The 57,671-nt window shown below is 61.8% G+C and carries 47 protein-coding genes and 1 pseudogene (2 of these 48 running past the window's edge); 21 read left to right on the top strand and 27 right to left on the bottom strand.

The genetic code is table 11. The features are described 5' to 3' along the window. Positions 1-1,302: the 3' portion of a circularly permuted type 2 ATP-grasp protein gene (locus VSR72_RS01035; RefSeq protein ID WP_342950547.1), read on the top strand. 171 nt of this gene lie to the left of the window's left edge; the window shows 1,302 of its 1,473 coding nt (coding positions 172-1,473); the start codon falls outside the window, past its left edge; the stop codon is at positions 1,300-1,302. A 37-nt stretch (positions 1,303-1,339) separates the two neighbouring features. Here VSR72_RS01035 and VSR72_RS01030 read toward each other — a convergent pair whose 3' ends face one another. Continuing rightward, positions 1,340-2,413, bottom strand: a complete 1,074-nt coding sequence (locus VSR72_RS01030) for a putative zinc-binding metallopeptidase (protein ID WP_342950546.1) — start codon at positions 2,411-2,413, stop codon at positions 1,340-1,342. A 179-nt stretch (positions 2,414-2,592) separates the two neighbouring features. Between VSR72_RS01030 and VSR72_RS01025 the strand changes: the two genes are divergently transcribed. From VSR72_RS01025 to VSR72_RS01015, 3 genes are all read left to right on the top strand, one after another. Next, positions 2,593-6,087 (top strand): transglutaminase family protein, encoded by a 3,495-nt coding sequence (locus VSR72_RS01025; protein ID WP_342950545.1) that lies wholly within the window; start codon positions 2,593-2,595, stop codon positions 6,085-6,087. Between the two features lie 78 nt (positions 6,088-6,165). Continuing rightward, positions 6,166-8,814, top strand: coding sequence for a circularly permuted type 2 ATP-grasp protein (locus tag VSR72_RS01020; protein WP_342950544.1), 2,649 nt, complete (start codon positions 6,166-6,168; stop codon positions 8,812-8,814). Next, positions 8,811-9,704, top strand: coding sequence for a transglutaminase family protein (locus tag VSR72_RS01015; RefSeq protein WP_342950543.1), 894 nt, complete (start codon positions 8,811-8,813; stop codon positions 9,702-9,704). Before VSR72_RS01020 ends, VSR72_RS01015 begins: the two co-directional genes overlap by 4 nt. Positions 9,705-9,745: 41 nt before the next feature. On the opposite strand, the gene VSR72_RS01010 is transcribed toward VSR72_RS01015, so the two are convergent. The 5 genes from VSR72_RS01010 to VSR72_RS00990 all read right to left on the bottom strand — a co-directional run bounded on the left by VSR72_RS01010 (position 9,746) and on the right by VSR72_RS00990 (position 14,492). After that, the gene (locus VSR72_RS01010; RefSeq protein WP_342950985.1) at positions 9,746-11,050 is read right to left on the bottom strand and encodes an amino acid permease; all 1,305 of its coding nucleotides are present in this window, start codon (positions 11,048-11,050) and stop codon (positions 9,746-9,748) included. Between the two features lie 197 nt (positions 11,051-11,247). Further along, a complete protein-coding gene (locus tag VSR72_RS01005) occupies positions 11,248-11,652 on the bottom strand; it encodes a hypothetical protein (protein WP_342950542.1) in 405 nt (134 codons plus the stop codon). 273 nt (positions 11,653-11,925) lie between these two features. Continuing rightward, positions 11,926-12,708, bottom strand: a complete 783-nt coding sequence (locus VSR72_RS01000; protein WP_342950541.1) for a class II aldolase/adducin family protein — start codon at positions 12,706-12,708, stop codon at positions 11,926-11,928. Positions 12,709-12,786: 78 nt separating this feature from the next. Continuing rightward, positions 12,787-13,719, bottom strand: coding sequence for an FAD-binding protein (locus VSR72_RS00995; protein WP_342950984.1), 933 nt, complete (start codon positions 13,717-13,719; stop codon positions 12,787-12,789). 23 nt (positions 13,720-13,742) lie between these two features. Continuing rightward, positions 13,743-14,492 (bottom strand): electron transfer flavoprotein subunit beta/FixA family protein, encoded by a 750-nt coding sequence (locus tag VSR72_RS00990; RefSeq protein WP_342950983.1) that lies wholly within the window; start codon positions 14,490-14,492, stop codon positions 13,743-13,745. A gap of 517 nt (positions 14,493-15,009) precedes the next feature. On the opposite strand from VSR72_RS00990, the gene VSR72_RS00985 reads away from it, so the two are divergent. From VSR72_RS00985 to VSR72_RS00955, 7 genes are all read left to right on the top strand, one after another. Further along, a complete protein-coding gene (locus tag VSR72_RS00985) occupies positions 15,010-17,121 on the top strand; it encodes a hydantoinase/oxoprolinase family protein (RefSeq protein WP_342950540.1) in 2,112 nt (703 codons plus the stop codon). Positions 17,122-17,124: 3 nt separating this feature from the next. After that, positions 17,125-18,807 carry a hydantoinase B/oxoprolinase family protein gene (locus tag VSR72_RS00980; RefSeq protein WP_342950539.1) on the top strand — a complete coding sequence of 561 codons (1,683 nt, stop codon included), beginning with the start codon at positions 17,125-17,127 and terminating at the stop codon, positions 18,805-18,807. Positions 18,808-18,817: 10 nt separating this feature from the next. Continuing rightward, positions 18,818-19,648 carry an NAD(P)-dependent oxidoreductase gene (locus VSR72_RS00975; protein ID WP_342950538.1) on the top strand — a complete coding sequence of 277 codons (831 nt, stop codon included), beginning with the start codon at positions 18,818-18,820 and terminating at the stop codon, positions 19,646-19,648. Positions 19,649-19,686: 38 nt separating this feature from the next. Beyond that, positions 19,687-20,883, top strand: coding sequence for an FAD-dependent oxidoreductase (locus tag VSR72_RS00970; RefSeq protein WP_342950537.1), 1,197 nt, complete (start codon positions 19,687-19,689; stop codon positions 20,881-20,883). Between the two features lie 33 nt (positions 20,884-20,916). Beyond that, complete coding sequence (locus VSR72_RS00965; protein WP_342950536.1) at positions 20,917-21,657, top strand: SDR family oxidoreductase; 741 nt, start codon at positions 20,917-20,919, stop codon at positions 21,655-21,657. A gap of 32 nt (positions 21,658-21,689) precedes the next feature. Further along, a complete protein-coding gene (locus VSR72_RS00960) occupies positions 21,690-22,442 on the top strand; it encodes an SDR family oxidoreductase (protein ID WP_342950535.1) in 753 nt (250 codons plus the stop codon). A gap of 177 nt (positions 22,443-22,619) precedes the next feature. Then, positions 22,620-23,372, top strand: a complete 753-nt coding sequence (locus tag VSR72_RS00955) for a FadR/GntR family transcriptional regulator (RefSeq protein ID WP_342950534.1) — start codon at positions 22,620-22,622, stop codon at positions 23,370-23,372. Positions 23,373-23,495: 123 nt separating this feature from the next. On the opposite strand, the gene VSR72_RS00950 is transcribed toward VSR72_RS00955, so the two are convergent. The 5 genes and pseudogenes from VSR72_RS00950 to VSR72_RS00930 form a co-directional block, all read right to left on the bottom strand. After that, positions 23,496-24,668, bottom strand: a complete 1,173-nt coding sequence (locus VSR72_RS00950) for a branched-chain amino acid ABC transporter substrate-binding protein (protein ID WP_342950533.1) — start codon at positions 24,666-24,668, stop codon at positions 23,496-23,498. A 382-nt stretch (positions 24,669-25,050) separates the two neighbouring features. Then, positions 25,051-26,112: pseudogene (locus VSR72_RS00945) on the bottom strand (glycosyltransferase family 4 protein); the annotation flags it as partial. A 66-nt stretch (positions 26,113-26,178) separates the two neighbouring features. Continuing rightward, entirely contained in the window at positions 26,179-27,051 is an 873-nt protein-coding gene (locus tag VSR72_RS00940) for a glycosyltransferase family 9 protein (RefSeq protein ID WP_342950532.1), read from the bottom strand. A 72-nt stretch (positions 27,052-27,123) separates the two neighbouring features. Further along, a complete protein-coding gene (locus VSR72_RS00935) occupies positions 27,124-28,089 on the bottom strand; it encodes a glycosyltransferase family 9 protein (RefSeq protein WP_342950531.1) in 966 nt (321 codons plus the stop codon). Positions 28,090-28,375: 286 nt separating this feature from the next. Then, entirely contained in the window at positions 28,376-29,107 is a 732-nt protein-coding gene (locus VSR72_RS00930) for a response regulator transcription factor (RefSeq protein ID WP_342950530.1), read from the bottom strand. Between the two features lie 242 nt (positions 29,108-29,349). Between VSR72_RS00930 and VSR72_RS00925 the strand changes: the two genes are divergently transcribed. From VSR72_RS00925 to VSR72_RS00915, 3 genes are all read left to right on the top strand, one after another. After that, positions 29,350-30,798: an ATP-binding protein gene (locus VSR72_RS00925; RefSeq protein ID WP_342950529.1), complete on the top strand. Its 1,449-nt coding sequence runs from the start codon at positions 29,350-29,352 to the stop codon at positions 30,796-30,798. Next, a complete protein-coding gene (locus VSR72_RS00920; RefSeq protein ID WP_342950528.1) occupies positions 30,795-31,514 on the top strand; it encodes a response regulator in 720 nt (239 codons plus the stop codon). Before VSR72_RS00925 ends, VSR72_RS00920 begins: the two co-directional genes overlap by 4 nt. Before the next feature lie 137 nt (positions 31,515-31,651). Further along, entirely contained in the window at positions 31,652-31,849 is a 198-nt protein-coding gene (locus VSR72_RS00915) for a DUF3562 domain-containing protein (RefSeq protein WP_342950527.1), read from the top strand. A gap of 75 nt (positions 31,850-31,924) precedes the next feature. Here the strand turns inward: VSR72_RS00915 and pstS are convergent, their stop codons facing one another. Next, entirely contained in the window at positions 31,925-32,950 is a 1,026-nt protein-coding gene (gene pstS / locus VSR72_RS00910; protein WP_342950526.1) for a phosphate ABC transporter substrate-binding protein PstS, read from the bottom strand. A 230-nt stretch (positions 32,951-33,180) separates the two neighbouring features. On the opposite strand from pstS, the gene VSR72_RS00905 reads away from it, so the two are divergent. Further along, positions 33,181-33,651, top strand: a complete 471-nt coding sequence (locus VSR72_RS00905; RefSeq protein ID WP_342950525.1) for a hypothetical protein — start codon at positions 33,181-33,183, stop codon at positions 33,649-33,651. 75 nt (positions 33,652-33,726) lie between these two features. On the opposite strand, the gene VSR72_RS00900 is transcribed toward VSR72_RS00905, so the two are convergent. After that, on the bottom strand, positions 33,727-34,095 hold the full coding sequence (locus VSR72_RS00900) for an NUDIX domain-containing protein (RefSeq protein ID WP_342950524.1): 369 nt from the start codon (positions 34,093-34,095) through the stop codon (positions 33,727-33,729). A 232-nt stretch (positions 34,096-34,327) separates the two neighbouring features. Here VSR72_RS00900 and VSR72_RS00895 point away from each other — a divergent pair, with 232 nt between their 5' ends. Beyond that, on the top strand, positions 34,328-35,239 hold the full coding sequence (locus tag VSR72_RS00895; RefSeq protein ID WP_342950523.1) for a CHAD domain-containing protein: 912 nt from the start codon (positions 34,328-34,330) through the stop codon (positions 35,237-35,239). Positions 35,240-35,255: 16 nt separating this feature from the next. Here VSR72_RS00895 and VSR72_RS00890 read toward each other — a convergent pair whose 3' ends face one another. The 12 genes from VSR72_RS00890 to vgrG form a co-directional block, all read right to left on the bottom strand. Then, positions 35,256-35,486, bottom strand: a complete 231-nt coding sequence (locus VSR72_RS00890; protein ID WP_342951013.1) for a hypothetical protein — start codon at positions 35,484-35,486, stop codon at positions 35,256-35,258. A 108-nt stretch (positions 35,487-35,594) separates the two neighbouring features. Continuing rightward, a complete protein-coding gene (locus VSR72_RS00885) occupies positions 35,595-35,996 on the bottom strand; it encodes a potassium channel family protein (RefSeq protein ID WP_342950522.1) in 402 nt (133 codons plus the stop codon). A gap of 331 nt (positions 35,997-36,327) precedes the next feature. Then, positions 36,328-36,828, bottom strand: coding sequence for an OmpA family protein (locus VSR72_RS00880; RefSeq protein WP_342950521.1), 501 nt, complete (start codon positions 36,826-36,828; stop codon positions 36,328-36,330). 151 nt (positions 36,829-36,979) lie between these two features. Further along, positions 36,980-37,942 (bottom strand): RDD family protein, encoded by a 963-nt coding sequence (locus VSR72_RS00875; protein ID WP_342950520.1) that lies wholly within the window; start codon positions 37,940-37,942, stop codon positions 36,980-36,982. A 114-nt stretch (positions 37,943-38,056) separates the two neighbouring features. Further along, entirely contained in the window at positions 38,057-38,668 is a 612-nt protein-coding gene (gene tssJ, locus VSR72_RS00870; protein ID WP_342950982.1) for a type VI secretion system lipoprotein TssJ, read from the bottom strand. A gap of 43 nt (positions 38,669-38,711) precedes the next feature. Then, on the bottom strand, positions 38,712-39,749 hold the full coding sequence (gene tssG, locus VSR72_RS00865) for a type VI secretion system baseplate subunit TssG (RefSeq protein ID WP_342950519.1): 1,038 nt from the start codon (positions 39,747-39,749) through the stop codon (positions 38,712-38,714). Between the two features lie 65 nt (positions 39,750-39,814). Further along, positions 39,815-41,614: a type VI secretion system baseplate subunit TssF gene (gene tssF / locus VSR72_RS00860; protein WP_342950518.1), complete on the bottom strand. Its 1,800-nt coding sequence runs from the start codon at positions 41,612-41,614 to the stop codon at positions 39,815-39,817. Between the two features lie 209 nt (positions 41,615-41,823). Beyond that, positions 41,824-45,417, bottom strand: coding sequence for an ImcF-related family protein (locus tag VSR72_RS00855; protein WP_342950517.1), 3,594 nt, complete (start codon positions 45,415-45,417; stop codon positions 41,824-41,826). Continuing rightward, on the bottom strand, positions 45,414-46,568 hold the full coding sequence (locus VSR72_RS00850) for a hypothetical protein (RefSeq protein ID WP_342950516.1): 1,155 nt from the start codon (positions 46,566-46,568) through the stop codon (positions 45,414-45,416). Before VSR72_RS00850 ends, VSR72_RS00855 begins: the two co-directional genes overlap by 4 nt. Before the next feature lie 330 nt (positions 46,569-46,898). Then, positions 46,899-47,876 (bottom strand): T6SS immunity protein Tli4 family protein, encoded by a 978-nt coding sequence (locus tag VSR72_RS00845; RefSeq protein ID WP_342950515.1) that lies wholly within the window; start codon positions 47,874-47,876, stop codon positions 46,899-46,901. Between the two features lie 99 nt (positions 47,877-47,975). Next, on the bottom strand, positions 47,976-49,619 hold the full coding sequence (locus tag VSR72_RS00840; protein ID WP_342950514.1) for a hypothetical protein: 1,644 nt from the start codon (positions 49,617-49,619) through the stop codon (positions 47,976-47,978). Between the two features lie 4 nt (positions 49,620-49,623). Then, the gene (gene vgrG, locus VSR72_RS00835) at positions 49,624-52,089 is read right to left on the bottom strand and encodes a type VI secretion system tip protein VgrG (protein WP_342950513.1); all 2,466 of its coding nucleotides are present in this window, start codon (positions 52,087-52,089) and stop codon (positions 49,624-49,626) included. 330 nt (positions 52,090-52,419) lie between these two features. Between vgrG and tssC the strand changes: the two genes are divergently transcribed. From tssC to VSR72_RS00810, 5 genes are read left to right on the top strand one after another with little or no spacing between them, the layout of a single operon-like run. Further along, entirely contained in the window at positions 52,420-53,742 is a 1,323-nt protein-coding gene (tssC, locus tag VSR72_RS00830) for a type VI secretion system contractile sheath large subunit (RefSeq protein WP_342950981.1), read from the top strand. A 47-nt stretch (positions 53,743-53,789) separates the two neighbouring features. Next, positions 53,790-55,136, top strand: coding sequence for a type VI secretion system baseplate subunit TssK (tssK, locus tag VSR72_RS00825; RefSeq protein ID WP_342950512.1), 1,347 nt, complete (start codon positions 53,790-53,792; stop codon positions 55,134-55,136). Beyond that, positions 55,133-55,792 (top strand): DotU/TssL family secretion system protein, encoded by a 660-nt coding sequence (locus tag VSR72_RS00820; RefSeq protein WP_342950511.1) that lies wholly within the window; start codon positions 55,133-55,135, stop codon positions 55,790-55,792. Before tssK ends, VSR72_RS00820 begins: the two co-directional genes overlap by 4 nt. A gap of 7 nt (positions 55,793-55,799) precedes the next feature. Further along, on the top strand, positions 55,800-56,231 hold the full coding sequence (gene tssE / locus VSR72_RS00815) for a type VI secretion system baseplate subunit TssE (RefSeq protein WP_342950510.1): 432 nt from the start codon (positions 55,800-55,802) through the stop codon (positions 56,229-56,231). Between the two features lie 42 nt (positions 56,232-56,273). Beyond that, positions 56,274-56,552 carry a PAAR domain-containing protein gene (locus tag VSR72_RS00810; protein ID WP_342950509.1) on the top strand — a complete coding sequence of 93 codons (279 nt, stop codon included), beginning with the start codon at positions 56,274-56,276 and terminating at the stop codon, positions 56,550-56,552. 25 nt (positions 56,553-56,577) lie between these two features. Here VSR72_RS00810 and VSR72_RS00805 read toward each other — a convergent pair whose 3' ends face one another. Both VSR72_RS00805 and tssA read right to left on the bottom strand, forming a co-directional pair. Beyond that, positions 56,578-57,477 (bottom strand): zinc-ribbon domain-containing protein, encoded by a 900-nt coding sequence (locus tag VSR72_RS00805; protein ID WP_342950508.1) that lies wholly within the window; start codon positions 57,475-57,477, stop codon positions 56,578-56,580. A gap of 55 nt (positions 57,478-57,532) precedes the next feature. After that, positions 57,533-57,671 carry the 3' end of a type VI secretion system protein TssA gene (gene tssA, locus VSR72_RS00800; RefSeq protein ID WP_342950980.1) on the bottom strand. 1,439 nt of this gene lie beyond the right edge of the window, so the window shows 139 of its 1,578 coding nt (coding positions 1,440-1,578); its start codon lies beyond the right edge, outside the window — the gene reads right to left on this strand; it ends in the stop codon at positions 57,533-57,535.

Here is a 57,671-nt window from a genome sequence, read left to right as displayed (position 1 = left end):
GACGCCATCTTCCGGCGCGTGGGCATCACCTTCGCCGTGTATGGCGAGAAAGACGTAACGGGCGCGGGCACCGAGCGCACGATTCCCTTCGACGTGATCCCGCGCATCTTCCAGCGCCAGGAGTGGAACACGCTCGAGCGCGGCTTGCGCCAGCGCGTGAACGCGCTCAACCGTTTCATCCACGACATTTACCACGACCAGGAGATCGTCAAGCGCGGCATCGTGCCCGCCGACCAGATCTTCGCCAACGCGCAATACCGCCCCGAGATGCAGGGTGTGAACGTCGCGCACGACATCTATGCGCATATCGCAGGCATCGATATCGTGCGTGCCGGCGAGGGCGAGTTCTACGTGCTGGAGGACAACCTGCGCGTGCCCTCCGGCGTCTCGTACATGCTGGAAAACCGCAAGATGATGATGCGGCTCTTTCCCGATCTGTTCGTGCGCAACCGCGTGGCGCCCGTTGCGCACTACCCCGACCTGCTGCTCGACACGCTGCGTGCCGCCGCGCCTTCCGCCGCAGACAACCCCACGGTCGTGCTGCTCACGCCGGGCATGTACAACTCGGCCTATTTCGAGCACGCATTCCTCGCGCAGCAAATGGGCATCGAGCTCGTGGAAGGCCAGGACCTGTTCGTCGAGAACGACCACCTCTATATGCGCACCACACAGGGTCCGCAGCGCATAGACGTGATCTACCGCCGCGTGGACGACGACTTTCTCGATCCGCTCGTGTTCCGCGCCGACTCGTCGCTCGGCGCGGCGGGCCTCATGAACGTCTACCGCAAGGGCAACGTCACGCTTTGCAACGCGGTGGGCACGGGCGTGGCCGACGACAAGTCGATCTACCCCTACGTGCCCGATATGGTGCGCTTCTATCTGGGCGAGGAACCGCTGCTCAAGAACGTGCCCACGTGGATGTGCCGCAAGGCCGACGACCTGCAATACGTGCTCGACCATCTGCCCGAGCTGGTCGTGAAGGAAACGCACGGCGCGGGCGGCTACGGCATGCTGGTCGGCCCCGCTTCCACGCGCGCCGAGATCGAGGCGTTTCGCGCGGCGTTAGTCGCGAACCCGGACAAGTACATCGCGCAGCCCACGCTCTCCCTGTCCACCTGCCCGACGTGGGTCGAAGCGGGCATCGCGCCGCGCCACATCGATCTGCGCCCGTTCGTGCTCTCGGGCAAGGAAGTGCGCATGGTGCCGGGCGGGCTCACGCGGGTCGCGCTGCGCGAGGGTTCGCTCGTCGTCAATTCCTCGCAGGGCGGCGGCACGAAGGACACCTGGGTGCTGGAGCGCTGAGCCGGCGCATCAACGAGCTCGCGCGGCGCGTGGGCGTTCACGAACGCGAAGACGAAGCCGAGATCACGCGATGAACGAAGCGCAACTTGTCGATGACCGGCGTTGCCAGCGCGAACGGATAGCCATCGGGCATGCCGAGGCTGCGGTTCAGGCTGTTGAGCGCGTAGGTGAGCGGAAACCAGCGCGCCATCAGGCTGTCGAAGCTCGCCTCGTCCACCGGCGTCTGGTCGATCAGCGTCGGCTCGTCGGGGCTTTCGGGCAACAGCGCGAGGCCGCAGGCCGTGGCCGTGTCGAGCGTATCGACTATGTGCAGGTAATGCGCCCACGTTTCGGCCCAGTCCTCCCACGGATGCACCGACGCGTACGCGCTCACGTGGCGCTCGGCCCAGTCGGGCGCGGGTCCATCGGCGTAATGCGCGGCGAGCGCGGCGGCATAGTCGGCACGCTCGTCGCCGAAGCGGCGGCGAAACGGTTCGAGCCAACGCCCGGTGGGCTCCTGCGCGATGAGGCGGTCGAAATAGTAATGGCCGACCTCGTGACGGAAATGCCCCAGCAAGGTGCGATACGGCTCGTGCAGCGAAACGCGTGTGCGCTCGCGATGCGCGTCGTCGGCCTCGGCGATGTTCATCGTGATGAGCCCGTGATCGTGGCCCGTCATGATCGGCTGGCCGCCGCCCGTTTCTTCGAGAAACTCGAATTGCAGGCCATGTTCGGGGTCTTCGGCGCGCGTGACGAGCGGCAGGCCGAGCGCGCCCAGCGTGTAGAGCAGGCGCCGCTTGGCCGTTTCGAGGCGATACCAGTAAACGCGGTTCTCGGGCCGCGAGAGGTCGGGGATCGTGCGCGTGAACTGGCAGGCGCGGCACAGCGTGTCCTCGGAATCGGCGGGGATCATGCCGTTGCAGACGTTTTCGATCGCGTAGTTGTGGCACTGGCGAAAGAGCGCGCCCTCGGCCGTTGGGTTCAGGCTGCGCCAACGGCCTTCGCCTGCCTCCTCGAACGCGTGCATCTCGCCCGCCTGCGGCACGTAGCCCAGACGCGCCTCGCAACGCTCGCAGCGCTCGTTCTCGAAAAACACCAGCTGATTGCACTGATCGCAGTGAAAAGTCTTCATCGCCGCATTCCTGTGATGGCCGCGCGGGCCGCAGCGCCTCGCGCAGCACGCGGCGTGCCTCGCACGCGCTTCGGCGCTGTCACATCCTGCACTCGCGCAGTCTGCATCATACGCACGCTGCGCCATGCGCCAGTTCTACCTTTTCCGCCGTTCCATCCACGTCGATCGAGGAGTCGGGTGTGTCCATCCGTGTCGCGTTAAACCATGTCACGCAGTATCGCTATGACCGGCTCGTGCGCCTCGCGCCTCACGTGGTGCGCCTGCGCCCCGCGCCGCACTGCCGCACGCCCATCCTCTCGTACTCGATGCGCGTGGAGCCCGCCGATCATTTCGTCAACTGGCAGCAGGACCCGTTCGCCAACTACCAGGCGCGGCTCGCGTTTCCGGAGCCGACGCGCGAGTTCCGCGTCACGATCGATCTGGTCGCCGAAATGGCGGTCTACAACCCGTTCGACTTCTTTCTCGAGCCGAGCGCCGAGCGCTTTCCGTTCACCTACGCGCCCGAGCTGGCCGCGGAGCTTGCTCCGTATCTCGCGCGCACGGAGCCGACGCCGCGCTTCGCTGCGTTCGTCGAGTCGATCGACCGCACGCCGCGCGTGACCATCGACTTCCTCGTCGACCTGAACCAGCGCCTGCAGCACGAGATCGGCTACCTGATCCGCATGGAGCCGGGCGTGCAGACGCCCGAGGAAACGCTGGAGAAAGGCTCCGGCTCGTGCCGCGACACCGGCTGGCTGCTCGTGCAGACGCTGCGCCAGCTCGGCCTCGCCGCGCGCTTCGTCTCGGGCTACTTGCTGCAACTCACGCCCGACGTCAAGGCGATCGACGGCCCGCAAGGCGCCGAAGCCGACTTCACCGACCTGCACGCCTGGTGCGAGGTCTACCTGCCGGGCGCGGGCTGGATCGGGCTCGATCCGACCTCGGGGCTGCTTGCAGGCGAAGGCCATATTCCGGTGGCGTGCACGCCGGAGCCCGGCAGCGCCGCACCGATCTCAGGCGCGCTCGACGAATGCGAAGTCGAGTTCTCGCATTCGATGTCGATCTCGCGCGTGCTCGAAACGCCGCGCGTGACGAAGCCGTACACCGAAGCGCAATGGGCCGATATGCACGCGATGGGCGTGCAGGTGGACGCCGCGCTCGCGGCCCACGACGTGCGCCTCACGATGGGCGGCGAGCCGACCTTCGTGGCGGCGGGCGACCGCGACGCGCCCGAATGGAACACCGACGCGCTCGGCCCGACCAAGCGCCGCTACGCCATCGCGCTAATGGACAAGCTGCGCGCGCACTATGGCGCGCTGGGCTTCCTGCATATCGGCCAGGGCAAGTGGTATCCGGGCGAGCAGTTGCCGCGCTGGGCGCTCTCGCTCTACTGGCGCGCGGATGGCGAGCCCTGCTGGCGCGATCCCGCGCTTTTCGCCGACGAGCGCTCGGTCACCCGCCACACGGCAGAGGATGCGCAGCGCTTTATCGAACACCTCGCGGCGAAGCTCGCGGTCGATCCCCTGCACGTGCAGCCCGCTTACGAGGACACCTGGTATTACCTGTGGCGCGAGCGCCGCCTGCCCGTGAACGTCGATCCGTTCGACTCGCGCCTCGACGACGAGCTGGAGCGCATGCGCCTGCGCCGCGTGTTCGATTCGGGCCTCGACACTGTGACCGGCTACGTGCTCCCGCTTGCTTGCGAGCGCGGCGAGTCGCCTGCGGCTCAGCCCGCCCTGCAAGGGCCGCGCTGGATCAGCGGCCCGTGGTTCTTCCGCGACGAGCGCATGTACCTCATTCCCGGCGACTCGCCGATGGGCTACCGCCTACCGCTGGATTCTCTGCCGTGGGTCGCGGCGGCCGATTACCCGTGGCAGCACACGCGCGATCCTTTCGCCGCGCCGGCGCCGCTGCGCAGTGCGGCCGAGTTGCGCATGCAGTACGAAGCGGGATATGACGAAGCCGCCGCGCAATCGCGGCACGGCGAAAGCGCGGGCGCGGGCGTAGCTGCGTACGCCGCAGGCGCGGGAAGCGCCGGAAGCGAGAACCCGGCGCAAACCAGCCGCTACCCCACGCGCGGCGAATCCGCCGCCTGGCTCCATCGCACGGCGCTGTGCGTCGAAGCACGCGACCCCGCGCGCGCCGCCGGGCCGAAAGCCGAAGCGGCGTCGTTTGGCAAGTCGCAAGGCCAGTTGCACGTCTTCATGCCGCCGCTCGCCGAACTCGACGATTACCTGGAACTGCTCGCCGCCGTCGAAACCACCGCCGCCGACCTCGCGCTGCCCGTGGTGATCGAAGGCTATCCGCCGCCGCGCGACCCGCGCCTGAAAATGCTGCAGGTCACGCCCGACCCCGGCGTGATCGAGGTGAACATCCACCCGTCGTCGAACTGGGACGAACTGGTCGAGCGCACCGAATTCCTCTATCAGGCCGCGCACGAAACCCTGCTCTCCACCGAGAAGTTCATGCTCGACGGCCGCCACACCGGCACCGGCGGCGGCAATCACCTCGTGCTCGGCGGCGCCACGCCCGCCGACAGCCCGTTCCTGCGCCGCCCCGACCTGCTCGCGAGCCTCGTGGCCTACTGGCACAACCATCCGTCGCTTTCGTATCTGTTTTCGGGGCTTTTCATCGGCCCGACGAGCCAGGCGCCGCGCGTGGACGAAGCGCGCAACGATCAGGTCTACGAACTGGAAGTCGCGTTCGCCGAGATCCAGCGCCAGGTCGATCTGCTGCGCGGCTTCGGCAGCCCCTTCGAGAATGGCCCGCGCGTGCCGCCCTGGCTCATCGACCGCACGCTGCGCAACATCCTCATCGACGTGACCGGCAACACGCATCGCGCCGAGTTCTGCATCGACAAGCTTTATTCGCCCGACGGCCCGACCGGCCGCCTCGGCCTGCTCGAGCTGCGCGGCTTCGAAATGCCGCCGCACGCGCGCATGAGCCTCGCGCAGCAACTGCTGCTGCGCGCGCTCGTCGCGCGCTTCTGGAAAACGCCGTACACGCAGCGCCTCACGCGCTGGGGCACCGAGCTGCACGACCGCTTCATGCTCTCGACCTTCGTGCAGATGGACTTCGACGACGTGCTCGCCGAAACGTCCGCGGCCGGCTTCGCGCTCGATCCCGCGTGGTTCGCGCCGCACTTCGAATTCCGCTTCCCGCTGGTGGGCGAATTGCAGACGAGCGGCATCGCGCTTTCGGTGCGCCACGCGCTCGAACCGTGGCACGTGATGGGCGAGGAAGGCGGGGCCGGCACCACGGTGCGCTATGTCGATTCGTCGGTGGAGCGGCTCGAAGTGCGCGTGCTCGGCATCAACGAGAACCGTCATATCGTCAGCGTGAATGGCCGCGCGCTGCCGCTGCAGCCCACCGGGCGCGTGAGCGAGAGCGTGGCAGGCGTGCGCTTTCGCGCGTGGCAGCAGTCGTCGGCGCTGCACCCGACGATCGGCGTGCATGCGCCGCTCACGATCGATATCGTCGACACCTGGAGTGCGCGCGCGATCGGCGGATGCCAGTATCATGTTGCGCATCCGGGCGGCCGCAGTTATGAGACGTTTCCGGTCAACGCTTACGAGGCCGAAAGCCGGCGGCGCTCGCGCTTCTTCACGACCGGGCATACGCCGGGGCCCGTGGAAGTGGCGCCGCCCGAGCGCAGCCTCGAATTTCCGTTCACACTGGATCTACGCCGCGGCTGATTGCGGCCGATAACCCGTCAAGAGCCTTAACCGAAAGCGCGCCTCGCAAGTCGAGGCGCGCTGCCACGACCCACGATCTTGCCGACTCAATCCACCCTGCCGTTCGATTCCTCCGCCAGCGACGACCATGCGAGCGCGCCGCTGCGCACGCTGCCGGTGCGCGCCGGACACTGGGACGAGCTGCAAACGGCAGAAGGCGAGCTGCGCGAGCCGTGGCGGCAGTTTTTCGGCCTGCTCGGCAAGCCGGGCGTGGCGGGATTCGACGCCGCCGCGGCGTCGGTCGCGCGCCAGGTGCGGGAAAACGACATCACCTACAACGTCTACGCGGACGCGGGCGGCCCGCGGCCGTGGGCGCTCGACGTGCTGCCGTTCATCATCGACGAAGCCGAATGGGAGCAAATCGAACGCGGCGCCGCGCAGCGCGCGCGCCTGCTCAACGAGATCGTCGCCGATATCTACGGGCCGCAAACGCTGCTCGCGCGCGGCCTGCTGCCGCCCGCGCTGGTGTTCGGCCACCCTGGCTACCTGCGCGCGGTGAAAGGCTTCGTGCCGCCGGGCCGCCAGTATCTTCAGATCGTCGCCCTCGACCTCGCGCGCTCGCCTGAAGGCCAATGGACCGTCGTTTCGCACCGCACGGAAGCGCCCTCGGGACTCGGTTATCTGCTGGAAAACCGGCTCATCGTCTCGAGCCTCTTCGCCGAGCCGTTTCGCACCCTGCGTGTGCACCGTCTCGCGCCCTCCTATTCGCAGCTCGTCGCCACGCTCGCCGCGGCCGCGCGCGCGATCATGAGCCCCGACGAGCGCAACGCGAGTGGCGCGTCCGCGCATATCGTGCTGCTAACGCCCGGGCCGTTCAGCGAGACCTACTTCGAGCACGTGTTTCTCGCGCGCTACCTTGGCCTCACGCTCGTCGAAGGCAAGGACCTCACGGTGCGCGACGACATGCTGTACCTGAAGACGCTGGACGGCCTGGAGCGCGTACACGCCGTGTTGCGCCGCCTCGACGATACCTTCTGCGACCCGGTCGAGCTTCGCGCCGATTCGACCATCGGCGTGCCGGGCCTGCTGCAGGTCATGCGCGCGGGCAACGTGATGGTCTCGAACGTGCCCGGCGCGGGCTTCGTCGAATCGCCCGCGCTGCACGGCTTCATGCCCGGCATCGCGCAGGCGTTGCTTGGCGAGGAGCTTGCGCTGCCCGGCATCGCCACCTGGTGGTGCGGCGAAGACGCGGCCTGGCGCGCCGCGCTCGCGCAGGTGCCCGAAGCGCTGCTCGTGCCGACGTGGCCGGGCGCAGCGAACGGGTCGTCCGCGCCGCCCGGACTCGCCGCCGGCGTGCAAACGCTCGCCGACTGGCGCGAGCGCATCGAGCAGTTGCCTGACGCCTTCACGGTGCAGCAACCGCTGCGCTACAGCTATACGCCGCGCTATGAAACCGGCGCAGGCATGCTCGGTGCGCGGCCCGCCGTGCTGCGCGTCTACGCGATCGCCGACCAGGAATGCGGCTGGCGCGTGCTGCCCGGCGGCTTCACGCGTCTCGCGGCCGAACATCAGGAATCCGTATCGATGCAGATGGGTGGCAGCAGCGTGGATACCTGGGTGCTGTCGAGCCAGCCCGGTACGACCTTCACGCTCCTGCCGAGCCCGATCAAGCCCGGCGAACTGCGCCGCGAGCGCCGCCGCGTGCCGAGCCGCTCGGCTGAAAACCTGTTCTGGGCGGGACGTTATGGCGAACGCGCCGAAAACGGCGTGCGCCTGTGCCGGCTGATTCTCGGCTCGCTCGAAGGCAGCGACGCCGAAGAGTTGTTCGGCACCTTCATCGAACTCGCCGCCGCCAATGGGCTCGTGCCTTCCACGGGCAGCGAAGCGCGACGCAGCCTCGACGACTTCGAGCGCGCGCTCGTCGCCAATCTGCACGAGAACGGGGGCGCAACGGGAATCGGCCGCACGCTCGCGAGCCAGGTGTACGCGTGCGGCGAGATTCGCGGCCGGCTTTCGAACGACCATTGGCGCACCGTGCTCGCCTCGCGCAACGACTTCCGCGACGCGCTCCACGCGCTTTCGCTCGTGCCAGCGGCAGCGCGCAATGGCGCACCGCGCGACGGCGCGCCGATCGAATTCAGGCGCCCCACGCCGTATGACCGCATCGCGCTGATGGGTACGCTCGATGCGCTCGCCACGCAACTGAGCGCCGTCAGCGGCTGCCAGGGCGACCGCATGACCCGGGACGAAGCCTGGCGTCTGCTGTTCGCGGGACGCCATATCGAACGCGTGGCCGCGCTGGCCACCATGCTGCGTATCGCCGCGCACGAACGCACGCTCGCCACGCCCGCGGGCTTCGACGTGCTGCTGCAACTGTTCGACAGCACGCTCACGTATCGCGCACTGTATCCGGGGCGCCTCGAAGTGCCCGCCCTGCTCGACGTGATCGTGACCGACCCGACCAATCCGCGCGGCCTCTACGGCGTCTATGCGCGGCTGCGCGCGCGGCTCGACGAGATCGCCCAGGCCGCGCGCGGTCCGAAGCGTGAGCCGTTCGCCTCGCAACTCGCGCCCATCGAGGCGCTGCCCACGCTGGAGGCGCTGTGCGAGCCCGGCGACGATGGCCGCTACCCCGCGCTCACCGCACTGTGCGACAGTCTCGCCGAGCGCATGGCCGCGATGTCGAACGAGATCAGCGCGCGCTGGTTCAGCCACGCCGTGCCGCTCGCCGCGCAGGTCTGGTCATGAACGGCACGCGCCTTGCGGTCACGCACCGCACGACCTATCGCTATTCGACGCTCGTCGAAACGGCGCAGCATCTCGCGACGATCCGCCCACTCGACCTTCCCTGGCAGCGTGTGCTGGCGCACCGCGAGCGTATCGAGCCCGCGCCGTCGTATCAGACGAGCCGGCGCGACGCCTTCGGCAACGAGGTCCTCTACTTCTCGTTCGATGCACCACACGACTACCTGCAGATGACGAGCGAAACGAGCGTGCTGCTCACGCCGCGCTACGCTACGCTGGAGGCGAAGGACACGCAGCCCTGGGAAGACGTCGCGCACATGCTGCGTTACGCAGCGGGCGGCGCCTTCCTTGCGGAGTCGGAGTTCTGCTTCGCCTCGCCGAACATCGCCTTGCAGCCCGAATTACGCGCCTACGCGCTGGAGAGCTTCGTGCCCGGCACCCCCATTCTGGCCGGCGCGATCGACCTGATGCATCGCATCCACGCCGATTTCGCGTACCGCCCCTCGGCAACGTCGTTCGATACACCCGCCGCGCGCGCATTCGAACTGCGCCACGGCGTGTGTCAGGATTTCGCCCAGGTGATGATCGGCTGCCTGCGCTCGATCGGGCTTGCCGTGCGCTACGTGAGCGGCTATTTGCGCAACGACCCGCCCGAAGGCGCGGCGCCGATGATCGGCGCGGACGCCTCGCATGCGTGGGTGTCGCTCTACGTGCCCTGGGCACCCTCCGCCGGCTGGATCGATCTCGATCCGACCAACGACGTGCTCGCCGATCAGGGCCACGTGACGCTCGCCGTCGGCCGCGATTACACCGACGTGTCGCTCCTGCGCGGCGTCATACTTGGCGGCGGCGCGCATCAGGTGGATGTGGCGGTCAATGTGAATGCGGAGTGACGACCGTCTTGCACGAGCAGCGCCGCATCTAGCGGGCGAGTTCATCGTGATCGCCGGCGCCGCTCCACGAGCATTCCGGCAATCGCGAGCAGCGCGCTCATACCGAGCGTCGACACGACTTCGCTGCGATGCGCCTGCCCGCACACCATCACGACGAACGCGAGAACGATGAGCGCCACGACGAGAAGCCCGAGAAACGGATGCAGCCACATGCGCACACGCAGCCGGTTCGAGGCGACCAACGCACGGCGCATGCGCAACTGGCTCACGGCGATCACGAGATAGACGAGCAACGCCATGGTTCCGGTGGTGGACAACAGCGTTTCGAACACGTACTTCGGCGCGAGATAGTTGGCTGCACAGCCGGCGAATGCCGCGGAAGTCGAAGCGAGCACGGCCACCACAGGAACGCCGGTGCGCGTCGTGCGCTTGACGATGGCCGGCGCCTGTTTCTTGTCTCCGAGCGAATAGATCATGCGCGACGCCGTGTAAAGCCCCGAATTCAGGCAACTACACACAGCAACGAGAATCAGCAGATCGATCAGCGGCTTGGCATAAGGAACATGAATCGCCTGAAGCACGGCTTGATATGAGCCGATTCTCGTCAACTCCGGCGCATTCCACGGCACCACCGAGATGATCACGAAAATCGATCCGATATAGAACAGCGAAATACGCCAGACCACCGAACTAATGGCGCGTGAGATTTCCTTTTCCGGGTTCGCCGATTCCGCGGCCGCGATCGTCACGACCTCGGTGCCGAGAAACGTGAACATGGTGGTGAGCATGGCTCCCGCGATCGGCGCGTAACCGCGCGGGAGGAATCCACCCTGTCCGAACACGTTGCCGCTGACATTTACGTGAACGCCCGGAATGACGCCCACAATGGCCGCGACGCCGCCCACGATGAACAAAATGATCGCCGCGACCTTCACAACAGAAAACCAGAATTCGAGCTCGCCGTAGTGCTTCACGCTCGCAAGATTTGCGATGGTCAGCGTAAGCGTCACCGCGACGCAGAACTTCCACACTTCGATCTGCGGAAACCAGCTGTTCAGAATATTGGCCGCCGCCGTGGCTTCGAGCGGCAGCACGAGAACCCAATACCACCAGTACATCCAGCCAATCATGAAGCCGGCCCACGGACCGATCGCTCGCCCAGCGTAGGTCGAGAACGACCCGGAATCCGGCATCGCGCAGGCCATCTCGCCCAGCATGCGCATGACGAGCACGACGAGCAGGCTGGCGAGCAGATAAGCGATGATGGCGCCCGGCCCCGCCTCGGCGATGGCATGTCCGGATCCGACGAAAAGACCTGCCCCGATGCTTCCGCCGATCGACAGCATGACGACATGCCGTTGCTTCAGGCTCGAGCCAAGCGAGCCAGCGGGAACATTCGATGAGCGCGCCTCGTCGCGCCGCTTGTGGTGCTCCGCATGCGGAACAAAATCCATCTCTCCCAGAGCGACGGCCGTGTCGCCTCGATTGATGCCTTGTGGGGTCTCGTGCATGTCTCTTCCTGTCATCCTTGCCCGCAGGCGTTTCAGCGTGAAGGCGGTTCTTGCGCCGCGCTTCTGGCAATCGCCACGAAGCGACACCGCGCATTGCCTTCGAGCAGCAATTCATTGAGTCGCCGGCAACGCCGCAACGCGGCGTCGAAGCTGTACGATTCGCGAAAGAGCGTCATCTGAAGTGAGCGCCGCGTCACGCCCAGTTCGCGCGCCACATCTTCGATTCGCCACGCGTACCACGGCAGCCTGAACATCTCCTGCGCCATGGCGAGTCCAAAACCACCGCCATCGAACAAGAAGGCCTGCTTCAGGACATTCCAGCCGGGTTCGGTTGCCGTCTCCCACGAGCCGATCTCCAGCTCCAGCCAGCCGCTAGCCGCGCCGGTTTCGTCGGGTATTGCGCATACGTCGAACATTTCCTCGGTGCGAACGCGCATTGACGTATTCGAACCCAATTGCTTTCCGCCGAGACGGCTCGTGAGCACGTGGCGCCCTCTTTCGGCTCGCCACGCCAAAGCGAAAGGAAACCGCAAGCCCTTCAATTGCGTCTCGCGCGTTGTGTCGAATCGGTATACGTGCACGGCGAACCGCCGAGTTTCAGCGAGTGCCAGTTGATGGCGCTTGAATTGAAGGTGATTCAATTTTCGGATCGAGGAATGAGACGCGACGGATTCCCGTCTCACTCCTCGACCGACATGGCCGCAAGCCGATCAGCTGCGGTAATTGGCGCCGTCGCGATCCAGCAGACGGAGCAACGCCGTCCATTCGCGGTCCAGGTGCACCGTGTCGAGATAGGCGTAGTCGTCGTGCTGTTTCGCCGCGTGCTCGCAAACCTCCGGCGAAGGGATCACGACTTTTTGACCGGCCGACAGCGTGGCCACCTGAATTTCGCAGGCGCGGTTCAGGTAGAACATGCGCGTGAACGCTTCGGCCACCGAGCGGCCAGTCGTCAGCAGACCGTGATTGCGCAGGATGAGATAGTCGCGTTTTCCGATCGACTTGACGATGCGCTCGCGCTCGTCGAGTTCGAGCGAAATGCCCTCGTATTCGTGGTACGCCACGCGGTTATAGAACTGCATGCTGATCTGGTTCAGCGGCAGCAATCCGCACTCCATCGCGGCAACCGCCATGCCGTGCGTCGTGTGCAGATGCACGACGCACTCTACATCGTGGCGCGCCTGGTGAAGCGCACTGTGAATGGTGAAGCCTGCTGCATTGACTTCGAAGCGGTCGTCGTCAATAGGGTTTCCGTTCACATCGATCTTCACCAGCGAGGAAGCCGTGATCTCGTCGAAGAACCAGCCGTGCGGGTTGATGAGAAACTGATCATGCGTGCCTGGAACGCGCGCGGAAATATGCGTGTAGATCAGATCGGTGAGCTGGAATTTCGCCGCGAGGCGATACGCAGCGGCCACCTGGATGCGTGCATTCCATTCGGCATCCGAAATATTTTTTGGCTTTCGATTGATGTATGGATCGGTCGTCGAAATCATGTTTGAATTGCTCCGCTTATAAGAGTGATAACGGTTTTCTTTCGGTCGGTTCGCGCTGGCAAGCCTTGCGGGAATTTTTCAGAGTGTCGAGGTCAAGGCTGGAATCGCCCCGAACAGATCGCCCACTAGACCGTAGTCGGCCACGCTGAAGATCGGTGCTTCTTCGTCCTTGTTGATCGCGACGATGACCTTCGAGTCCTTCATGCCGGCCAGGTGCTGGATCGCGCCCGAAATGCCGACTGCCACATACAGTTGCGGCGCGACGATCTTGCCCGTCTGGCCGACCTGGAAGTCGTTCGGAACGTAACCCGCGTCCACGGCTGCGCGCGATGCGCCCAGTGCGGCGTTGAGCTTGTCGGCGAGCGGTTCCAGAACCTTCGTGTAGTTCTCGCCGCTGCCCAGACCCCGGCCACCCGAGACGATGACCTTCGCGCTCGTGAGTTCCGGACGGTCGAGCTTCGTGACTTCGCGGCTCACGAACTGCGAGAGACCGCTGTCTGCTGCGGCTTCGATCTTCTCGACGGCTGCGCTGCCGCCTTCGGCCGCAACCGGGTCGAAGCCCGTCGTGCGGACCGTGATGACCTTGACCGGATCGACCGACTGAACAATCGCGATCGCATTGCCCGCGTAGATCGGACGCTCGAACGTGTCCGGCGAATCCACCGCGGTGATGTCGCTGATCTGCGCGACGTCGAGCTTCGCGGCGATACGCGGCGTGACGTTCTTGCCCGCTGCCGTGGCCGGCGCCAGGATGTGCGTGTAGTTCTTTGCAATCGCCAGAACCGTCGCTTCAACGTTTTCCGCGAGACCTTGCTCGAGTTGCGGCGCGTCGGCCAGCATCACCTTCGCCACGCCTGCGATCTTCGCGGCTGCGTCTGCTGCGGCCTGGGCGTTGTGGCCCGCGACCAGCACGTGCACGTCGCCGCCAATCTTCTGTGCTGCGGCGACGGTGTTCAGCGTCGCGGCCTTGATCGAGTGATTGTCGTGTTCAGCTATTACCAGATTCACCAGATTCGTCATTTTCGTCTCGCTCCTTACAGCACCTTGGCTTCCGTCTTCAGCTTCTCGACCAGCGTCTTCACGTCCGGCACCTTCACGCCTGCCGATCGCTTCGGCGGCTCGGCAACCTTCAGCGTCTTCAGACGCGGCGCGACGTCAACGCCCAGGTCTTCCGGCTTGAGCGTTTCGAGCGGCTTCTTCTTCGCCTTCATGATGTTCGGCAACGTGACGTAGCGCGGCTCGTTCAGGCGCAGATCCGTCGTGACGACTGCGGGCAGCTTGAGCGACAGCGTTTCCGCACCGCCGTCCACTTCGCGCGACACGGTAGCCTTGCCGTCGGCGACCACGACCTTCGAAGCAAACGTGGCCTGCGGCAGGTTTGCCAGCGCGGCGAGCATCTGGCCGGTCTGGTTCGAATCGTCGTCGATGGCCTGCTTGCCGAGGATCACGAGTTGCGGCTGTTCCTTGTCGACCAGCGCCTTCAGAAGCTTGGCGACGGCCAGCGGCTGCAGGTCTTCGTTCGACTCGATGAGGATCGCGCGGTCCGCGCCGATCGCCAGCGCCGTGCGCAGCGTTTCCTGCGCTTGCGTGACACCCGCGGAAACGGCGATGACTTCCGTCGCCACGCCCGCTTCCTTCAGACGCACCGCTTCTTCCACAGCGATTTCGTCGAACGGGTTCATCGACATCTTCACGTTGGCGATGTCGACGCCCGTGCCATCCGACTTCACACGAACCTTCACGTTGTAATCGACGACCCGCTTCACTGCTACCAGAACTTTCATCATTGTTCCCTTTCGTCCGACGTATCCGCTTCAAAGCAACACAGATACTTCATAGTCCTAATTCATTCATCTCCGTGACGAAACATGACTGCCACAGGCGCATCATCCATAGTCACGACGCATACGAGCCGGGGTGAAGCCCAGATTTCCACGAAAAGTTAATTTTTTACTCGACTTCAACCTATCAGTGTTTACGCTGACAGTGCCGCATCGACGCTTCCCATCCACTGCGAACACTCAACAAATAATCCACTAAAAACAATGGATTAGAACAACACCACAGCCCGACGGGAAGCGATGAAACATGAAAATTTTTATGTCCGTGTTGACAGCACTGTAAGACGTCACTCATCATATGTCAACGAGCAAAAAATAACGCCCGGAGACGCCGGACACGCATCAACGAGCACTCGAAAATCGAGGTTTGGCACGCACGTTCGCGCCCCTCACAATGATCGTCAACTGCAGTTCGCGGAACCTTCATTCCGCATACGTTTAGGCTTTGAACAGGAGAGTCATGGTGGCCAGTCACGACAAGGCACGGGTAGGTGTTGATATCGGCGGAACGTTCACCGATGTCGCGCTGGAGCTGGGTGGAGAACTTTTTTCCACCAAGGTCCTCACGGATTACACGGCGCCCGAGCGCGCAATCATCAAGGGCGTGGGCATCGTCGCCGCGAAGGCTGGCATTGGGTTGAAGGACATTGGCGTCATCATTCACGGCACGACGCTCGCCACCAACGCACTCATCGAGCGCCGCGGCGCAAAGACCGCGTTCATCACGACGGATGGCTTTCGCGACACCATCGAGATGCGAACGGAAAACCGCTTCGAACAGTACGATCTGAACATCAAGCTGCCGCCGCCGCTCATCGAGCGCTGCGATCGCTTCACGCTTGCCGAACGGATCGACGCGCAAGGCGGCGTGCTGCTCGCCCCGACCGAAGCGCAGATCGAAGCCATCGTGAGCCGCATCGAGCAAGGCGGCTATGAAAGCGTCGCGGTGGGTTTCATTCACGCGTACGTGAACGGCGTGCACGAGCGCATGATGCGCGACGCACTCGAAAAGCGCCTGCCGCATGTGTCGGTGTCGATCTCCAGCGAAGTATCGCCGCAGATCCGCGAATTCGAGCGCTTCAATACCGTGTGCGCGAACGCTTACGTCCGCCCGATCATGAAGTCCTACCTCGACCGTCTGCTCGGCGAGGTGCGCGCGGCTGGCGCCGTTTGCCCCATCTTCATCATTCACTCGGGCGGCGGCATCGTTTCGATTGAAAGCGCATCGGAATTTCCGGTGCGCCTCGTCGAATCGGGCCCCGCGGGCGGCGCGATTTTCGCGGCGCACATTGCGGCGCGCTACGATCTCAACACCGTGCTCTCGTTCGACATGGGCGGCACCACGGCCAAGATCTGCCTGATCGACGATCTCACGCCGAAAACGGCCAACACGTTCGAAGTGGCGCGCACGTATCGCTTCAAGAAGGGCAGCGGCATGCCCATTTCGATTCCCGTCGTAGAGATGGTGGAAATCGGCGCGGGCGGCGGCTCGATCGCTTCGCTCGACGTGATGCGCCAGATCCGCGTGGGCCCGCATAGCGCCGCATCGGAGCCCGGCCCCGCGTGCTATCAGCGCGGCGGCGTACAACCCACCGTGACCGACGCCGACCTGCTGCTCGGCCGCCTCGATCCCGCCAATTTCGCGGGCGGCAGCATTGTGCTTTCCACCGACAAGGCTGCGAGCGCGATGATCGAACAGGTCGGCGGCGCGATCAATCTGAACGCCGATGAAACCGCGTACGGCGTCGCCGAAGTCGTGGACGAGAACATGAGCAACGCGGCGCGCGTGCATGCCGTGGAAAGCGGCAAGGACATCGGCGACTACACGATGATCACGTTCGGCGGCGCTGGGCCGCTGCACGCCGCGCGCCTGTGTGAAAAGAGCGGGATCAAGAAGTTCATCGTGCCGCCGGGCGCGGGCGTGGGTTCCGCAATCGGCTTTTTGCGCGCCCCGTTCGGCTATGAAAGCGTGCGCAGCGCAACCATGCGCTTCAACGACTTCGACGCGGACGTGCTCAATGAGATCGTCGGCGAGCTAAGCGAAGAGGCCCTGCGTTTCGCGCGCCAGGGGTCGGGCGATGCCGAGCCCGAAGTCGAAGTGAAGGCATTCATGCGCTATGTCGGCCAGGGCTGGGAAATTCCTGTCGCGTTCCCGTATCGCAACTTTACGGCTGACGACCGCGACGCGTTCACGCAAGCCTTCACGCGCGCCTACACGCAATATTTCGGCCGCCCGATCGACGGACTCGATATCGAAATCGTGAGCTGGGCGGTGAAGGCCAGCTCTCCGCTTCCGCCCGTGGAGCGCCTGAAGCTGCTCACGTCGCGCGACGCCGTCGTTGCGCCGAAGACGCGCAAGATCTTCGACGCCGCGCTGCATCGCTTCGTCGTCGCGGCCATCGTCGAGCGCGCCTCGCTCAAGGTCGGCGAGAGCGTGACGGGTCCGGCGATCATCGTCGAGCCGGAAACGTCGACGCTCGTCACCTCCTCCTTCGACGCCATGGTTCAGCCCGATGGCTGCCTGCTCGTCGTCGCCAAAGAAATGAAGGCCGCGAAGGCCAATCAGGAGTAAAGCATGTCGCTCAGCAATCTCGATACGATCCACATGCAGGTCATGTGGAACCGCCTGATCTCCGTCGTGGAAGAACAGGCCATGGCGCTCATCCGCACCGCGTTCAGCACCAGCGTGCGCGAAGCCGGCGATCTCTCCGCGGGCATTTTCGACAAGCGCGGCCGCATGCTCGCGCAGGCCGTTACGGGCACGCCGGGTCACGTGAATACGATGGCCGAAGCCGTCGAGCACTTCATGAACGACATCGGTGTAGCGCGCATGTACGAAGGCGACGTGTACCTCACGAACGATCCGTGGAAAGGCACCGGCCACCTGCACGATTTCACCGTGGTTTCGCCCTCTTTTCACAACGGCGAATTGATCGGTTATTTCGCAAGCACTGCGCACGTTGTCGATATCGGCGGCCGTGGCTTTGGTCCCGATTCGCGCGAGATCTATGAAGAAGGTCTGTTCGTGCCGATCATGAAGCTGATCGAGCGCGGCGAAGTCAATCGCGATCTCGTGAACATCCTGCGCAACAACGTACGCGAAGCGGACAAGGTGGTCGGTGATCTCTATGCGCTTGCATCGTGCAACGAAACGGGCCACAAGCGCCTGATCGAAATGCTCAAGGAGTTCGAACTCAAGGACGTGGAAGGCATCGGCGAATTCATTCTTGCGCGCAGCCGCGAAGCGACGCTCGAACGGATTGCCGCGCTGCCGAAGCAGACACAAACGAACGAGATGACGCTCGATGGCTACGACACGCCGGTGAAGCTCAACGTCACGCTCACGGTTTCCGACGACCACCTGTTGGCCGATTTCGCGGGCACGTCGCCTTCAAGCCCGTTCGGCATCAACGTGCCGCTGCTGTATGCGAAAGCCTACGCGTGCTACGGCCTCAAGTGCATCATCGCGCCAGAAGTGCCGAACAATGCAGCCTCGCTCGAACCGTTCCGCGTGCAGGCGCCCGAGGGCTGCATTCTCAACGCGCAACGCCCGAGTCCGGTTGCCGTGCGCCATGTGCTCGGCCACTTCGTGCCGGACCTGGTGCTTGGCGCGCTGAACAAGATCCTGCCGAACCGTGTGCCCGCCGAGGGCGCGGGCGCACTCTGGAATCTGCACGTGAGTGCGCGAGCCGCGCAAGAGGGTTCGGGCCTCAAGGGCAGCGAGATTCTCATGTTCAACAGCGGCGGTACGGGCGCGCGCGCGGAACTCGACGGTCTTTCGGCTACGGCGTTTCCGAGCGGCGTGCACGCGATGTCGGTGGAAGCCACCGAGCAGGTCGGGCCGATCGTGGTCTGGCGCAAGGAAATGCGCTCGGGCTCGGGCGGCGCCGGGCAGTATCGCGGCGGCCTCGGCCAGATCGTCGAAATCGGACCGCGCGAAGGCTACCAGTTCCGCTTCAACGCGATGTTCGACCGCATCGATCATCCGGCGAGCGGCCGCTCGGGCGGCAAGGAAGGCGCAGCGGGCCAGGTCATGCTTTCCGATGGCACGCGCATGAAGGGCAAGGGCACGCAGTTCGTCGCCGAGCACGAGCGCGTCACGCTCTCGCTGCCGGGCGGCGGCGGCGTGGGCGCGCCCGCGCAACGCGATCGCGAAGCGCTGCTGCGCGACATCCGCAACGAATACATCTCCGAAGCGCAACTGCGTGACGACTACGGCCTCACGCTCGACGCGCTCACGGCATCGAACCCACAGTAAGGAGCAACGCATGACCGACATCACCAAGCCGCCGTTCAAGAACATCCTGATCACGGGCGCGGGCGGCGCGCTGGGCTCCGTGCTGCGCGAAAGCCTGCGTCCCTATGCGCAGACGCTGAGCCTCAATGCGCGTCAGTCGCTGGGCGAAGTGCGCGAGAACGAAAAGCACTTCATCTGCGATCTCGCCGATCGCGACGCCGTGTTCGAAATGCTCAAGGGCGTGGACATGGTCATCCATATGGGCGGTGCCCCGCGCGAAAACACCTTCCAGGTCATTCTCGACTCGAATATCGTCGGCAGCTACAACATCTATGAAGGTGCGCGACAGGCCGGTGTAAAGCGCGTGATCTACGCCAGTTCAGTGCATGCAATCGGCTTTTACGAATGCACGCAGACGATCGACTCGCACGCGCCGCAACGCCCGGACAGTCTGTATGGCGTGAGCAAGACGTTCGTCGAAAACCTCTCGCGTTACTACTTCGACAAATTCGGAATCGAGTCGGTGTGCCTGCGCATCGGCTCCTGTTTCCCGAAGCCGGTCGATCGTCGCATGCTCGCGACGTGGCTTTCCTATGACGACTTCTCGCACCTGTGCGTGCAGTCGATCATGACGCCGAGCGTCGGCCACATGATCGTGTACGGCAACTCGAACAACAGTGCGAACTTCTGGGACAACACACAGGTCGCGTATCTCGGCTATCGCCCGAAGGATTCCGCCGATGCCTATCGCGCCGAAGTCTATGCGAACACGGAGGTGGGTGATCCGCGCAATCCGGCGGTGCGCTTTCAAGGCGGTCAGTTCGCAGCGGACGGCCACTTCGAAGACCCGAAGGATAACTGAACACCGCTTCCTTACCGATCTATCTGGAACACACTGAGATGGCACAGCACGCACTCAAGCCTCACTACGACGTGGTGATCGTGGGCGGCGCAGTCGTTGGAAGCGCGACTGCGTATTTCCTCGCGGAGAATCCCGACTTCAATGGATCGGTTCTCGTGATCGAACGCGACTGGACCTATGCGAAATCGGCGACCGCATTGTCGAGCGCATCGATCCGGCATCAGTTCTCGAATCCGCTGAACATCAAGATCTCGCAGTTCGGCACCGAATTCATCCGCGATTTTCACGCGCGCGTTGCCGTGAACGGCGACGCACCCGAACTCGGCTTCAAGGAAAACGGCTATTTGTATCTTGGCGATGCGAACGGCGCACCGATGTTCGAGCGCAACTGCGCCACGCAACTGTCTTGCGGCGCAGACGTGGTGCTGCTCGATCCGGACAAGCTAAAAAGCCGGTTTCCGTGGCTAAACACGGAAGGGCTCGTCAACGGCGTGTACGGCCAGTCGGGCGAAGGCTGGTTCGACAGTTATGGCCTGCTGCAGGGCATGCGCCGCAAGGCGCGTTCGCTCGGCATCGAGTACATCGAAAACGAAGTGGTCGATGTGTTGCGCGAGGGTTCGACCATCACGGGCGTGGTGCTCAAGAGCGGCGAGACGATCGGCTGCGGCCTGATGGTCAACGCTGCCGGTACGCGAGGCCCGGCAATGGCGCGGCTCGCGGGGCTGGACATTCCCGTCGAGCCGCGCAAGCGCTGCCTGTTCGTGTTCGATTGCCGCACGCCGCTCGAAGGCGTCGTGCCGCTCACCATCGACACGACCGGCATTTTCTTCCGCCCCGAAGGCAAGTACTACCTCACGGGCTGCTACCCCGACCCCGACCCGCTCGCGGACGTCAACGACTTCGACGTAATTCATTCGGAGTTCGAAGAGGTTATCTGGCCCGCACTCGCCGAACGCATTCCTGCATTCGAAGCGATCAAGGTCGTGAATTCGTGGGCGGGTCATTACGACTTCTGTATGCTCGATCACAATGCGATCGTCGGGGCTCATCCCGAAGTGTCCAACTTCCTGTTCGCGAATGGCTTCAGCGGACATGGTTTGCAACAGTCGCCCGCTGTGGGACGCGGCCTGAGCGAGCTGATTGTGTATGGCGGCTATCGCTCGCTCGATCTCGCACCGCTCGGTTATGCGCGCGTGGTCGAAAACAAGCCGTTCCTCGAAGAAGGCGTGATCTGATGGTCTCTCGATTCTTCCACCAAGGCATTTGACATGAGTTCCCATTCCTATCAAACCGCGTTGATTACCGGGGCGTCGAGCGGCATTGGCCGCGCGATCGCCGAGCGGTTCGTCAAGGACGGCATGAAGGTCTATGCGCTCGGCCGTGACGCGAAAGCGCTCGATGCGCTCGCGAGCACCTGCGGCGTCACGCCAGTCTCCATCGATCTGCACGAGATCGCGCCGCTGCGCGAAGTGTTCGAGCGCGAGCCGATCGACGTCGTCGTGAACAATGCCGGGCTGCTGCCGGCTATTGCGAAGTTCGGCGAGACCGCGCCCACCGATATCGACAGCATGATCGATATTAATCTGCGCGCGCCGCTGCATATCGCACAACTCGCGCTCGACGGCATGGTGCGGCGCAAGCGCGGCCATCTGTTTTTCGTGGGCTCTAGCGCGGGACGCTTTCCGCATCCGAACACCGCTGTCTATGGCGCGACCAAAGCGGCGATCAGCATGTTCTGCGATTCGCTGCGCTGCGATCTGCTCGGCACGAAAGTGCGCGTCACCGAAATCGCGCCGGGACGCGTGCAGACGAATCTCTATCGAACCGCACTCGGCGAGCAAGGTGCGAACGAAAAGCTCTATGACGCGTATCGCTCCATTCAGCCCGAGAACATCGCTGAGTTGATCGCGACGGCGCTCGCGCTGCCCGAAGCGGTAGACGTCTCGCGCATGGAAATCTTCCCCACCGACCAGGCAGCGGGCGGCTCGCAGATCGTCACGGTCGACTGAAACCCTGCATTAATACCGGATATATACGCATCATGAAAAATCAACGAGTGGTGATCGTCGGCGGCGCCTCGGGTCTGGGCCTTTCCGTCGCAAAGCTGATGCTCGCCGATGGCGCGCACAGCGTCGCGCTGATCGACAAGAATGGCCCGTTGCTCGAGGAAACGGTGGGAAATTTGAAGGCGCTGGGCCATACGGTCTTCGGCGCCGAGGGCGATATCACGCGCAAGGAATCCGCGCATGCCGTCTTCGCGAAAGCGCTTGACGCGCTCGGTCGCGTCGATTGCCTCGTCAACAGCGCGGCGATCTATCCGCGCCGCCCCATTCTCGAAATCACGGACGACGAATGGGATCTGGAAAACGCCGTCAACATCAAAGGCACGTATCACATGATGGTCGCCGCGATCGAGCATATGCGCAGCCGCCCGAAGGTCGAAGCGCACGTGGCTGGGCGCATCGTGAACATCACGTCCGTCGACGCATTCAAGGCGCACCCGCAAAACGCGCACTACGCCGCGACCAAAGCCGCGGTCGTGAGCCTCACGAAGTCGTTCGCGCAGGAGGTCGCGAAGGACGGCATTCTGGTGAATTCGGTCGCGCCCGCTGGATTCGCGACGGACCGCGCAAAGAAGCTCGGCTTCCTCGGCGAACTCGCGAGCGCCAATCCGCTCGGCCGCGCTGCGGAACCCGAAGAGATCGCACAATGGGTCGTCATGATGGCCAGCGAGCGCAACACTTACGCAACGGGTGAGAACGTGATCGTGAGCGGCGGCTACATCTACGCTTGATGGAAATCAATACCCGCTCCGGCCGCAACGGCGGGCGGGTTGGGCCTGCGCCGGACTGTGTTACAGTCATAGTATGTCATACGGCGCAGGTCAGACGCGACTAGCAACTGCCGCGCCACGCGGTACGTCTGCATCCGTGAATTGCAGCGCTCTCCTGATCCGGTGTGGGCACTCGGAATGACTCTGGACGCTGAAACCCTACTGAAGAATGCCGCGAGTTCCGGAAAACGGCGCAGCCTGACTGAACTCGTCATTCAGGCATTGAACGACAAGATCGACCGGGGCGAATATCCGCCGGGCGGCAAATTGCCGACCGAGCCCGAACTGTGCGAAGAATTTGGCGTGAGCCGCACCGTGGTGCGCGAAGCCGTTGCCTCGCTCAAACTCGGACGGCGTCTGATCGCGCGACACGGCGTTGGCGTGTTCGTTTCCGAAGCGCCGAATCAACCGGCGAGCCCGGATTTCATCGACGGTACGACGCTCAACAATTCGATGCACGTGCTCGAATTGCGGATTGGCGTGGAAACGGAATGCGCGGCCTATGCGGCGCAGCGCCGGTCCGAAGCGCACCTGCGTGCGCTCAAGGAAGTCTATGCACGTATGGAAATCGTCTCCGTGGAAGACGACGCCGAATGCGCACGCGCCGATTTCGAATTCCACCTCGCCGTCGCGACATGCTCCGAAAACCCGCATTTCACCTCCATTCTGCGCACGCTGGGTCAGGAAATCACCATCGACTTGCGCCTCAAACATGGAAAGGCGAATGCGAAGGAGCGCAAGACCTATATCCGGCGCATCCAGCGCGAACATGCGGATATTCTCGACGCCATTGAAAAGCAGGACGTGGCGGCTGCGCGTCGCGCCATGCGCCGCCATCTGAACGAAAGTCTCGAGCGCTATCACAATCTGTCGAGTACGCGCGCCGAGTAAGCACATGCGCGGAACGCTCCGCGCATGTGCGACCGCTAGATAAATGGCGAAGCGGGCACGTCACAATTTCATACGCATTCCTGATTAAACTGAAGATAATCAGGCGCGACACCCGCTGTCAAATCAGTTCTGCAGTGCCGAAACCTTTTCGCCGTACGCAACAGCCTGGGGTACCCATTTCCCGTCAATCACCTTGTAGAACGTCGCAGCCGGGTCTTTCATGTCGCCGTTCGGCATGAATGCAATGTTGCCCGAAATGCCAGTGAACGCGACCGACTTGATGAACGGGCCGTAGACCTTCGGGTCGGTCGAGTTCGCCTTCTTCATCGCATTGACGAGAACCCACGCGGCGTCATACGCCGCGGGAGCATAGGCCACGACGCCTTCGCCGTACTTCGCCTTCATCTTGTTGTCGAAGTCCTTGCCTTGCTTCATTTTTGACAGCGGCACGCCGTAGTCCCAGGACACCGCGCCGTTTGCGCTCTCGCCAGCGACACTCAGGAAGGTTTCGTTCTCAAAGCTGCCGCCGCCAAGCAGCGTCGCGCGCATGCCCAGCTGGCGCATCTGCTTGACCAGCATGCCGGCCTGCTGATCAAGTCCGCCCCAGAACACCACGTCGGGATTGAACGATTTCATACGGGTGAGCTGCGCCTTGAAGTCGACGGCCTTGTCCGTGGCGAATTCACGGTCCACGACCTTTCCGCCCGCCTGAGTCACGCCTTTGACGAACTCGTCGGACATGCCCTGGCCAAACGCCGTGCGATCGTCGATCACGGCAATGCTCTTGCCCTTGAGCGCCTCCACCGCCGAGTGGCCCGCCAGTTGCCCCATCTGCGCGTCGGAGTTCACCACGCGAAAGACGTTGCCGAAACCCTGCGAGGTCAACGTGGGGTTGGTCGCGGTGGGCGAGACCATCGGAATGCCCGCCGTGTTGTAGATGCGCGAAGCCGGAATCGTCGTGCCCGAATTGAAGTGCCCGACCACGCCCGCCACCTTCGCATCCACCATCTTCTGCGCCACCTGCGAGCCCACGCGCGGATCGGCCTGGTCGTCTTCCGCATCGAGGACGAAATGCACGGGCTGGCCGCCAATGACGAGCTTCTGCGCGTTCACGTCGTCGAGCGCCAGTTCCGCGCCGCGCTTCAGGTCGATGCCGTAGTGCGCCGACCCGCCGGTCAGCGGCGCGGCAAAACCGATCACGACGTCGCCCGCAAAGGCAACTGCGCTGAACGACGCGGCGCCAGCCGCCGCGAAAACGGCGAGCGCCGCGCGCTTGTATGCAAACGGTACTTTCATGGGATACCTCAACGTGTTGTGGTCAGGGAGAACTATTCGATCGAACCGCTTTTGCCAGACAAAATCGGCTCGCTAGCTCCCGATGACCAGGACGTGCGCTGACCCGCGCGAGAAGCGCGAGGCCTGCGGCGACCGCCGTCATCGAGTCGGCTTAGTCGTCAAGGTATTAGGTGAGACGTCATATGTCAATCGGTCAAAATGCGTCCGTTCACCAGGGTTTTCATGAGGGCGCCAGTGTGGGCCGAGGCTGCGCCAACGCTGACGAAATTGAAAGGTCGAGCTAGCTTTAAACGTGAGCGGCTTCTTCAGCCAGAACGCCGACCTCGATGGCGTTGCGCCGCGCGGAAGATGCAGACGGGTTGGTCCAGCCTGCATGAATCAGGCTGGCTAGCGAAAGGAGCGAGTCGATGTGCCCGGCCACGCTGGCGTCGTAGAGCACGGCTTCTCCGTTTTCGTTGTGTTTCTCTCGCTTAGGCCGACCATTCGCGACAAACCGGCTGCCGATGGCGCTTCTGATCGCCTCGCGCAGCGATCGCACGTCGCCGCGCTCGAACACGTGCTTCGCACGCGTCGCTATCACGTCGCAGCAACCCATCGACGACGGAATGATCACCGGCGTGCCGCACATGACCGATTCGATACCCACCAAGCCGAAGGGCTCGTAATCGGAAGCCAGGATAGTGAAGTCGGCCGCACGATAGCAGTCCTCAATTTCTCGCTGAAAACCGATGTAACGCACGCGCGGCGAGAGACGACTGACTGGGCGGCCCGCTACCGCGACGACGACACTTTCCTTCATGTCTCGCACGGCGGCTTCAATAAGCGGGAGTCCCTTGCGCACATGACTGCTCGAAGGAAAGAGCAAAACGCACTCATTGTCCTGAAAGCCAAGCCGCTTGCGTAGCGCCGCGCGCGCGGCCACATCGACGGGCGTGAAACGCGCCGTGTCGACCGGCGGACGCAGAACGCACACCTTGGCGTCGTCAATTCCGTACAGTTCGATCAGTTCATCGCGCATCAAGGGTGAATGCGCGAGAATGATCGCCGCATTGGCATACAGGCGTTCTTCCAGCGCGATCTGCCAACGGTCATAAAACTTAGGCCTGCGTTCTATTGCGCGAAGGAACCCGCGATGGGTACCGCCGCAAACGGCGATATCCGAACTGTCGACACGGTTGCAGCCGATCATCACGTCCACGGCTGCGACACGCTTCGCGCTGCGCAACCGCCAGGAGAACCAGGCGTCGCGCAGTTTGCCCGGCAGAAACGACACGTTGATACGATGCGGCTCGACCATCGAATACTCTGGCAGCGCATGGTCGAGGCTGCGCGCAAAATAGGCGGGACGAAAGCCGCGCTCGGCAATGCCACGCGCAAGATCTCTCGCGTAACGCTCCATTCCGCCGCTATGCTTCATGACATTGCAGGAAACGCCGAGTTTCATGGCGTCCGCTCCTCTAAAGTTGGCCGATCCAATATTTGGAACTGGACCGATTTGTATGCCCGGCACTCACGAGCGCGACTGCAGCGCCTGAAAATGCGCCATCACGCGACTGACACTGAGCAGCTTCGTCCATAGAAGCTCTTTGAGATTGCCGAACGGAATGACATTGGGCGGCAATACGACGTGACCGGGCCCCCAACGCGGGCGCCACGTACGCGCGAGGCCGCGCCGCATGAAAAGCGTGAGCGTGGGCACGCCGATCGACGAAGCGAGATGGCCCAGACCCGAGTCGTTGCCGATGAACCACGCGGACTCGGCAATCCAGGTCGCCACGTCTTCGAGCCGCGGCAGTGAATGAACCTCGTGCCCTTGCACCGTGCTGTCGCGCCAGGCGGCGAATTCACCGGGCGCAACGAGAAAGCCCGGACGCAAGTGAGCGCGCTCGAGTTCGTTGGCGAGCGCGAGAAAACTCTCGCGGCTCCACATTTTTTCCCGGTGGCTGCCGGTCGGGTGAATCACGACGCGATTCGCGTAACGGCGGCGCTGCACGCCGGGCGGCACGACGAGGCCGTTCGAATCGGTCACATCGCGCAACGCGAAGACATTCGCGGCAATATCGACAATGCGGTCGACCATGTGCTTGCCGCCGCCATATTCGTGTAGTTCGGCCAGGCAGAAAGTCTTGCCGGTGCGGCTCAGCAACGGCCCGAACTCGGTCGGACGCAGTTCGATCACCGTGTCGAAGGCGCCGGCGTACGCAGCCTGATACCCGACCGTCATATGGGGAAACCAGTCCGAGAGCTGTTCCGCTACCCAGCCAAACACGATCGGACGGTAGCCGTTTCGAATGAGGTTGTTGACGAGGACGAGCCCGATGAGGCTGTCGCCAATCGGCGGCGGCAACGCAATGGCGACACTGCCTTGAATCTGAAATTTCATAATAATTAGTAACGCTAAATGTCAATTTGACAATGATCGCGATAACGGACATGCGCTATCGCGAGCACAACTTCAGGCCATCGATGCGATGCGTTCCCGCAATAGCCGAAAGGCACGCTGCACGCGCCGCACCGAAATGCTTTCGCGCCACCACCTTTCCTTGAGTCCGGCGCTCAGCACCCACCATGGCGGCAGCACGATCTCACCGCACTGAAATCCCGGGCGCCAGCGTTGCGCGACGCGTCGCCGGCGGAACACGGTTAGCGTCGGAATGCCGAGCGCCGAAGCGAGATGACCCAGGCCCGAGTCGTTGCCGATGAACCAGCCCGATTCGTAGAGCCACGCCGCAAGATCGGCCGTTTCGCGAAACGAGCACAACGGCGGCGTCGCGCTGGCAAGCGGCAGCCAGCGTACGCGCTCGCTGTCGGCAACGACGAACTCAGGCGCGAAGCCTTCCCCGCTTAAACGCCGAGCCAGACCAATGAAGCGGCGCGCCAGCCAGCGCTTGTCAGCCGTGCTGGCTTCCGGGTGCACCGCAACGCGTCGAGCGTAACGGCGGTGCTGAAACTCCTGTGGCGCGCGGATGCCGTTCGATATCTCAACGGTTTGCAATCCGAAGTGATCCGCTGCGAACGCCGCGAAGCGGTGCGCCATGCAGCGGCCGTCGTCAGCGTACTCGACATCGTGCAGATCGACGAAGCCCGGATGCCATTCACGCAGGCTCTTCAACGGGCGGTCCCGGTGCATCTGCAGCACGACGCCGAATTCCGCCAGCCGATCGGGTGCTTCTTCGTCGCGCAGCGCCGGGTTCATCGACAGATGCGGAAACCAGCGCGCAAGCGACCATGCGTGGTCTCCGAATACTTCCACCTGCCAGCCCGCTCGCACGAGGTTGTGTGCGATGACCAGCAGATTCAGCGAGTCCCCTAGCGCCGGCGACATGACAAACGCCGCGGTGCGTGCTTTCGCGTGCGCAACGCAGGGACCCGCGGCAGGATTGTCGTGCTGAGCGTGACTCACGCGGTCGGCTTGTCGCATCGGTTACGTGTCTGATCGAGGTTCGGCTATGGACACGCATGGTGCCACCGTGGCGCGGTCTTCGGGTTACGTGATCTTTCTGCAGATTTCTCCCACGCCACGTGAACGCGCTCGAAGGTTACGAGACCGATTACACGTTAAGAAATAGCAATGGGTCTGGAGTTCTTGAATACGACGTTACCTGCTACGCTGAACTCACCTGACATTGCGCGGAAAGCCTCGACCGCCGATGAAGGGTGCTTTACCTTCAACCCTTTGCATACCCGGCGCAAACGCCGGGTTTTTTTCAGCCGCGGGCAGCGGCGTGGTCGAGATCCACAAGCGCGTCGTCGGGGCAAAAGACATAACCATCCCTGTAACGCGTTTGAATGTACTGACGCCCGCAGGGCGACAGGCCAAGCAGCTTGCGCAGACGAAAGACGACAACGTCGACGCTGCGCGCATGAAGCGACGAATTGCGATCAATCATGCTCACAATGCGCTCACGCGAAAGCGGCCGCAGGCGGTTCGCGGCGAACACCGCGAGCACGGCAAGCACGAGCGGTGGTGCGGGAATCTTGAGACCGTCCCTGAACAGTTGATTGTCGATGGCGTCGAGTTCGAAGCCGTCGAAGACGTACTTCGTCTCCCTGCGCGGCGACGCGGGATAATCGATCTTGCAACGCAAAGCATGATGCAGGCGCGCGAGCAACTCGCGAGGGTCGAACGGATCGACCATATAGTCGTTGGCGCCGAATTCAAACGCGAGCACCTTGTCGGCCACGTCGGCGGACTGGCTCACGATAATCGCGGGCGTAAGCCACCCTCGTTCGCGCAGCGTGCGTAGCGTTGCAATGCCGTCGATCTTGAACGCATCGTGCCGCAGGATGATGAGCGAAGGCGTTTCTCGCGCGAGGCGCTGCTCCAGCCGTTCGACGCCGTACAGCACCGACACCGCAATCTGCTGACGCTGCAAATAGGTACGCAGGTCGTCCCGATACGCCTGATCGGGTTCGACAAGCAGCACGTGAATGTCCATCGATCTGTCCCTTCCTCTGTCATGCACTCATTCCATCCCGATCCCGCGCACGAACGCGTGGTGCGCTTCGATCTGCAGCGGATGATACGGAACAACGGTGCAGGAAAAAGAAGGGAAATCTGGAGAAAATGTGGATTCGGACGGGCCACGTACACCTTACGGTACGCTTCAGGCGAAAATAGTGCCGAATATATACGCACGCAAATGCGCCCTCCCATTGATCGCTTCCTGCTGAACCCTTAATGAAAGTCAGCGTTACTTCCAAACTCTTCCTCGCGATTCTTTCGGCTTGCGTGCTCGCCGCCGTGGCCATGGGCGTCGCGATCCGGACGAGTTTCGAATTTGGCTTCGTGGATTTTCTGCAGGAGCAAGGCGCGAGCGAACTGGCGGCGCTCGAGCAGGAGCTGGAAGCCTCGTACGCTCTGCATGGCAATTGGGATTTCGTTCGCGAGCACACGCAAGAGCGGCCGCCGTTCGATGGCGGCCCGCCGCCAGGCGAGCCGCCGGGCGGCGCGCGTCCGCCCGACGCGCCGGACGGCTTCCACGACGACGGCGGCAAGGGCGGCCCCTTCGGCGCCAGCCCTGCCGGGCACTCGCGGCCGTTTCGGCCGCCCTACACGCTTTACGACGCGGACATGAAGATCGTCACGAGCGCGGGGCCGCCCCCGCCGCCCGACGCCATTCGCCATCCGCTGCGCGTCAAGGGGCAAACGGTTGGCTGGATCGCGGTAGCGGGACCCGCCTCGCTCATCAATCGGGCGGAGCAGCGCTTCAAGGACCGCCAGATGCAGGCGACGTGGATCATCGTGGGCTTTACGGCACTGCTCTCCGCCGCCATGTCGATCATCCTCGCGCGCACCCTGCTCACGCCGATCAAGCGGATTGTCACGGCCACGCATCGCCTCGCGGGCGGTGACTACGCCACGCGTGTGCCGGCCAAAGGCAGCGACGAATTGCAGATGCTCGCGAGCGATTTCAACCGGCTCGCGGCGTCGCTCGAAAAAGCCGAAAGCGACCGGCGCGACTTTATCGCCGATATATCGCACGAGCTGCGCACGCCGCTCTCGGTGCTGCGCGGCGAACTCGAGGCGATCGAGGACGGCGTGCGTCGGCCCGACGCGGGGACCATCGCTTCTCTGCAGTCCGAAGTAGCTATGCTTAGCCAGTTGATCGACGACCTTTACGAACTCTCGCTCGCGGACATCGGCCAGCTCTCGTTCGAAAAGGTGCCGCTCGACCTCGTGCCGATCGTCGAAGCCGCATGTGACGTATTTCGCGAACGCCTCGCTGCCAAACAGATCACGCTGGAGTTCGATCCCGACGACGCTCACGCCACACTCTCGGGCGACCCCTATCGCCTCACGCAACTCTGGAAAAATCTGCTGGAAAACGCGCTGCGCTATACCAATGCGGGCGGCCGCGTGCAGCTCTCAGTCACGTCGAACGAACACGACATCTACGTCGATGTTCAAGACTCGTTTCCGCCAGTTCCCGCGCCGCTGCTGCCGCATCTGTTCGATCGATTCTTCCGCGTCGATCCATCGCGCAGCCGTCAAAGCGGCGGTGCGGGTCTCGGACTCGCATTGTGCAAGCACATCGTGGAGCAACACGGCGGCACCATCGAGGCATCGCGCTCCCCGCTCGGCGGACTGCGGATCCTCGTTCAACTTCCTCGCCTACACACGTCATGATCGATCCGACTGCACGGCCTTCCATATTGATCGTCGAAGACGAGCCCAAGCTCGCGGCCCTGCTCGCCGACTACCTCGCGAAGGACGATTTCGCCACGACGATCCTTTCGGACGGCCGGGAGGTCGTGCCCTACTTGCGCGAACATCGGCCGTCGATGGTGCTGCTCGACCTGATGCTGCCGGGACGCAGCGGTCTCGACGTGTGCCGCGAACTTCGCACGTTCTCGGCCATTCCCGTGATGATCATCACGGCGCGCGTGGACGAAATCGACCGCTTGCTCGGGCTCGAACTGGGTGCCGACGACTACGTGTGCAAACCATTCAGTCCGCGTGAAGTCGTCGCGCGTGTCAAGGCGATCCTGCGCCGCGCCGAACTGCTTGCGCGGGCCCATCATGAAGTAGAGGGCGCGGTGCCGTCGCCGTTTACGATCGATGTTGCGCAACACGCCGCGCGCCTCGACGGCAAGGATCTGCACCTCACGCCCATCGAGTTTCGTTTGCTCGCGCTCCTGCATTCGGGCCCAGGCCGCATCTACGCACGCGACTTTCTTCTGCGCGCGCTATACGACGATCACCGCGTGGTAGCCGACCGAACGATCGACTCGCACGTCAAGAACCTGCGGCGCAAAATCCAGTCGATCCGACCCGAGCAGGATATGATCCGCTCGATTTACGGTGTGGGTTACCGCCTGGAGATCGCCCCTGCCGGCGAATGAAATTGACAGGCTGTACACCGACGAATTCGCATCGAACAAAACGCCGCGGAAGATAGGCTAAATGTATTGGCGCGCCGGGAGCCCGATGAAGTTTAATGACCTTCCCGCGCCCACCCTCTATACGCATGGAGGCATTGATGATCCAGCACGCCGCAGAAGAACTCGTAAAGGCGATTGCAGCCGAGACCGATGCCCCCATGGAGACCGTTACCAGGATGTACGAAGAAACCTGGACTGCATTCAGCGACGGCGCGCGCATCATGGATTACCTGAACGTACTGGTCGCGCGGCGCGTGCGTGAAAATCTGCGGAGTTTGCGCAAAGACGCGCATTAGGCGGGGGAAACCCTAAACGCTCTGAGTGCCTGAAAGCAGGCGCGCGAGACTCGCACGCCTGCTTTCCACTTCAGGTTACGGCGCGACCGGCTTGCCGCTCGCGTCCTTGACCTTTTCCTTCCACTGCGACTTGATTTCGGCGACGACCGACTCCGGCAGCGAGATGTAGTCGAGGCTGTCAGCAGCCGCGGAGCCGTTCTTGAAGGCCCAGTCGAAGAACTTGAGCGTTTCCTTGCCCTGGTCCGGCTTGTCCTGTGCCGTATGCAGCAGCACGAAAGTCGCGCCGACCACCGGCCATGCGTCCTTGCCCGGCTCGTTCGTGAGGATTTGGTAGAACGACTTCTTCCAGTCCGCGCCGGCAGCCGCTGCCTTGAACGTTTCGGTGCTCGGTTGAACGACTGCACCCGCTTCGTTCTTCATGGCGGCGTACACCATGTGGTTTTGCTTGGCGTACGCCCACTCGACGTAGCCGATTGCGCCCGGCAGACGCTGCACGAAAGCCGCGACGCCGTCGTTGCCCTTGCCGCCCGTACCCGTCGGCCAGTTCACCGTCGTGCCTTCGCCGACCTTGCTCTTCCAGTCGGGGCTGACCTTCGAGAGGTAGTTCGTCCAGATGAAGCTGGTGCCCGAACCATCGGCGCGGCGGACCACGGCGATGTCGAGGTCAGGCAGCTTGACCTTCGGGTTCAGGGCGACGATGGCCGGGTCGTTCCACTTCTTGATCTTGCCGAGGTAGATGTCGCCGAGCACCGGGCCCGACAGCGTGATTTCGCCGGCCTTGATACCCGGCACGTTAATCGCGGGAACGACGCCGCCAACCACCGTCGGGAACTGGAACAGACCGTCCTTGGCCAGCTGGTCGTCCTTCAGCGGAGCGTCCGAGCCCGCGAAGTCGACGGTCTTCGCCTGAATCTGCTTGATCCCGCCCGACGAGCCGATGCCCTGGTAGTTGACCTTCCCGCCACCCGACTTCTGATAGGCGTCTGCCCATTTCGTGTAGATCGGCGCCGCGAAGGTGCTGCCCGCGCCGGTGATATCCGCAGCCTGGGCGATGCCTGCGCCCAACGCGAGAATGACAATCGCAAATCGACTGAGTCTCATGCCGTACTCCTTAAAATCGTTATTGATGCGCTGGACGTTACGTTCGCAATGTGACGATTGGGTGACACTGGAATCGTTCGCAAAAACGGCCTTATGGATGCTGACGTGATCATTCAGAGAAGGTGTTAGTCAGGAGCCGCTGAACTCGTTCGAATGAAGGCGGCGGCACGTGTGGTGTGTCGACCTAAACCGTATATACTATTTATACAGTTTTCAGACGGGAGATCGACATGACTGTAGCAACCACGCGCAAGCCCACAAAAAAGGCGTTCCACTTCCCGAAGTCCTCAGCAACTGCGGAAGAGCAAAGCGAAGCAGCAAAGCCGGTTGAGGCTGTGCAGACAGCCAAGGCCAGCCGAAAGAAGCCCGCATCAAAAGCGGCGGCGCCCGCCAGCACCGCAGCAGAGGCACCGGCTCCTGCTGCTGCCGAAAAGGTCAAGGCCAAGCGCGTGAAAAAAGATAGCGTGAAGAAAGATAAAGTCGTGCGCGACAGTTTCACGATGCCCAAGACGGACTATCAGCGCATCGCACTCCTCAAGCGCAAGTGCCTCGACGCCGGCGTTGCCGTGAAAAAGAGTGAAATTCTGCGCGCCGGACTTCAGTTGCTGGAATCGGCCCCGCAAAAGCGGTTGCTGGCTGCGATCGCAGCGCTTGAAACCGTAAAGACGGGCCGTCCCGCCAAAGGCGACGAAAACGCGTGATGCGCGCGAAGCGTTGGTGATGGACCTGGATTGAACGCCCTGGGCGTTCAATCCCTCGCCACGAAGGCTGTGGCGTTACTTTCTGCGCCGCTGGTTAATCAACCGCAGAATATCGTTCGTGGGGCCACTGGTGATCAGGCGCGGAATGTCGTCGAGGTGGACCCATCGACATCTGGATATTTCGTTGCAAGGCCTGGCCTTTGCCTGCCTGGGTATTTCGCAGGAGAACACATGGTGGTGTTTCTGCTTGCCACGAATGTCGAACAGATACCTGGCTGCCTTTCCGGCAAGCCGGGTCTCCTCTCTGAGTTCTCGTAGCGCGGCTTCCGTAAGTTGCTCGCCGCGCTTCAACATGCCGCCCGGTAGTACCCACTTCGACTGACTGCGTGCTACCAGGAGAATCCGCTTGCCTCTACGACAGATCACGGTGGCCCGTTTCTTCAACTCGAACTCCCACTTGGTTCCCGGGAGGCGCCTCTCGATGCATCCGAACAGCAACGCCTGACGTAGCTAAGCATCGTAATACAGAAAATCAGAAGTTCAACCATCTGATGACGCAATTGCCGTCAAGTTGTCATAATTTGCACGCTTCATCAAATCGTCATAAACATCGGATTGCCACCAATCCTTGTGGTATGGTTTGGGCCAACATATTTTTGTCAGACTCGAGGCTGCAATGGATATGGACGGTGACTGGCCCTTGCCGCGTCCGCGCATTCGCTTCAGAACCGATCGGCGGCGCTCCGCTGCATCACTCACCAGAAAGACCTCTATCGCCAGCACCTTCTCGTCATTGGCCATGCCAGTGGTCATCGAGGCAGTGCAAAGGGCGAAAGCACTATCGACAGAAGTCAATCCCGAAGAGTTTCATCAACTTCGCGTGGCCTTCAGAAAACTTCGTGCGTTGTATTGGGCCTATTCGCCCTGGCTCGGCGAGGAAGCCACCGCGCAAGCGAGCGAAGAATTCAAGCGGCTGGCCGCCGTGGCGGGCGGAACGCGTGACTGGGACATCGCAGGCGATCTCCTGATGTGTGCGCAGAAGTCGGATGCGTCCATCGAATTGCTCGTGGCTGCGGCACGCGAAAAGCGCGCACAGGCGGTGGCGCATAGCCAGGCCATGATTAACAGCGACGCCATAGAGGCATTTCTGAACGACGCCGTGCTTCACGCGCAAACCACACTGCAGTCGTGTTGCGATGACCTTCCGATAAGTGCGTTCGCGAGGAAGCGTGTCCGTATGGCGCAGCGCACGCTTCGAAAGCGCAGCAGGCGCGCCGCGCGAAGCGAGGTTGGCCATGAAGAAAATCTGCATGACGTGCGCAAGGCCGGGAAGAAGCTGCGGTATCTGCTCGAGTTTTTTCAGCCGGTTATCAAGGGCGAGCACGGTCGCACCATCAAGGAACTGACGTCCGTGCAGAAGATGCTGGGGGAGTTCAACGATATCGCCGCAAGCGAGAGTCTGATCCGTAACACGCCATTCGATGAGGTACCGGCCGACGTCGTCGAGAAGTCGTTGCAATGGCTGGAAGAAAAGAAGTGCCAGCGAATAGACGTGGCTTCGCGGAAGGTGAAAGCCATTTCTGACTGAGCCCGCGCCACCGCCATCACTGGCAAGTCACGACGCTGACGGGCACGTTTTCGCTCGCGGTGATGCGTTTGGTTACTTCGCTCGTCTCGGCCAGTCGTTCTTCGACGCCGGCCTCTCCCAGATGCTTGCGCCAGCGCGGCACGCGCGACGGATCGACCGGCCAAGATAGTTGACGATCTACATGAAGCTTTCGTTCATCGCCGTCTTCGTTCCCAACGAGCCCTTGACGGAGTTTGCAGAGAACCACACACAGGTTCGTGCGAGCAAAGCTTGTTCTGCAAGGCACGTCAAATATGTTCGGACCCGATTAGGTACCGGTAAGTGGAATGGACTAACCGCCACGCAACGCAGACCGCTATCCGTCGCGCTCATCATGCGCACGCAGGCCGATCCGCTGGGCGCCCCCCTGTATCGCATGAACGCCGGCTGCAGTCGTGATTCCTGTAACCAGCACGCCAAGCAACCCGAGCGCAATGGCAACTGCCCGCCCGGTAGCAGTCGTGGCAACAATATCCCCGTACCCGATGGTGAGCGCCGTGACGGCGCAAAAGTAGACCACCTCGCCTGGCGAGGCAATACGATGCGTGTCAGCATGAATGACACCGCCTGCGCAGTACATCAAGGCTGACAATGCGACGAAGACAGTCGAGAGGCCACCCAGAATGTGACGCAGGAACCACAGCAACCGGAAGTATTCACCGATCGTGTCGCGCGTGCGGATGCTCACATGTAGTTTGACCTGCTTCTCCGTTTTCATACCCGGGTCCATCTCCTGATTCACCCCATCTCCCTGAAAGTCAGACAGCTAGTGCTATCACGAAGCGCAGTCATCGCGGCCGCATTGCGAGAACTCGGAATCAGTGGCTGCTCCAGTTGATCCACCAACCGTGGTCGCATGCAGAGTGGGTGCACGACGACCACCGAGGTCTATGAGATCCGGAATCGCGTAGCAAACGTCCGGCTGCATCTTCTCGAGAATCGCTGTGGTGACCACGTTCGCAACTCCGTCTGTAATGTTCAGTTCGCCTTCTCGATTTTCTGACCGCCGCTTCTTCACGTGCTCCTCACGCTTTGGCTCACCTGAACAGTCACCTGCCAAGGATGCGATCTTCCGACTCACCTACGATTACGATTTCGGTGCGACGATTGCGCGCCTGCCCTTCTGGCGTGTCATTGTTCGCGACCGGTCGATCAAAGGCAAAACCCTTTGTCGTGATGCGTGTCGGCGCAATGCCGCGCGTCTCTAGCGCATCTGCAACCGTTGTGGCACGCGCGTGGGATAACTGCATGTTGTACTCGTGCGTGCCGACGTTATCCGTATGCCCCTCGACAACCACCGGCTTGTCGCTGCGTTTGAGCAGCACGGCTGCGCGCGCAAGTGCTGGCGCGGAATCGGCGCGGAGCGTCGACTGGTCAAAGTCAAACAGGACCTTCTCGGGTAGGCGCACCAGTACGCCGTTCTCGCCCTGCGTAACCTCGATGCCGGTGGCCTGGTTGAGTTCGATCTCATGGCTGCGGTTCAGGCCCGAACACGCCGAAAGCAGCGAAATCAAACTGATGGACGTGCCTAGTAAAAGCAGTTTATTCAATTTGTTATCCCAAAAAACGAAGTGAAATACGTCTTTTTTTACACTGACAGGCGTCTAGTTGCGCACTGACAAGCGCTTTTCAACAAATTTCTTTGTTGCCGCGAGCAGGAACATCTACAGCAAAGAGCTAGTCGTTGCGATGCTGCCTGACCTATTCCGAAATGCTCGCACGGATCTGCTGCGCCCACTCGCTACCTGAGTGACTTTCGACGAACTGGGTTCGCCATCTCGCGATGCCGAGATCCGCGCCGCGCTGTATGATCACGATGATCGCAGCCTCATCGGTGAGGCCAGGTGAAGCGTTGAGCGCAGCGCGGGCTACAGAAAGCGCAGCACGATGGGATGGCAGAATAAGTGTGCCAACTACTGCTGCGATTACCGTGCTTGAACTCTCGGACTTTCTGTCTACAGGGTGGGCGATTGTCACCTCGGCTTGCCTGATTCCGGGAATGGTCTCGATCGTCCACTGGACGGTGCTACCCCGGTGGTAGAAGGCGATGCCCCCCGCCGCGATCATTCCCCCGATGACACTCATTGCAACCCAGTGTATGCCACGCACTGATCCTGGACCGGCTGCGTTCGCTTCGACGCGTACCACTGTCGTGCTGAGAACAAGGTCATGCAGCGAGCGGCGCCAGGGGCGATTGAAGACCAGTAGATAGGCAATGACCATTAGCCAAACGTTCATGAGAAGTGTATTGGCGAGCACGAGCCACGATACCGCCGGACTGCGCAGCGCGGCGATGTCGATGAAGCTCAGACCACCCAGAACGTAGGGAACACCAAGAACGGCATAGCGTATCCAAGTCTGCGCGGGCGTCAACTCTGAAAATCCTTCAGGTGAAAGTCTCACCACCTTGATCTTCATCACCCTCTTGCCAGGAGACTGCCCAGGATTGTTGCAGCCTTCAAGCAGCACAAAGTACAACGAGCTAATCACAAAGCCGATGAGTTTTCCCCACCCTCCGATGCTTGCGAGCCATCGAAATCCCACCGCGATCACAAGCAACCCGACGAGCCCGAACAAAAGGGAGTCAATTGCAAATGCAGCGGTTCGACGCCAGAAGCCGGCGGCCATCTCGTAAGCAGTGTCGTGCGCTTTCTTGTTGTCCACAGTCGTGTCGCTTCTATCTACGGGGTGATTTGGCTACCAGGCGCATCAGGGTTGACGTAAGCATCTATTGTCGAAGATGCGAGCCCCTGTGCCCGACATACGCATTGATATCGATCAACTCTTACTGTGGGCACCGGACTGCGCCCCAGAGACCGGGCTTGCCGGTACTGCCTGCTGGGGCGCGTCGTGCGAGGCGGGCGGCGTACTCGAGTCAACCAGCACCAGCGTGTTGCCGTTGACCTCGATCTTTACGGGATCCGTCTTCTTCCACTGCGTCTTCGGAATCGCAAGCTTCCAAGCCTTGTCCTGTGCCGGCTCACGGAAAAATGCGACGACGCCCACCACCTGTGCATCCGCATTCATCGGTTCGGCAAGACTGGTACTTGCACCGGGACGCAGCACGACGTCCTTTGTGGCCAGCAGATCGGCCTTGAGCAGGTTCAGATCATCCGACTGGAGCTGCGCATAGCTCAGCTGTGCGAATGTCTTCGTGTCCTTGAGCTGGTAGAACCTCACCACGGTCGAGAGCGATTGCCCCTGGACGTCAGCATTGAGCGAGCTGCGACCTGCCAGGTCCACGTTCATCGTCTTGACCTGGGTCGTGAAGGCCCATTTCGCAGCGCTCACGGTCGCATCGCCGACCGACTGCGCCACGCCACATCCGGCTATAGCAGCCGCCGACAGCATGGCGATCACCAGACCTGCGCGGTATGCCGCGCGTTTCATGTTTGCTTCCATTCCCGGACACCCCTGTTTCCTGTGCTGTTCTTCATGTGTTTTCGCCCCTCGCTCCACTCCAGCGGCCTAGTTGCACACGTGTGACGTGCGCTGCCGTTTCGGCTACTGGGCCAGACGATGTTTCAAGCTGCGCCGTAAAGCCGAGGTTCGTCTGGCGCGGCGCGAGTGTGGGCGGCGGCATGAGATCGGCCCGTACGTGCATTTCTAGATCCGCTTCGCTCTCGTAGCCGAGGTAGAACCGCAGCAACGCCATGACCTCTCGGTGGGAAGACTGTCCCGGTACGAGGGACAGCACGGCTTCGCGCGAAGCCGGAGTAATCACCACCCGCACTACGTTTACACGGTCGTAGAAGCCGCGGCCAAGCAGACATTGCTCACCGAGGGCAGCAGGCTCGATGTCGTCGACTTCACGCCAGACCGGGTGGAATTCCTCGACGGTGATGGAGGCGTCGCCAACCGCATGTCGCAGCACGCCGGCGAGACCCTCCGCCGTACGGGTTTTCTGCATGGCGAGACCAAGCATCGAAAGCAGCCGACGTTTGTCTGCGATTTCCGCAAGACGATGACGCGTGTCGGACGGCACGTGTTCCTGCGCGGCCGCAGGCAGCGCGGGCACAGACGCGGCGACGCGCGACGGCGTACTGAATCCGAAGCCGGCGAAGCTGAGCAGATAGCGCGACACGGGGTCCGTGCCATCACGCCGGAAGCCGACCGGATAGCGATACTTGCGCGCCACGCGGTAATACTGCGTAATGACGCGGTGGTGGAACAGGTCGAGAAACGCTGAAAGACGCTCAGCTCCGTCGCGGTTCTGCGCCACCTCGTCAACGAAGTACGCGGGCATGCGCGCGTCCACGCCATAGAAGCCGAGGAACGTGGTCACGACCGATGGTGGCGCTGCAGGCTTGTCAACGTCGTGCCGGACCGAATCGATCTCACGCCCAGGAAAGCCCAGCTGCGCTCGCGAGCGAAACCGGATCGGCTCCGTCGCCGGCGTGTCAGTGGTTCCAAGGGGTGGTGCATCCGGCGCGGCCAGCTCGAGCAGTTCGCAGAAACGAATGAAGTTCATCCGCGGCGCGTGCGCGAGGATGGCCGGCAGCAACGGCGCCTCGCTCGCTGGTATCGTGCGCGCGTTCAAAACGGTGCCCCCTCGCCTTTCGTTTCGGGCCACTCGATGCGTCGGCCTGTGGGCTGCGCCACGATCACCAGTTTCGTATAGAGATTCAGTGTCGCGTACAGACCGATAAACCGGTTGAGCATGCTGCCGAAGAGTTCCAGATCGCCATCGCCGGCGAAGCGACCCGCATCCAGCGTTACCGTGATCTCGACGCCGCGCATCAGCCCGCCCTTGACGAGCTTGCTGAGCGGCCGGTGCCGCACGTCGGTAATGGCGTTGATGCGCCGTCCGTTGAGCTCCCCGTCGGTCCAGTCGTAGAGCGCCAGCGAGCCGCGCAGGATCTCCGCATCCAGCAGCGACAGGTAGTTCGGCGCCAGGTGGGACAGGACGCGCCACTGGAACCGCTCGCCGGTGGGCGGGTACACGGGAAGCGTTGGCGCCGTGAGGTTGCGCACTGCGCCGATGTTGGTGAAACCGCCGCGCATGCGCGTGATGCCTGCTTCGCGCAGCGCCCGACGCGGCAGCATGCCGTTCGTGCCCGTCACCGACAACGTCAGCGTCTCCGCAGGCAATGAATTCGCCTGGTCCCACGCATGGCCGCCGAGCACGATCCACGTATCGAACCGTCCGGACGGACCGCGCTTCATGCGGGTGTGGTAATACCGCTCCGGCATGTCGTGGCGCAGCATGCCGCCGCGATGCTTGAATGCAGCGAAAGGCACATATTCGTATCGGCATCCGCGCTCGAAATACTCCACCCCATCGACCGAATAGATATCGACGAGTGTGCCAAGACCCTTCAGCGCGCGAACCCGGTATTCGGTTTCGTGCTGTGTGACATTGAGAGGATCGGCCCCGACCGAAAACAGGTTGATAACCGGCGTGCAGTACAGGCGAATGTTCTCCGCACTGAAACGCATGTCGTCCGGGTAAGGACGCTCGAGCACGATCTCGACATCGAGCGACGTCGCCGATGCGGGAATCGCCTGAACGTCGAGCCCGAGCAGGTCGACGAACATGAACTTCTCAGGGAACGTGAAATATTCCAGCAGTAACTGGTAGCCGCCAAAGGCGTTGTCGGCCTTTGGCCAGAGGCGTTCCTCCGCCGCGAAGCCCGCGGGTGCAAGACGCAGTCCTGGCATGTCTACCGGTGCGCCCGGCCGGTCTTCGGGCCAACCCGGCACACGTATCTGCATCGCAACGGGCTTCGCGGTGAGTGCGGCATACAGGGCAAGTGCGACGGGACGATCCGCGTTCAGGTACAGGCGCAGGCGCGGCACCTGCAAACGCTCGCGCTCAATCTGTGACTGGAAGGCAAGCCGCAGCCGGATCACGGAGCGACCATCCTCGCGAGCGTAAGCGCCTGCTTCTGTCAGGGCCAGTGGATAGAGATCGACGCCCTGCGTGGTGCGGTAGACACACTCGATCGCCGCGTCACCTTCGCCAACCGGATCGGACGTTGCCTCCAGACCCGGCTCGAGCGTTTCATGCTTTTGCAGCGCGCCCTTCTCCGGGATGAGTTCGAGAATGGATAGCGAAGGGATCATGCGCAGGTAGTGCGGCCACAGCATGCTGACCAAGCCTTCGGTCAACTCCGGCAGTTCGTCGTCGAGCTTGTGGCGCAGGCGTCCCATCAGGAAGGCAAAGCCCTCGAAGAGTCGCTCGACATGCGGATCGCGTTCACCCACGCGGTCAAGATCGAGTTCGCGCGCGCGATCGGGAAACGCGGCGGCGAACTCCTTGCCGGCTTCGCGCAGATAGCGCATCTCCGCCTCGAAGTAGCGCAGGATCTCGTTGTCTCGGGTTGGTTCTGTCATGGTGTCTGTTTTCTGTCAGGCAACGTAGGCGCGTTTGCATGGACGACATGGGTTTTCATGACGCTTCGCGGACTGATCGTCGGCGAGTACCTGGCATTCTCGGCGCACCCGCAGGATTACGTGCTGGGGCTGGTCAGGGATATACAGGCGAGGCAGTCTGGCCATATGTCATAGCGACCGGTGTCGCGTTACCCGGGTTGCATGGATAGTCATTGCGGCACACTGCCCTGTGGGATCGGAACAGCTGCGCGCTTCGCCGCCGCGATTGCCGCCTTTGGGAGCGGCGGCGGGCCTGCGGGAGCGGCCTGCCTTGCGGCCGGCGCTGCACGGTCAATGAAGATGCGCGACGGCAGCGTGAAGCCCCGAAGCGCCAGCAGTTCAAGCGGTCCCTTGCCCACATCGGTGCGGATCAGGTAGCGCAATGGATGCGTCATGCTCGACGGCGCTGGAGCGAGCGGCTCCTGTGCCACTTCTGCCGCAAGTTCGACGAGTCCTTCCGCCTTCGGCGCAGCAGCCTTCGGGTCCGAGCTCTCTGGTTTCGCTTGCCATGTGAGCTGGTACGTCGCGCTGTCCACTGGCTCCACCCTCGCCCGCTCGAGCATGCGCACCAGCGCCCACCGGCCGCTGAACTCAAAAGCCTTGTTCGTGCCAGCCGCATCGGTTTGCCATTCGAGCCGGGTGCCCGCTTTCTGGGGCTCGCCGGTAGGCCAGGTGATCGTGCTCCACGTTTCAACCTGGTTGTAGTAGTGGAGCGTCTGCCCGTCGAGCGTCAGTAACGTGTCCGCTATTCCCACTACCGGCACCGGCTTGAGCGCGAAGACATACTGCGGCTCGCCCTGTGCCAGCAGGTGGCCGGCAACCTGCTGGAGCGTGTTGATCGCCGAGAGGAAAGCCGGATCGAATGCGCGTGTCGTACTACCCCCGCCCCCGCCACCCGTGGCCGGTACCCACCGGTCACCCTGCAACTGGAGTGCGCCGGCGAGTTGCGTGCTAAGGAAGGAATCAATGAGGCCGCCCTGCGGCCGGAGGAATCGCGCGAGCTCAGGCAGAGATGCCTCGCTGGACGTGTTCGCAAAAGGGTAGCGCCCCGCGAACGAACGGTTCCACGCGGCAACGATCGTTTGCCGCCACGCATCGTTGAGGCTTGCTTCGGCAGGAACCAGCACCGTGCGCGTCGCCTGGGTGACAGGCTCCACAAAAAGCGCTGCGCCCATGCCCGCCCACTGCTGCCCGAGACTCGCCGCAACGAGTTGGGCATAAGAGAGCGTATCGGAAAGCTCCGAGCCCTTGCCCTGGTAGAGCGCCTGCGCGACCTGGCGTGCCTGGTCATCCGAATCGGCGCTATCGCTGATCTGCTGCAACTTCAGGCGCAGCGTCATCACGCGCTCCGTGAACCGCTCCAGACTCAGCTCGCTACCGGCGGCGGGCGCGGCATTGCCGCTGGCCCCTTGCCCAACGAGCTTGAGCACCGGCCCGAAGGAGGCGTCCAGCGGACCCGCTGGCGCGGTCTGGACGGTTTGAGCAGCGTCGTCCTTTCTGCCGAAAAAGTTCTGAGCCTTGGTGACCAGCGCATCGGAGAGTGAGGCTTGCTGCACGCCGGCTCCGCCCTGCCAAGCCAGCGATTTCATGAGCGCGATAAGCGGCGACTGCCGGGCATCGGCGATGAGCCTCAGCTGACCAACAGCGGCCGGCAGCGTGGGGGCCGCTGCGCACCGGACGCTGTTCATGAAGTTCTGCCAGTGCTCGGCATAGTCGGAGAAGTAGTGGGCACGAAGCGCCGCGCGCAGTGCTTCCGGCGAGAGAGCTTCTGCGGCCGCCGGCGCACTGGCAGCGGTGCCCGTATTGCCGAGTACCCAGTTTCCCGTCACGCCATTGTGTTTTGCCGCATCGTCGATCGCCGCCTCGATGGAGCCCTCCCACGCCTGACGTGTATAGATGCCGGGGACCGTTGCGGATGTCGAGAAGAGACCACGGGTATCCGTGCCTGCTGTCAAAGAGGCGAGTGTCTGGTCCGGGTACTTGTGGCCCACGGAATCGAGGATGCCCTGATAGATTGTGTCTTCGGAGTTCTTCACGCCGATGATGGCCAGCAGCGTCTGGCGGGCACTGCCCACGAGCTCTTCGCGTGGCTGGATGCGCCAGTCGGGATGCGCGGGGAAGTGCTGGGCCCAGAAGCCCAGAAGCTGTGCGGACAGGTCGAGCTTTTCACCAGGCCGAAGACCTGTGTCGATATTCCAGTGCTGCTGGAGCTGCGGAGTCGTGAAGGATGGTTCGGCGCGCTCCGGCTCGGCCATCATCAGGTAGGTCTTCAGCGCCTGCTGGCCATCCTGCGCCACCTGGCTGCTCTGGCTGTCGACCTGGGCGGTTTGCATCTGGCCGAGATCGATCAGCTGGCCTTCGATGTCCTGCTGCACCGGCGCGACGAGCAATGGGCGGGCCGCGCGCGCGTAAGGCATCCACAGTGCGTTGAGCACCGCCCGGTCATGGTTCAGTCCAAAGCGGGTGAAGATCGGGGTGTGCTCCTGCACACGCGCCTCATGCAGCCCGATACGCTGCTGGAGTCCGAGCAGTGCGCGCAGGCGCGAGGGCGTGTCCCCCGCACGCTTGAGCGTTTGCAGGGACTCACTGGTCAGCATGACTTCGTGTGCGTTGTTCATCCCCGAGGCGAGCATGCCGGCGCTCCACAGGCCGATGACGGCAAACGCGATCGTCGAGAGGATCGTGACCGGGTTGGAAAGCGTCCGGCGGCAAGGCGTGTGATTCGCGATCTCTGTGAGATGGCGCCACAGCGGCAGCCGGGTGCTGTCGGAGCCCGCGGCAGAGGCGTCACCAACAGGCAGCGGGGCAAACAAGGCACCTGCAACCGGCAACGCCCGTCGCTGCCAGTCAGATAGCCCTGTGACCCAGCGCGCGAGAGGCGATGCGCGGCCGTCGAGTCGCGCAGACAGCGCCTTCGCATAGTCGTCGTTGCCATTCGTGGCAAGCTGATACACGCTGCGGTCAGCCAGCCGGTCACGCAGATCAAGCAGCGTCGTTTCAATGGCGGCCGCGTTGAGCGCGCGGGTGAATTCGCAGCCGGTTACAGGTGTGTCCATCTGGCGTACGGAATCGGTGCCGGCGACATCGACCACGTAGACTGGAGCCGACCAGCGCAGGATCTCGACGATGCGTGCGAGACGGAATCCCCACGGGTTCTTCTCGCGCGCCGAATCCATCAACGATGCGTTGCCGTCTATCACGAGTGCAATGGCATCGAGCGGGCGGCTCCATCGCAGTCCGCGTATCTTCCGAAGCCACAGTTCATCGGGTCGGCCGTCTGATCCGAGACCACCCCAGAGCAGCACAGCGTCGTCGGTCACCAGCGCGCCTTTTTTCTCCAGATCCGGCATCAGTGCGGTAACGGTCGCCGCGTCGCCCGCGACCAGCACCCACGGCAGAACGTGACCCCAACGAAACCAGCGCTTCTGCTTCAGATGGAATTTGAGGTCTTCGGCCCAGGTCACGACCTGCTCCGCCCTGGTCTTGACCGCGTTGGCTGCTGGATCCGTCTTTTGCGCCGGCTCCGCGCCCTGCTCTCTTGATGCATGCTGGATCGCGTCCTGCTTCTGCTTGCGCCGCAGAAGAAGAATGCCAACTCCGGCGATCGCAATGAGGGCAAGAGGGACAAGAAAATTCCGATACCGGATGAACCAGCCGACCAGATCCTTTGTGTCCACGGTAAAAAAGAGCACCCACACGACAAATGCAATGAGCGCGGCAGCAATCAGAACCCGTCCCAGGATGTGTTTTTTTTCGCTCTTCAAACCGTTGTTTCCTTTTGAGGCATGGGCGAGACCGTGCACAGATGAAGGGATTCAGATTCGGGCTCGCGCCACGCGACAAGTTGCGGTCCGCCTCCGCGCATCACCTCCATCGCAATTGCAAGGGCAATCCAGCCACTGGCCGGACCTGGGTTGCCCAGAACACCGTCAAGCATGTGCTCGGTTACAGGGTACTTTGGATCTTTCTTAAGTACAGAGCGAAGGACGGACGAATCGGCGTACTCACAGCCTGCGGACCACACATCTGTCAGCGGGTCAGGCGTCGTCTGGAATTCCTTGATCTGGGTAAGCCCTTCTTCCAGCGCGTTGCATGCGCTCGTCATGGGACGGAAAATTAACCCCGTATTCGTCGCACATGGTTCGATAAGAAATGCAGCAGCACCCTCGCTGAATTTCTCCTCCTTTCCGATACCGGTCCAGAACTGTGCAGCGATCACGAGCCGCGTGTTCGAATCGACTGTGTCGACGAGTTGTGTAATCCATTGTGCGCCGCCGGTTGCCAATTGCGCTTCGACGTGAAACGTCCCGCGTGGGACTCTGCGGCCCAAAATACGCTCCACTCGGTTCGTCCAGACTTCAGCCTGTGTGAGTGATGTATCGTCAAGCATTAGCGTGACGACGAACTCCCGCCGGGTTCGGAGCACATCAGCAAAACGTGCGGCAACGAGGTGCAACAGCCGCGTGCGCCACAACGCTGTCGCGCGATTCTGTGCCCACACAAAGCTGACGGTTCGGTCCTTGTTTTTTAGATTGACCGTTGCGTCGCCGAGCAAAACAATCTCGTTTGTGGTCGCCGGGAACGCCGCAACATCGACAATGCACAATTTACGACGGGTCCAGTCGCGCCATAACCCCTTAAGCCGATCGTGTTCCCTTTCTAATTCTTCGGCGTTAGTCTGTTCATCCTCCCAGCTGTCCAGCTTCACACCAAACACCAAGGCACAGGCGACCAACGGTGCCCCAATCAGGGTGCCCCAGAACTGAAGCGAATGTGTCGGCTTGCCATGCGGCCATAGCAGCAGCACGACACCAACCGCGGCAGTTGCAATGACAGCGAGCATCGGCAGCCAGAGGCGCAACGAAATTGGCTTAGGCTTTTCAATAGAAGAAAATGACGGGATTGGCCATGACATAGCGTGGTTTGCTTTGGTTTGGTTCGGTTCGGTTTGGCTTAACTCTTATTGAACTAGCCTGAGTGGGGGGGCTGCAGTACCCCCCACTTAGACGTTCGGACCGTCATTTACAGTGACGAGACAGGTATCGCCCTTGCGTCGCACGTGGATTCGTTATAAGCGACGTCCAGATGTCCACGGCTCGTCGTGCCAAACACATGTGCCCAAGACAGCGCGAGGAGCGGCCGCTCATTGTGGGAGGACGTTTGAGATCGAAGGAGCGCCAAGTTACCTCGTGCAAGTCGGACGCGACGCCACGTTATCGACTGGAACAATAGCAATGCTCGGTGCTTAAACCGATCCCGGCCGGATACGAACGCCCTGGATGAGTTCATTCCAGAGTGCCTTTGCCTGTGCATCATCCTTGATCGTGGATTTACCGTCATCAGTCGGCTGCACGGTCATGTCAATTTCCATAAATGGCCGGGTCACATCATTCGGCACACCATCGGCACTCCAGAAAAACTTAAGCATGCGGGTGTTGGGAACACGGTCGTAGGGCGCACTGATCGCGATCTGGTAGCCGTCTTGGGTCGCTATATTGAGTTCTCCCCGTGCCAGTACGCCCACGTAGCCATCAATGCTGGTACGCAGCACGGCGAGTTCGCTATTTGCACGAAACTTCAAGGACGGCTCGTCCGTGTCGACCTTCACGATAGTGCGCGCGTCGATCACAAAGCGCACATCGGGATGGGTGGGGAATGTAACCACAAGCGTGAAGCTCTCAAGCACTGGGGGCTTGCCTGCATCTGCAAACATCCCACCGTCGAAGCAGAAACCAGGAGCTCGAGGCATCTCACCAATAACACGGGGCTGAAACTGCGCCGCAGCCATCTCCAGGGCTTGGAGAGTCTTGGGATAGTCATCCGCGCCAAAACCCTGGGTATCGAACACATAATCCCACTGCCCAATCACCTTGTGGATCACAGTGTTTATCGCCGAACCTTTGAGATCTGGATGGTAGCCGAGCACAACCTCCTGCGACGGCACGTCTATGTTCAACCCGACCAGTTGTGTAAGGCCGAATTCCTTATCTGGGTCGCCACCGCCTGCCCGCGTCAATTCGTCGCCGTAGGAATCCCTGATCATGCGTACCGTACGGAACGCTTTTGCCTGGCCGTCGATTTGCTGTTGAACTTTGGCAAAGCTTGCCACACGCACCGGTTTGTGTGGCGTAATCCGCTGATAGCTCGTGCTATCTGATACTTGCGCGTCTGCCGGCAGATCGACAAGAAAGCGACCGATGCATACGCTTTGTGAATTAGTCATGGTCGCTTCTCCGTGTGCAGTGATGCTCCATCCCATAACACCTGTCACAAGAGCAAGCATCATGGCACGAGGTGTTCGCTTCATATTGCACCTTTCTGGTCATAATTCCTCCGCTCCGCAAAGCAACTTACCGATGGCATAGAGCGTGCAAATCCGTACATCATCGTAGTCGTAGGCCGCTTGGTGCTCAAAGCCAGTGAGGCGAAAGCTTTGCCGGACGTTCCCCCCCCCCTGCTTAAATGGAGCTTCACCAGAGCACGCGGGCACAGTCTCGTCGCCTGGTTGCGGATAGCCCACATCGTGGGGATTGGCGATGCTGAATGTTTGCGTTTGCCCATCGATCGGCGATGCCACCTTTACAGGGTTGCTACCCTTCGCCGCCGGAGATTCGAGCAACTCAGACTGACTCAGGTTGAACGACCCCGTGCCTCGCCAGATCAGATCGCCATAAGCCGCATGCTTGTCCGCATCTGCGCCGTAATGAACATAAGTTTGTGGGTGGTAGTACGTACCCAGCGTTTGATGAAACGTACCAACAATTCTGACGTTAGCGCGATACATTTTCCAGGCTTCATCGACCGTGTATTTGCCAGAAGGGTCGATCAACGCCGGGTCTGTCAGACGCCACCAGACGTTCTGTTGCAAATAGATATCCTTGTAGGGATCGGAGTCTGGCTGGCGCAATGCGGGTTCCTGTCTGCTCCCCTGCCGAACCATCAGCCATTTGCTTGCGTACTCCCCACCCTGGGTGTTGTATTGGTGATTGGGCAGCAGCTCCATCGCTCCTGGAGAATTGGCAAACACAGCTGTCACTTGCGCTGCGTTGCGTCCCAGCACCAGACCGGAACCACCACCATAACCATTGCGACAGTGATGGTAGGCCGCCGCTGCGCCGTTAGCTGGCTGCTCGCCATGAACTATGCCGAGGACCCTTCCAGCGGCATTGCCGAACTCGGGATGAACAGCCGCACGCGTGACGAGCCCACCCATTGAATGGCTTACCAGTATGACCTGCTCACACTTATAGCCGCATGCCGACTGGTCTTTCCAGAAATTGATGATTTCATTAATTTTCTCGGCGAGTGCCTTCCCGGACTCACCATTGCTTTTCAACCAGTTGTATCCCTGCACATACACAGGACAGAAAAAGTTGGCCCAGACCTTGTCGGACTCTACCTTGGTAAGAACCTCGAATGGTTTCTGCGCATTCCAGGACTTGCCGTAGTGCTCCACGCCCACGAACGGTTGCCAAGGGGAGGGAAGGCCAGGGTGATCCCCCGCAAACGTGGCGGTGGCCTCGCCGTTCTTCACTTCCCCATTAAGTTGATTGTCCAGCCAGCGCACAAAATCGCCGTAGAAAGCTCGCGAAGTCGTACCTTGCCCGCGCAATTTTCCGGTTTCTTCATCTGGAACGGTCGCGCTTGGGCCGTACCACCAACCACGGTCGTCAAGTATTGCTCTATCGGGTCCCAGTTTCGCCTGACGCGTGCCCGCCGAACGAAACATCCACTGAAGCATGATGGCGACTGTATTGTTTGTATTCCAGACGGAATAGCCGGTCCTGATATCGCGCAAATTCGATCCCATGATGCCAGGCACAAAGATTACCGGCACTACGGTCGTGGGTCGAATACACATGACACCGCGTGTCTTGTCTTCTGTTGGGGTCAGCAGTGTGGACGACGTAATGCTGCCGTCTGCATGACTATCCTGACTCAGTGGCTGAAGAGTTTCTGCGCTCATTTTGTTATGCCTTTCCTAACCATTTAATCTTTACACCATCGAAGCTCATGCCCTTTTGTAGTGCGGTCCATCCTTGTTCATCGGTAACACCCCGGATGATTGCACCGTCGTCGCGATGAATTTCGTATTTCTGGTTCGGGGCAGGTTCGCCAGTACGTGTAACCAGCTTGACACGTTGATCAAAGGACGAGGTCGGCCAGTTATTCATCTCCTGTGACATGGAAGTTGCGCCCTGCTTCTGGATCGTGATGACCTTAAAAAACAGATCAGCAGGACCGCCGAGCGTGATATTGCCGTCCTTGAGCTGGATGAATGCGCCGCCGCACTCAACAACAAGCTCATTCTTCGCGTGGACACGTACTGAGCCGTTGACGCTTGATATGGACATGTCCTGGTCGGAATACATCGACATCGGTCCGCCTTGCGCCTGCAATTCGACAGGTCCTTTCGCGGCGTAAATCCTGATTCCGAGCTTCTGGGCGAAGAGCGAGATGACCTCGCCCGCTGCGACCGTAAAGCGCTTGAGCACGCTCCAGTCAGCATTCTTGCCGGCGACGCCCGTGATGTTGTCTTTGGCCGTGAATTGCATGCCTTGGCCAGTCACCACTGCTGCCGAAGCTGGCGTACTCATGAGCACACCAGCCTTCTTCAGGCCGTCGAGATCGTCTTTCACCTGTTGCTGCGCGTCGGTGTCGGCGGGCTCGGCCTTGGAGGTCGTGGCGGCGCTCGCTAGTGCTTTGGCAGTGGCCAGTGCGCTCTCGAGCTGTGCGATCGCTTCCTGCATGTCGAGCTGCTTGCCAGTCGCAGCCGGCCGGTCGTAGGTGGTCAGGTGCAGGCCTTTGCCTGCACGATTCACGCCCCAGCCCGAGGTGCGCAGCTCGTAGCCTTCACCGCGGTATTCGAGCTTGTTGTTGACCAGATATCCGAGGTTCAGCTGCGACTTGCCCGAGTGCTCGGTGCTGAGCTTCACCCCTTCCTGACCCGCCCAGTCTTCCATGCGCAGCTTGTTGTTGCTCTGCGTGCGGATGGTGTTGCGCGAGAGCCAGCGACGGTCGCTCGTGACGAGGTCGCGTGCCTGCGAATGATGATGAAACGCAATAATTTCCGGTTTATCAGGGTCGGCATCTCGAAAAGAAATGACGGCCTCGTCGTTGTCCAGAGCGACAAAGTGAAAGCCCGTTTGCAGTTTTCCCGCGAAGGGCTTGGCGAGACGCAAAGGCACGCTCTCGCCGCCCTTGGGCCAGGTGCCAAAGTCGGCGTCTAGCCGCACCACGTAATAGCCGACAGCGTTCAGATACGCGTAGGTGTACTTGTCAGGACTGCAAACACGAGCGCTGAGGGTACCAGAGATTTTGGGCCACGTTTCAGGCTTCAGTTCCAGCCGGAAGCGTCGGTCCGCAGGGATGGCCTTGTACGAGTTGGTGTAGGCCTTGTCACGCCCACCGCTGTGCGTGATTTCAATGATCACCTGCCCCTTGGGCGCGTCAGGCACCACGATGTCTGTTTCGAGCACGCGTGCGCATTGCAGTTCGAGCACGTTGCTTTCACCCTCATACACCACCTGACGCGTAATGTCCGCTTCGTGCCTTAACTGCGCCTCCCACCGGGCCCCATCCTGATCGAGGTGGTTCGTGCCGTAGATGTACGGTTGACCGTAGGTGGTAGGATCCTGTGGCGCTACGTTTGCGCTATCTCTAAATCTTTCCCATGCACTGTCAGGGTTGTAGTCTGCAACCGTGTACGAAGCCGGCACCGTCACTGCGTGCGTCTTGAGCGACTTGATCGCTTCCACGCCGTTCGACTCCAGGCCCGCGGCTTCCCGGTACGGTACGATCAGTCGCGGATCGTAGAGATAGTGATCGATGTCGTCGCCGAAGACCACCTGATCGCCATACTCAGTCTCCAGGATGTAGGAGTAGATACCCGTCTTCTGCATCAGCATCTGAACATATTTCAGATCTTCAATCTGATACTGAAAGCGGAACATGAGTTGGGGATACCGCTTTCGCAGGCGGAACGACATCTGGTGATCCTTGATGCCGTGGCGCCGCAGGATTGACGCAATAATCTCGGGTATGGTCTGGTGCTGGTAGACCGCCGTATTCGTCGCTGCGGCAAGCCGCCCGAAGTGGGACTTCACGACTATCTCGTATTTCGTGAAATCCTTCGTCGTTTGAACAGTCGAAAAGCGCTCGATGAAACCCGAAAATTTTCTTGGATTTCCATCGTCCGGCACAACGCGAAAGGCAGCGTCAAGATTCAGGTAGTCGGCGCGCGCAAGCTGCTCGGGATGGGTCGCCACGATACGCACTTCTGTGGGCTCACCCATGACTTCAGTGGCTCTGAACTCCACCACGGACAGCAGGCTGGCGTTCTCGGTACCCGGCACATCCAGGAAGCAGGATTGCCGTCCCGGTATCGCCGTCAGGCTGCTTACGAACTTCTTCGCGTCGTCATACAGGCTTGCCATCTTTTATTGACTCCTCACCTGATCAGCAGTGCTATTCAACCGTCCTGCGTGACGAACGCATCTGTCCACGCAAACGGGAATTAGGGGAAGTTGAAAGTACGCCGGTTCTCCTGGCAAGTGAAGGGTCGAATCGCGCAAAATCAAAGCAGATTGCTTTCGATCAATCACCGATGATCGCCAGCCGTCTTGACTGGTTTTGAGACAGCGGGCGTGATAATAATCGCCGACCAGGAGAAGCCCGAACGGGCCAAGACCAGAACAATGAGCGCAAGCGTCGACAATAGCCGGCAGTCCCCCTCAATACCCGTACCAGTCGCAACGCCTGCACCGATGCAGGAAAGTGCGACTGCACGGGTCGATCTTCTTCGCGTCGATCACGACCTCACCCTGCTTGACCGGCTGCTCGCCGCGCAGATGGACGCCGTCCTTCACCACCCTGCCTTCCAGACACTCGAAGCTGCATGGCGTGGACTGAAGATTCTGGTCGACCGAACGGACTTTCGCCAGAAGGTGAAGATCGAGGTCCTCGACGTTTCAAAGGAAACGCTGAGACAGGATTTCGAGGATGCGCCAGAACTCAACCAGAGCGGCCTCTATCGTCTGACCTACATCGACGAATACGATACGCCCGGGGCTTACCCTATCGCTGTCGTCATCGCGAACTACGAGTTTGACGCCAGTGCGCCGGATATGGCGCTGCTGCGCAATATCTCGAAGGTGGCGGCTGCGGCGCACATGCCATTTATCGGCGCGGCATCGCCGGCGTTCTTCGGCCGTGACTCCATGGAGGAAGTGACCGGCATACGTGATCTGCAGGGGCATTTTGAGCGTCCAACCTATCTCAAGTGGCGGGCGTTTCGCGAGACGGAAGACGCGCGTTATGTCGGACTCACCCTGCCGCGATTCCTCGCGCGCCTGCCGTACGGGCACGATACCGCTTCAGTACGCGCCTTGAATTACACAGAGAACGTCCGCAGCGGCGGTCGCGATGCCTTTCTGTGGGCCAACGCCGCCTTTGCCTTTGCCGTGAATCTGGTCAGAAGCTTTGTGAACAACGGCTGGTGTCTTCAAATTCGCGGCCCGCGGGCGGGCGGCCTCATTCGGGACCTGCCGGTTCATCTCTACGATCTCGATACGGGCCACGCCGGCAAGATTTCCACCGATGCACTGATTCCCGAAACCCGTGAGTTTGAGTTTGCCGAGCTTGGTCTCATCGCACTTTCCTGGACCAGCAATCACGATTACGCGTGTTTCTACTCCGCGCATTCGACCCAGAAACCTGCCGACTTCGACACACGGGAAGCCGCTGCCAACAGCCGCATCAACGCGCGCCTGCCGTACATCTTCCTCATCTCGCGTATCGCGCACTATCTGAAGATGATCCAGCGCGAAAACATCGGGACCACCAAGGACCGGCGCCTGCTCGAGCTTGAATTGAACAACTGGATCAAGGGTCTCGTCACCGCTATGACAACGCCTGGTGACGACCTGCAATCCGCTCACCCGTTACGTGCCGCCCAGGTCGAGGTCGAAGACATCGAGGACAATCCCGGCTTTTTCCGCATCCGGCTCTACATCGTTCCGCATTTCCAGATCGAAGGCATGGACGTGAGCCTGTCGCTCATGTCGCAGATGCCAAAGGCGAAACGCTGAATTCCATCTACCCATCTCACCTGTTTGAACACCGAGCATCATCAACGATGAAGATAACGAAACCCCTGTGGACGCGCGGCATTTTCATGACGCCGCAGCATTTCCAGCAGCAGGCACTTTGGGACCAGTTTCGCAATAACCAGATCGCCCACATCGCGAGCCCTGACGCATGGGGGGTGGTGGATGTCGCGGTGGATAAACAGGCCCTTTCGATCGAGCGCATCCAGCTGGACCGGCTGAAGGCGCATCTGCGCGATGGGACGCTGATTGACAGTGAAACGAGCGACTGGGTGCCGTCAGCGCGCAGTCTGGCCGAAATACCGGCAAATGTGGACGCGGTAACGGTGCTGGTTGGCGTGGCCCTCGTCGATCCGCAAGGCGGTAACTGCGTGGAGCCAGGCGAAAAACCCGCGCGGCCGCGGCGCTCAACTAGGGAATTCGTCCACGTCACCGACATCAACGGCGACGGAAAGGAGGAGATCAGCGTCGAGCGGCTACTGAGCGTGCTCCTGTTTGATTTCGAGAAAGCGGACGACTACGTCACCTGCCCCGTCGCGCGTCTTGTGCGCACACCTCAGGGTCGCTTCGATGCGGACGAGTCGTTTGTGCCGCCGTGCCTCTTCCTGTCGGCGAGCACGAAGCTCACACAGCGTATGCGGCGCCTCTCCGAGATTCTCACCGCTAAAAGCGCCAGCCTCGCCGTTCGCCGCAAGGAGCGTTCGGACCAGATTGCCGACTATGCCGTGTCCGATGTATCGCTCTTCTGGCTGCTGCATTCGGTGAACAGCACGTGGCCGGAGCTGGCGCGCCTGGCCCAGGCGCCCGACCAGCATCCCGAGCGCCTTTACGCTGTACTCGCACGCCTGGCCGGCTCGCTCCTGACGTTCTCGACCACGGAAACACTTCAGGCCATCCCGGCGTACGACCACCACGCACCGGAACCGGTGTTTGCTGAACTTGAATCGCTGATCCGCCAACTGCTCGACGCCGTGATTCCTTCGCGTGTGGTGCCGGTCGCGCTGGAGCGCCTGCGCACCACGACGTGGCGCGGCCAGATCAAGGACGAACGTCTTACGGTGGACGTCGATTACTACCTCTCGGTGCGCGCGAGCATGCCCGCCCACGTCATCCTTGAGCAGGTGCCGTCATTGTGCAAGATGGGCGCGCCAGACGAAGTCGAGCAGGTGGTCAATTCCGCGCTGGCCGGTATCGCCCTGCGTCCTGTCTCGCGCCTGCCGGCCGCCATTCCTGTGCGCATCGAGAACCAGTACTTTGCAGTCGACAGTACGGACCCGGCGTTCGCACGCATGATCGCCGCGCGCGCCTGCCAGATCTATCTGCCGGGCTCAATTCCCGAGGCCGATCTTGAACTCTACGCGGTGCTGCCATCATGAAAGCCGACACGCTTCAACTCGGGCTATTACCGGTCGCACTGCGCGATACGGCGGACACGGTCGTCAGCCTCCGTGGCAAGAATCCGCCGTCGCTCAACAAGTTGCGCACGGACAGCGACGCCCAGGTCGTGAGCCTGCGCGAGCAGTTGCAACGGCGCGGTCATCCAAAAGACGTGATCGATGACGCGCTCTACGCCCAGTGCGCCCTACTCGATGAAGCCGCGCTCAACGGACTCAAGGGCAATGAGCGCGATGCCTGGGAACGGGAGCCGCTGCAGGTGCGGGTATTCGGCCGCAACGACGCGGGTGAGGAACTGCTCAGGCGAATTGGACAGCGCTTGCGCGAGTCCCGGCCCGTTCTGCCCCTTCTGCGAATTTTCGCTGCGGTGCTCGCACTCGGATTCAAGGGCCGCTTTGCCGTGAACGAGGCCGAAGCGCGCACGAAGCTCATTCGCGCCATCGACGACCGGCTCGAACGCGCGATCGTCGGCACGCTGCCTGACCGGTCAGGGCCGGTGGTGGTCAACCCTTCGCGCAGGCGTCGACGTTCACTTTCGCCGCTGGCCTGGGTATGCATCACGGCAATCGCGGCAGGACTCATCTGGCTCGCGATCGACCGCTGGCTGCTGTCGTCGATCGCCGGCATGGCGCACTGAGGCCGTCATGCGCACCGGACCAGGACTCTTCGAGCGCATCACCGGGCATTTCGCAAATGGCGCGGCGGTAAGCGACTTTTCGCAGGAGGATCAGACGTTCTTCTCTGTGCAGGACAACATCGAGCGCATTCTGAACAGCCGACGTGGCTCGCTTGCCCATCTGCCGGACTTTGGGCTCGACGACCTGTCAGAAATCTACCGGCATCTGCCCTCATCAACGCACAAGCTGCGCAATGCCATCGAGTCGACGTTGCTCAAGTACGAGCCGCGCCTGAAGTCAATCGAGATTGAAGTCCAGACGCCCGAGCCCGGCATGATGGTCAGCTTCACGATGAAATGCCACCTGCACCGGGAAGGGCTCGTACGTTTTGACACGGTGTTCACGCCAGACGGCAGGACGCGGCTGAAGATACTGCAGGCTGCGCTTGACCGGTACTGACGATCACCCGCGATTTTCTCAACCCTGAAAAGGAGAAAGGCAATGGCAGTCATGCTGGCAATCAAGGGCAACAAGACGACAACCGGTGGTGTGGTGCTGGACGCGGACGAGTCGTTCACGGACGAAGGTGGCGGACTGGCCAAGGACGGAGGACTGGCCTCCTGCGGACAGTGCGGGCACCCCGGCCCCATGCTGGGCACAGCAAAGAACTGGGGGCTGACAGGAGGGGGGGCGGGCGTAAGGGACAACGATATTGTGGCCTGCCAGTGTCCGCGAGGCACGAACAGGGTGATCGCGCGTTCTGCGTACTTTGACGCGTAGTCCTCGTGTGACCGCGTGGTGCCAGTCAAACGAGGATCGGTATCTTCTTGCCACGCCTGCCCTGGGTTCGCGCAATGCGGCGATCCTCATGCGCACACTCAGGGCACCAGCTGCCGCGCCACACGCTGTTGACGGTGGCATACCACGCATGGCCTTTAGCGCATAACCATTCGATCTTGCCGTGGGTGCCTGGATAGACCGTCGAAAGACACTCGCCCCCGCGCGAACGCGCGCGATCCTGCATCTGCTCGATCGTGCGTGTGCGCGCCTTGACGGCACACAGATGGCACCGCTGCCCCTTGCTCACGCGAGACCGCGGCGCGGACCATGTGTTTCCTTTCCCGCATTGCAATTGCAGGGGCGTTTCCTTGTCGACATAGGCCGACAGGCATCGACCTGCGCGCGCGATTGCAGTCTGCTCAATTTCTTCCTGCTTCGGCTTGATGCGCTCGATATGGCACGTGCGGCACCAGTCGCCACAAAGCACAGCGTCCAGAGATGCCACCCATGTATGCCCGGCCTCGCAGCGCCATTGCATTTTCTCGCGATTGTTGACATAACGCGCCGACAGGCAAACGCCTCCGCGCTCAATGGCAATCGCGCGCGCCTCCTCCAGCGAGTGGACGATGGCGCGATCGTAGGCACATTCGATGCACCAGTGCCCCAGGCGCACCGCCTTCGCAAGCAACGGGAAACGGTGACTCGCAGCACACCGGAAATCCAGCGGCCCCTGGTGCCCCATGTACGTCCGGGACAAGCAAACCCCACCCCATGCAGCTGCAACATCCTTCATGCCGGCCAGCATCATTCCGGGATAGTCGGCCGCGCTCACGCCGGCGCGGCCGGGCAATCTGGCGATCGCGCGCTGCACCCGGTTACGTGTCGCCGCAGCGATGCGTGGCGACCACGCAGAACTGTTTGTCATAAACCTTCCCCCCGTGCGTTGACTCACCGCAGCCAGCCCGTTGGCATCGATGACCTCATAGGGCCAGTGAGAGCATGCGGGCCGGGTCCAGCACCGTCATCTCACCTTGCAGTGCTGCGATCTGGCGCGTGAGACCCGGCTTGTCCGCATCCTTGCGACTGCTCGCCGCCATCAGTGCCCTGACCAGCTGGAGC

This window comes from Paraburkholderia sp. JHI869 (genome assembly GCF_038900775.1).
In the GTDB taxonomy this organism is placed as follows: Bacteria; Pseudomonadota; Gammaproteobacteria; order Burkholderiales; family Burkholderiaceae; genus Paraburkholderia.
The sequence above is the reverse complement of the archived record's forward strand: the minus strand, read 5'-3'. Positions and strand labels throughout refer to the sequence as shown.

Excerpts from the sequence above, each read along its gene's own strand:
- VSR72_RS01030 (WP_342950546.1), bottom strand. The coding sequence starts at position 2,413 with ATGAAGACTTTTCACTGCGATCAGTGCAATCAGCTGGTGTTTTTCGAG.
- VSR72_RS01015 (WP_342950543.1), top strand. The coding sequence starts at position 8,811 with ATGAACGGCACGCGCCTTGCGGTCACGCACCGCACGACCTATCGCTAT.
- VSR72_RS01010 (WP_342950985.1), bottom strand. The coding sequence starts at position 11,050 with ATGCTGTCGATCGGCGGAAGCATCGGGGCAGGTCTTTTCGTCGGATCC.
- VSR72_RS01005 (WP_342950542.1), bottom strand. The coding sequence starts at position 11,652 with ATGCGCGTTCGCACCGAGGAAATGTTCGACGTATGCGCAATACCCGAC.
- VSR72_RS01000 (WP_342950541.1), bottom strand. The coding sequence starts at position 12,708 with ATGATTTCGACGACCGATCCATACATCAATCGAAAGCCAAAAAATATT.
- VSR72_RS00990 (WP_342950983.1), bottom strand. The coding sequence starts at position 14,492 with ATGAAAGTTCTGGTAGCAGTGAAGCGGGTCGTCGATTACAACGTGAAG.
- VSR72_RS00985 (WP_342950540.1), top strand. The coding sequence starts at position 15,010 with ATGGTGGCCAGTCACGACAAGGCACGGGTAGGTGTTGATATCGGCGGA.
- VSR72_RS00980 (WP_342950539.1), top strand. The coding sequence starts at position 17,125 with ATGTCGCTCAGCAATCTCGATACGATCCACATGCAGGTCATGTGGAAC.
- VSR72_RS00975 (WP_342950538.1), top strand. The coding sequence starts at position 18,818 with ATGACCGACATCACCAAGCCGCCGTTCAAGAACATCCTGATCACGGGC.
- VSR72_RS00970 (WP_342950537.1), top strand. The coding sequence starts at position 19,687 with ATGGCACAGCACGCACTCAAGCCTCACTACGACGTGGTGATCGTGGGC.
- VSR72_RS00965 (WP_342950536.1), top strand. The coding sequence starts at position 20,917 with ATGAGTTCCCATTCCTATCAAACCGCGTTGATTACCGGGGCGTCGAGC.
- VSR72_RS00960 (WP_342950535.1), top strand. The coding sequence starts at position 21,690 with ATGAAAAATCAACGAGTGGTGATCGTCGGCGGCGCCTCGGGTCTGGGC.
- VSR72_RS00955 (WP_342950534.1), top strand. The coding sequence starts at position 22,620 with ATGACTCTGGACGCTGAAACCCTACTGAAGAATGCCGCGAGTTCCGGA.
- VSR72_RS00950 (WP_342950533.1), bottom strand. The coding sequence starts at position 24,668 with ATGAAAGTACCGTTTGCATACAAGCGCGCGGCGCTCGCCGTTTTCGCG.
- VSR72_RS00940 (WP_342950532.1), bottom strand. The coding sequence starts at position 27,051 with ATGAAATTTCAGATTCAAGGCAGTGTCGCCATTGCGTTGCCGCCGCCG.
- VSR72_RS00935 (WP_342950531.1), bottom strand. The coding sequence starts at position 28,089 with ATGCGACAAGCCGACCGCGTGAGTCACGCTCAGCACGACAATCCTGCC.
- VSR72_RS00930 (WP_342950530.1), bottom strand. The coding sequence starts at position 29,107 with ATGGACATTCACGTGCTGCTTGTCGAACCCGATCAGGCGTATCGGGAC.
- VSR72_RS00925 (WP_342950529.1), top strand. The coding sequence starts at position 29,350 with ATGAAAGTCAGCGTTACTTCCAAACTCTTCCTCGCGATTCTTTCGGCT.
- VSR72_RS00920 (WP_342950528.1), top strand. The coding sequence starts at position 30,795 with ATGATCGATCCGACTGCACGGCCTTCCATATTGATCGTCGAAGACGAG.
- VSR72_RS00915 (WP_342950527.1), top strand. The coding sequence starts at position 31,652 with ATGATCCAGCACGCCGCAGAAGAACTCGTAAAGGCGATTGCAGCCGAG.
- pstS (WP_342950526.1), bottom strand. The coding sequence starts at position 32,950 with ATGAGACTCAGTCGATTTGCGATTGTCATTCTCGCGTTGGGCGCAGGC.
- VSR72_RS00905 (WP_342950525.1), top strand. The coding sequence starts at position 33,181 with ATGACTGTAGCAACCACGCGCAAGCCCACAAAAAAGGCGTTCCACTTC.
- VSR72_RS00895 (WP_342950523.1), top strand. The coding sequence starts at position 34,328 with ATGGATATGGACGGTGACTGGCCCTTGCCGCGTCCGCGCATTCGCTTC.
- VSR72_RS00885 (WP_342950522.1), bottom strand. The coding sequence starts at position 35,996 with ATGAAAACGGAGAAGCAGGTCAAACTACATGTGAGCATCCGCACGCGC.
- tssJ (WP_342950982.1), bottom strand. The coding sequence starts at position 38,668 with ATGAAACGCGCGGCATACCGCGCAGGTCTGGTGATCGCCATGCTGTCG.
- tssG (WP_342950519.1), bottom strand. The coding sequence starts at position 39,749 with ATGAACTTCATTCGTTTCTGCGAACTGCTCGAGCTGGCCGCGCCGGAT.
- tssF (WP_342950518.1), bottom strand. The coding sequence starts at position 41,614 with ATGACAGAACCAACCCGAGACAACGAGATCCTGCGCTACTTCGAGGCG.
- VSR72_RS00850 (WP_342950516.1), bottom strand. The coding sequence starts at position 46,568 with ATGTCATGGCCAATCCCGTCATTTTCTTCTATTGAAAAGCCTAAGCCA.
- VSR72_RS00845 (WP_342950515.1), bottom strand. The coding sequence starts at position 47,876 with ATGACTAATTCACAAAGCGTATGCATCGGTCGCTTTCTTGTCGATCTG.
- VSR72_RS00840 (WP_342950514.1), bottom strand. The coding sequence starts at position 49,619 with ATGAGCGCAGAAACTCTTCAGCCACTGAGTCAGGATAGTCATGCAGAC.
- vgrG (WP_342950513.1), bottom strand. The coding sequence starts at position 52,089 with ATGGCAAGCCTGTATGACGACGCGAAGAAGTTCGTAAGCAGCCTGACG.
- tssC (WP_342950981.1), top strand. The coding sequence starts at position 52,420 with ATGCAGGAAAGTGCGACTGCACGGGTCGATCTTCTTCGCGTCGATCAC.
- tssK (WP_342950512.1), top strand. The coding sequence starts at position 53,790 with ATGAAGATAACGAAACCCCTGTGGACGCGCGGCATTTTCATGACGCCG.
- VSR72_RS00820 (WP_342950511.1), top strand. The coding sequence starts at position 55,133 with ATGAAAGCCGACACGCTTCAACTCGGGCTATTACCGGTCGCACTGCGC.
- tssE (WP_342950510.1), top strand. The coding sequence starts at position 55,800 with ATGCGCACCGGACCAGGACTCTTCGAGCGCATCACCGGGCATTTCGCA.
- VSR72_RS00810 (WP_342950509.1), top strand. The coding sequence starts at position 56,274 with ATGGCAGTCATGCTGGCAATCAAGGGCAACAAGACGACAACCGGTGGT.
- VSR72_RS00805 (WP_342950508.1), bottom strand. The coding sequence starts at position 57,477 with ATGACAAACAGTTCTGCGTGGTCGCCACGCATCGCTGCGGCGACACGT.